This window comes from Nakamurella lactea DSM 19367, assembly GCF_000426645.1.
GTDB classification, from domain to species: Bacteria; Actinomycetota; Actinomycetes; order Mycobacteriales; family Nakamurellaceae; genus Nakamurella; species Nakamurella lactea.
Genome location: NZ_AUFT01000021.1, coordinates 57,672 through 105,782, shown reverse-complemented (window position 1 = coordinate 105,782; position 48,111 = coordinate 57,672). Strand labels below are relative to the sequence as shown.

The 48,111-nt window shown below is 69.7% G+C and carries 41 protein-coding genes (1 of these 41 cut by a window edge); 26 read left to right on the top strand and 15 right to left on the bottom strand.

Annotated features, from left to right (window positions below):
* Nucleotides 1-169 precede the first annotated feature (169 nt).
* Complete coding sequence (locus tag K340_RS0119365) at nucleotides 170-898, bottom strand: amino acid ABC transporter ATP-binding protein (RefSeq protein ID WP_029137916.1); 729 nt, start codon at nucleotides 896-898, stop codon at nucleotides 170-172.
* Between the two features lie 357 nt (nucleotides 899-1,255).
* On the opposite strand from K340_RS0119365, the gene miaB reads away from it, so the two are divergent.
* The gene (gene miaB / locus K340_RS31640) at nucleotides 1,256-2,797 is read left to right on the top strand and encodes a tRNA (N6-isopentenyl adenosine(37)-C2)-methylthiotransferase MiaB (protein WP_154674362.1); all 1,542 of its coding nucleotides are present in this window, start codon (nucleotides 1,256-1,258) and stop codon (nucleotides 2,795-2,797) included.
* Between the two features lie 130 nt (nucleotides 2,798-2,927).
* On the opposite strand, the gene K340_RS0119355 is transcribed toward miaB, so the two are convergent.
* The 5 genes from K340_RS0119355 to K340_RS31630 form a co-directional block, all read right to left on the bottom strand.
* Nucleotides 2,928-3,752, bottom strand: a complete 825-nt coding sequence (locus K340_RS0119355) for a carbohydrate ABC transporter permease (RefSeq protein ID WP_029137915.1) — start codon at nucleotides 3,750-3,752, stop codon at nucleotides 2,928-2,930.
* The gene (locus K340_RS0119350; protein ID WP_051266913.1) at nucleotides 3,749-4,732 is read right to left on the bottom strand and encodes a carbohydrate ABC transporter permease; all 984 of its coding nucleotides are present in this window, start codon (nucleotides 4,730-4,732) and stop codon (nucleotides 3,749-3,751) included. Before K340_RS0119350 ends, K340_RS0119355 begins: the two co-directional genes overlap by 4 nt.
* 126 nt (nucleotides 4,733-4,858) lie before the next feature.
* Nucleotides 4,859-6,334, bottom strand: a complete 1,476-nt coding sequence (locus K340_RS0119345) for an extracellular solute-binding protein (protein WP_029137913.1) — start codon at nucleotides 6,332-6,334, stop codon at nucleotides 4,859-4,861.
* Nucleotides 6,335-6,372: 38 nt separating this feature from the next.
* Nucleotides 6,373-7,563, bottom strand: coding sequence for a DUF4185 domain-containing protein (locus K340_RS31635; protein WP_211229543.1), 1,191 nt, complete (start codon nucleotides 7,561-7,563; stop codon nucleotides 6,373-6,375).
* Nucleotides 7,564-7,759: 196 nt separating this feature from the next.
* Nucleotides 7,760-9,172 carry a DUF349 domain-containing protein gene (locus K340_RS31630; RefSeq protein WP_084614676.1) on the bottom strand — a complete coding sequence of 471 codons (1,413 nt, stop codon included), beginning with the start codon at nucleotides 9,170-9,172 and terminating at the stop codon, nucleotides 7,760-7,762.
* Nucleotides 9,173-10,117: 945 nt separating this feature from the next.
* Here K340_RS31630 and K340_RS0119325 point away from each other — a divergent pair.
* The 3 genes from K340_RS0119325 (at nucleotide 10,118) to dapF (ending at nucleotide 12,708) form a co-directional block, all read left to right on the top strand.
* Entirely contained in the window at nucleotides 10,118-10,882 is a 765-nt protein-coding gene (locus tag K340_RS0119325; RefSeq protein WP_029137912.1) for a class III extradiol ring-cleavage dioxygenase family protein, read from the top strand.
* The gene (gene miaA / locus K340_RS0119320; protein ID WP_029137911.1) at nucleotides 10,879-11,811 is read left to right on the top strand and encodes a tRNA (adenosine(37)-N6)-dimethylallyltransferase MiaA; all 933 of its coding nucleotides are present in this window, start codon (nucleotides 10,879-10,881) and stop codon (nucleotides 11,809-11,811) included. Before K340_RS0119325 ends, miaA begins: the two co-directional genes overlap by 4 nt.
* Nucleotides 11,812-11,892: 81 nt before the next feature.
* Entirely contained in the window at nucleotides 11,893-12,708 is an 816-nt protein-coding gene (dapF, locus tag K340_RS0119315; RefSeq protein ID WP_029137910.1) for a diaminopimelate epimerase, read from the top strand.
* 10 nt (nucleotides 12,709-12,718) lie between these two features.
* Here dapF and K340_RS31620 read toward each other — a convergent pair whose 3' ends face one another.
* Complete coding sequence (locus K340_RS31620; RefSeq protein ID WP_084614666.1) at nucleotides 12,719-14,089, bottom strand: MFS transporter; 1,371 nt, start codon at nucleotides 14,087-14,089, stop codon at nucleotides 12,719-12,721.
* A gap of 81 nt (nucleotides 14,090-14,170) precedes the next feature.
* On the opposite strand from K340_RS31620, the gene K340_RS31615 reads away from it, so the two are divergent.
* The 4 genes from K340_RS31615 to K340_RS0119290 all read left to right on the top strand — a co-directional run bounded on the left by K340_RS31615 (nucleotide 14,171) and on the right by K340_RS0119290 (nucleotide 17,665).
* The gene (locus K340_RS31615; RefSeq protein ID WP_084614665.1) at nucleotides 14,171-14,752 is read left to right on the top strand and encodes a helix-turn-helix domain-containing protein; all 582 of its coding nucleotides are present in this window, start codon (nucleotides 14,171-14,173) and stop codon (nucleotides 14,750-14,752) included.
* 91 nt (nucleotides 14,753-14,843) lie between these two features.
* Complete coding sequence (hflX, locus tag K340_RS0119300) at nucleotides 14,844-16,265, top strand: GTPase HflX (protein WP_037365700.1); 1,422 nt, start codon at nucleotides 14,844-14,846, stop codon at nucleotides 16,263-16,265.
* A 214-nt stretch (nucleotides 16,266-16,479) separates the two neighbouring features.
* Complete coding sequence (gene tatA, locus K340_RS35340; RefSeq protein WP_029137908.1) at nucleotides 16,480-16,872, top strand: Sec-independent protein translocase subunit TatA; 393 nt, start codon at nucleotides 16,480-16,482, stop codon at nucleotides 16,870-16,872.
* Between the two features lie 34 nt (nucleotides 16,873-16,906).
* Nucleotides 16,907-17,665: a deoxyribonuclease IV gene (locus K340_RS0119290; RefSeq protein WP_029137907.1), complete on the top strand. Its 759-nt coding sequence runs from the start codon at nucleotides 16,907-16,909 to the stop codon at nucleotides 17,663-17,665.
* A gap of 13 nt (nucleotides 17,666-17,678) precedes the next feature.
* Here K340_RS0119290 and lexA read toward each other — a convergent pair whose 3' ends face one another.
* Nucleotides 17,679-18,389, bottom strand: coding sequence for a transcriptional repressor LexA (gene lexA, locus K340_RS0119285; protein WP_029137906.1), 711 nt, complete (start codon nucleotides 18,387-18,389; stop codon nucleotides 17,679-17,681).
* Between the two features lie 351 nt (nucleotides 18,390-18,740).
* On the opposite strand from lexA, the gene K340_RS36740 reads away from it, so the two are divergent.
* From K340_RS36740 to K340_RS0119270, 3 genes are all read left to right on the top strand, one after another.
* Entirely contained in the window at nucleotides 18,741-19,292 is a 552-nt protein-coding gene (locus tag K340_RS36740) for a LysM peptidoglycan-binding domain-containing protein (protein ID WP_051266907.1), read from the top strand.
* 216 nt (nucleotides 19,293-19,508) lie between these two features.
* Nucleotides 19,509-20,072: a transcriptional regulator NrdR gene (nrdR, locus tag K340_RS31610; RefSeq protein ID WP_084614673.1), complete on the top strand. Its 564-nt coding sequence runs from the start codon at nucleotides 19,509-19,511 to the stop codon at nucleotides 20,070-20,072.
* Nucleotides 20,073-20,235: 163 nt separating this feature from the next.
* The gene (locus K340_RS0119270) at nucleotides 20,236-23,178 is read left to right on the top strand and encodes a vitamin B12-dependent ribonucleotide reductase (protein WP_029137904.1); all 2,943 of its coding nucleotides are present in this window, start codon (nucleotides 20,236-20,238) and stop codon (nucleotides 23,176-23,178) included.
* Between the two features lie 232 nt (nucleotides 23,179-23,410).
* Here the strand turns inward: K340_RS0119270 and K340_RS31605 are convergent, their stop codons facing one another.
* Nucleotides 23,411-24,508, bottom strand: a complete 1,098-nt coding sequence (locus K340_RS31605) for a lactonase family protein (protein ID WP_051266906.1) — start codon at nucleotides 24,506-24,508, stop codon at nucleotides 23,411-23,413.
* An 81-nt stretch (nucleotides 24,509-24,589) separates the two neighbouring features.
* Nucleotides 24,590-25,414, bottom strand: coding sequence for a dioxygenase family protein (locus tag K340_RS0119260; RefSeq protein ID WP_051266904.1), 825 nt, complete (start codon nucleotides 25,412-25,414; stop codon nucleotides 24,590-24,592).
* Nucleotides 25,415-25,619: 205 nt separating this feature from the next.
* Here K340_RS0119260 and K340_RS31600 point away from each other — a divergent pair, with 205 nt between their 5' ends.
* From K340_RS31600 to K340_RS0119225, 7 genes are read left to right on the top strand one after another with little or no spacing between them, the layout of a single operon-like run.
* Complete coding sequence (locus K340_RS31600) at nucleotides 25,620-28,490, top strand: Na+/H+ antiporter subunit A (RefSeq protein WP_245599639.1); 2,871 nt, start codon at nucleotides 25,620-25,622, stop codon at nucleotides 28,488-28,490.
* Complete coding sequence (locus K340_RS31595) at nucleotides 28,487-28,852, top strand: NADH-quinone oxidoreductase subunit K (protein ID WP_051266902.1); 366 nt, start codon at nucleotides 28,487-28,489, stop codon at nucleotides 28,850-28,852. The genes K340_RS31600 and K340_RS31595 overlap by 4 nt, the downstream gene beginning before the upstream one ends.
* Before the next feature lie 34 nt (nucleotides 28,853-28,886).
* Nucleotides 28,887-30,500 carry a Na+/H+ antiporter subunit D gene (locus K340_RS0119245; protein WP_029137902.1) on the top strand — a complete coding sequence of 538 codons (1,614 nt, stop codon included), beginning with the start codon at nucleotides 28,887-28,889 and terminating at the stop codon, nucleotides 30,498-30,500.
* Entirely contained in the window at nucleotides 30,497-31,222 is a 726-nt protein-coding gene (locus K340_RS31590; protein WP_051266900.1) for a Na+/H+ antiporter subunit E, read from the top strand. Before K340_RS0119245 ends, K340_RS31590 begins: the two co-directional genes overlap by 4 nt.
* The gene (locus K340_RS0119235) at nucleotides 31,219-31,479 is read left to right on the top strand and encodes a monovalent cation/H+ antiporter complex subunit F (protein ID WP_029137901.1); all 261 of its coding nucleotides are present in this window, start codon (nucleotides 31,219-31,221) and stop codon (nucleotides 31,477-31,479) included. The genes K340_RS31590 and K340_RS0119235 overlap by 4 nt, the downstream gene beginning before the upstream one ends.
* Nucleotides 31,476-31,835, top strand: coding sequence for a monovalent cation/H(+) antiporter subunit G (gene mnhG / locus K340_RS31585; protein ID WP_084614663.1), 360 nt, complete (start codon nucleotides 31,476-31,478; stop codon nucleotides 31,833-31,835). The genes K340_RS0119235 and mnhG overlap by 4 nt, the downstream gene beginning before the upstream one ends.
* 14 nt (nucleotides 31,836-31,849) lie before the next feature.
* Nucleotides 31,850-33,544 (top strand): DUF885 domain-containing protein, encoded by a 1,695-nt coding sequence (locus K340_RS0119225; RefSeq protein ID WP_029137900.1) that lies wholly within the window; start codon nucleotides 31,850-31,852, stop codon nucleotides 33,542-33,544.
* Nucleotides 33,545-33,647: 103 nt separating this feature from the next.
* Here the strand turns inward: K340_RS0119225 and K340_RS31580 are convergent, their stop codons facing one another.
* Nucleotides 33,648-34,226 (bottom strand): GNAT family N-acetyltransferase, encoded by a 579-nt coding sequence (locus tag K340_RS31580; RefSeq protein WP_211229542.1) that lies wholly within the window; start codon nucleotides 34,224-34,226, stop codon nucleotides 33,648-33,650.
* A 114-nt stretch (nucleotides 34,227-34,340) separates the two neighbouring features.
* On the opposite strand from K340_RS31580, the gene K340_RS0119215 reads away from it, so the two are divergent.
* Entirely contained in the window at nucleotides 34,341-34,805 is a 465-nt protein-coding gene (locus K340_RS0119215; protein ID WP_161632141.1) for an SAV_6107 family HEPN domain-containing protein, read from the top strand.
* Nucleotides 34,806-34,893: 88 nt separating this feature from the next.
* Here K340_RS0119215 and K340_RS31575 read toward each other — a convergent pair whose 3' ends face one another.
* Nucleotides 34,894-35,739, bottom strand: coding sequence for a ParA family protein (locus tag K340_RS31575; RefSeq protein WP_051266896.1), 846 nt, complete (start codon nucleotides 35,737-35,739; stop codon nucleotides 34,894-34,896).
* Nucleotides 35,740-35,891: 152 nt separating this feature from the next.
* Between K340_RS31575 and K340_RS31570 the strand changes: the two genes are divergently transcribed.
* The 3 genes from K340_RS31570 to K340_RS0119195 all read left to right on the top strand — a co-directional run bounded on the left by K340_RS31570 (nucleotide 35,892) and on the right by K340_RS0119195 (nucleotide 38,466).
* Nucleotides 35,892-36,632 carry a class I SAM-dependent methyltransferase gene (locus K340_RS31570; RefSeq protein WP_245599637.1) on the top strand — a complete coding sequence of 247 codons (741 nt, stop codon included), beginning with the start codon at nucleotides 35,892-35,894 and terminating at the stop codon, nucleotides 36,630-36,632.
* Nucleotides 36,633-36,659: 27 nt separating this feature from the next.
* Entirely contained in the window at nucleotides 36,660-37,928 is a 1,269-nt protein-coding gene (gene dinB / locus K340_RS0119200) for a DNA polymerase IV (RefSeq protein ID WP_029137898.1), read from the top strand.
* 157 nt (nucleotides 37,929-38,085) lie between these two features.
* Entirely contained in the window at nucleotides 38,086-38,466 is a 381-nt protein-coding gene (locus tag K340_RS0119195; RefSeq protein ID WP_029137897.1) for a DUF3040 domain-containing protein, read from the top strand.
* An 11-nt stretch (nucleotides 38,467-38,477) separates the two neighbouring features.
* On the opposite strand, the gene K340_RS0119190 is transcribed toward K340_RS0119195, so the two are convergent.
* From K340_RS0119190 to K340_RS0119180, 3 genes are read right to left on the bottom strand one after another with little or no spacing between them, the layout of a single operon-like run.
* On the bottom strand, nucleotides 38,478-40,820 hold the full coding sequence (locus tag K340_RS0119190; protein ID WP_029137896.1) for a transglutaminase family protein: 2,343 nt from the start codon (nucleotides 40,818-40,820) through the stop codon (nucleotides 38,478-38,480).
* Complete coding sequence (locus K340_RS31565) at nucleotides 40,817-42,157, bottom strand: DUF58 domain-containing protein (protein WP_051266893.1); 1,341 nt, start codon at nucleotides 42,155-42,157, stop codon at nucleotides 40,817-40,819. The genes K340_RS0119190 and K340_RS31565 overlap by 4 nt, the downstream gene beginning before the upstream one ends.
* Entirely contained in the window at nucleotides 42,150-43,220 is a 1,071-nt protein-coding gene (locus K340_RS0119180; RefSeq protein WP_029137895.1) for an AAA family ATPase, read from the bottom strand. Before K340_RS0119180 ends, K340_RS31565 begins: the two co-directional genes overlap by 8 nt.
* 529 nt (nucleotides 43,221-43,749) lie before the next feature.
* Here K340_RS0119180 and mraZ point away from each other — a divergent pair.
* The 4 genes from mraZ to K340_RS31550 form a co-directional block, all read left to right on the top strand.
* On the top strand, nucleotides 43,750-44,190 hold the full coding sequence (gene mraZ / locus K340_RS0119175; protein WP_037365693.1) for a division/cell wall cluster transcriptional repressor MraZ: 441 nt from the start codon (nucleotides 43,750-43,752) through the stop codon (nucleotides 44,188-44,190).
* Between the two features lie 262 nt (nucleotides 44,191-44,452).
* Nucleotides 44,453-45,409 carry a 16S rRNA (cytosine(1402)-N(4))-methyltransferase RsmH gene (gene rsmH / locus K340_RS0119170; RefSeq protein WP_029137893.1) on the top strand — a complete coding sequence of 319 codons (957 nt, stop codon included), beginning with the start codon at nucleotides 44,453-44,455 and terminating at the stop codon, nucleotides 45,407-45,409.
* Nucleotides 45,410-45,543: 134 nt separating this feature from the next.
* Entirely contained in the window at nucleotides 45,544-46,200 is a 657-nt protein-coding gene (locus K340_RS34545; protein ID WP_051266891.1) for a hypothetical protein, read from the top strand.
* On the top strand, nucleotides 46,197-48,111 hold the 5' portion of the coding sequence (locus K340_RS31550; protein ID WP_154674360.1) for a peptidoglycan D,D-transpeptidase FtsI family protein. Its footprint extends 506 nt past the window's final position; 1,915 of the gene's 2,421 nt are visible here — the first part of the coding sequence; it begins with the start codon at nucleotides 46,197-46,199; its stop codon lies beyond the right edge, outside the window. Before K340_RS34545 ends, K340_RS31550 begins: the two co-directional genes overlap by 4 nt.

The following is a 48,111-nucleotide window of genomic DNA, read 5'->3' as shown; positions in this document are numbered from 1 at the left end:
CTGCCGGCGGCGGGGGTGCTGGTGTCGGCGGCTTTGTCGCTGCCGCAGGCGCCCAGGGTCAACGCGGCGACCGCGGCGAGTGCCACGGTGATGCCCAACTGTCGGAGTTTCATGTCCGTCATTCCTTTCGGATGGCGGGGCCGGGGATCTCCCGGCCCGGGTGGTCGTACTAGTGGGTCAGGATCTTGCCCAGGAAATCCTTCGCGCGAGCAGATTTCGGTGCGGTGAAGAAGGCGTCCGGGGCGGCGTCCTCCAGGATCTGGCCGTCGGCCATGAACAGCACGCGGTCGGCGGCCCGCCGGGCGAATCCCATCTCGTGGGTCACCACGAGCATCGTCATCCCCTCCTTGGCCAGTGAGGTCATCACGTCCAGCACCTCCTGCACCATCTCGGGGTCCAGCGCCGAGGTCGGCTCGTCGAACAGCATCACCTTCGGCTGCATGGCCAGCGCCCTGGCGATCGCCACCCGCTGCTGTTGGCCACCGGAGAGCTGGGCCGGCAGCTTCGACGACTGCTCGGCGATACCGACCCGCTTGAGCAGCGCCTGGGCGAGGTCTCTGGCGGACTTCTTGTCCATGCCCTTGACCTTCACCGGCCCCAGCATCACGTTGTCCAAGATCGTCTTGTGGGCGAACAGATTGAACGACTGGAAGACCATGCCGACGTCCGCGCGCAGCCGGGCCAACTGCTTGCCCTCGGCCGGCAGCGGCGTGCCGTCGATGTCGATCCGGCCGGAATCGATCGGCTCCAGCCGGTTGATCGTGCGGCACAGCGTCGACTTGCCCGAGCCCGACGGACCGAGCACCACCACCACCTGGCCGGCCGGCACGGTCAGATTGATCGTCTTCAGCACGTGCAGATCGCCGAAATGCTTCTCCACGTCGTACATGCCGACCATCGGAGTGGCGTCACCCGCCGCAGTTGCCCTGGCGGCCGCGTCCTTGGCGAGACCGACCGGCTCGTTCGCCGAAGAATCTGTCACCTGCAGGACCTCCTAGTCACGACAACGACCCCGGGTTCGTGTCCGGGGTTGATGAAGCCTTTCACAGACTTGCCCGACCTGCCTTCGTCTATCGGGCATCGGTTACCCGATCTTTACCGCTTTCTGAGCTACCGGCCGGAGGGTCGGGAGAGCTGGTGCCGCCGGCTGCGCGTGGGCGTGGGAGTACGGGTGGGAGTAGGAGCGGCAGCTGCAGCGACCGTTCCCGATCGCGATCGGTCAGGGTCCGGCCGTGGCGGCGATATCCTGAGCGGCGTGTCTGTCGTCGCTTCGCCGTCCGCCTCCGCAACCCGGCCCGCCGGTGACCGGACCCCCGTCCGCACCTACCAGGTCCGCACCTACGGCTGCCAGATGAACGTGCACGACTCGGAGCGGCTGGCCGGGCTGCTCGAGGATGCCGGTTACGCCGCCGCAGCGGCCGGGCAGGACGCCGACCTGGTGGTGTTCAACACCTGCGCGGTCCGGGAGAACGCGGACAACAAGCTCTACGGCAACCTGGGACACCTGGCGCCGGTGAAGGCCGCGCACCCCGGCATGCAGATCGCCGTCGGCGGCTGCCTGGCGCAGAAGGACCGCAGTGAGATCACCCGCCGGGCGCCCTGGGTGGACGTGGTCTTCGGCACCCACAACGTCGGCTCGTTGCCGACCCTGCTGGAACGCGCCCGGCACAACGACGAGGCCCAGGTGGAGATCCTGGAGTCGCTGGAGGTGTTCCCCAGTTCGCTGCCCGCCCGACGGGACAACTCCTACTCCGGCTGGGTATCGATCTCGGTGGGGTGCAACAACACCTGCACGTTCTGCATCGTGCCGTCGTTGCGCGGCAAGGAGAACGACCGCCGTCCCGGCGACGTGCTGGCCGAGGTGCAGATGCTGGCCGACGACGGCGTGCTCGAGGTGACGTTGCTCGGGCAGAATGTCAACTCCTACGGCGTCGAGTTCGGCGACCGGCAGGCGTTCGGCAAACTGCTGCGGGCCTGCGGACAGGTCGACGGGCTGGAGCGGGTCCGGTTCACCTCGCCGCACCCGAAGGACTTCACCGCTGATGTGATCGAGGCGATGGCGCAGACGCCGAACGTCTGCCACCAGCTGCACATGCCGCTGCAGTCCGGGTCCGATCGGGTACTCAAGGCGATGCGCCGCTCGTACCGGACGACCAAATACCGGCAGATCCTGGCCGACGTCCGGGCCGCGATGCCGGACGCGGCGATCACCACCGACATCATCGTCGGGTTCCCGGGCGAGACCGAGGACGATTTCGAGCAAACTCTGGAGCTGGTCCGGTTCGCCGAGTTTTCCGCCGCCTTCACCTTCCAGTACTCGCCGCGCCCGGGCACCCCCGCCGCGTCGCTACCGGACCAGGTGCCCGCCGAGGTGGTCGGCGATCGGTACCGGCGGCTGACGGCGGTGGTCGAGGAATCGGCCTGGACCGGCAACAAGCAGCAGATCGGCCGGGAGATCGAGGTGCTGGTCTCCGCCGGGGAGGGCCGGAAGGACACCGCTACCGCGCGGATGTCCGGCCGGGCCAGGGACGGCCGACTGGTGCACTTCGCCCCGGTCGGGTCGGTGATCGACCGCGCGATCCGCCCCGGCGACGTAGTGACGACGGTCGTCACCGGCGCAGCCCCGCACCACCTGCTCGCCGACGGCGAGCTCGGCTCGCACCGGCGGACCAGGGCCGGCGACCGGCACGACGCGGGGGAGCGGCCGCGCACCCCGGGCGTCGGCCTGGGGATGCCGGGCCTCGGCCGACCGACCCCGTCAGCCCCGTCAGCTGCGGGTGCCTGCGGCACCCGCTGACCCGTCCTGCCCCGACTGAGCCCACGCGAGGATCAACGTCGGACGCGAGGATCAACTGCGCACCGTTTGTGACGGGTGTGACGAACGAGTTGATCGAATCCTCGCGACCGACGTCGATCCTCGCGGAGAGCTACTTCATGCCGGCCAGGCGGACGCCGGTGGTGATGTAGCGCTGGAAGATCAGCACCAGCAGGATGGTCGGCAGCGCCGCGATGGTGGAGCCGGCCATCAGCAGGCCCCAGTCGGTGCCGCGTTCGGCACGGTAGTTGCCCAGATACACCATGATCTGGGTGAGTCCGGGTGAGTCACCGACGGTCAGCAGCGGCCAGACGTAGGCGTTCCAGTACGCCAGGAACGAGCCGAAGCCCATCACCACGAACGGCGCCTTGGACTGCGGCAGGAAGATCCGGGTGAAGATCTGCCAACGGTTGGCGCCGTCGATCAGCGCAGCCTCCTCCATCCCCATCGGCATGTTCAGGTAGAACTGCCGCAGGAAGAACATCTGCCCGCTGGAGGCCAGCCCCGGGATGATCAGCACCGCAAGGGTGTTCAGCATGCCGAGTTTGGCGACCACCACGAACGAGGTGACCAGGATGGCCATCCCCGGCACGAACATCGGCATGATGCAGACGACCCACCACAGGCCCTTGCCGAAGAAGTCAAGCCGGGCGAACGCATAGGCGGCCAGTGAATTGATGAACAGGCTGAGCACGGTGAAGATCAGCGCGCCGACGAAGGTCAGCCACAGCGCGTGCAGGTAGGCCGGATCGTTGAGGATGGCCCGGTAGTTGTCCCAGTTCCACATGTCCGGGAAGAACTGGAACGGGCTGCGCAGCACCTCCTCCTTCCCCTTGAAGCCGGCGATCGCCATCCAGGCCAGCGGGAACATCGCCGCGCAGAAGATGACCAGGCCGACCAGCGCCTTGAGAACCTTCATCACGGTGCGCGAACTCATCCGTCCACCGCCTTGTCCGACTTGATCGCCTTGAAGATCACGATCGAGACCGCGCCGATGACGATGAACAGGATCAGCGCCGCGGTCAGCGAGTAGGTGAACGAGAACGCCGAATTGTCCCGGAACTGGTTGAAGATGAACAGGTTCGGCGTGGTGGTGGCGCCGACCGGGCCGCCGTTGGTCATGATCAGCGGCAGCAGGTACTCCTGCATGGCCAGAGTGAAGCCGGTGACCAGCAGGTACAGAAACACGTTCTTGAGCAGTGGGATGGTGATGTACCAGGTGCGCTGGAACCAGTTGGCGCCCTCCAGCGCCGCGGATTCGTAGTAGCTCTCCGGGATGTCCAGCAGCCCGGCCAGCAGGATCAGGGTCGAGATACCGAAGCCCATCCAGATACCCGCCACCGACACCGACGGCAGTGCGCTGGCATCGGTGTTGAGCCAGGCCTGCGGGTCGATGCCGAACAGCCCGACGAACCAGTTGGCAAAGCCGGTGTCCTGGTAGATGAACACGAACAGCAGGGCGACGACCACCACCGAGACGACGGTCGGCAGGTACACGGTCGTCTTCAGGATCGCTGCACCCTTCTTGCCGAGCGTCTTGATGAAGGTCGACAGCAGCAGCGCCAGCACCAGGACCGTCGGCACCACCATCAGCGAGTATTTGAGTCCTACCCACAGCGATGCCCAGAAATCAGGGTCGGTGAGCACGAACTTGTAGAACTGCAGGCCGACGAACTCGGCCGGCTTGTTGTAGTAGGTCTTGTAGGTCGACAGATAGAAGGCATAGATCAGCGGCCAGATGACGAAGATGCCGAGCAGGATCACCAGCGGCGCGATCATCGCGTAGGCAATGCCGTTGGAACGCAGGTGTTTCGGCGGTTTGCTCAGCGCGCGCCGTTGCTTGCGGGAGAGCGTCGCCGGCGGAGCGGCAGCAGAGCTGGCGGCCGTTGCCGAATCAGTGGTACGGGTGATCGTCATGGGAAGTCCCCGGGTGTCTCGGGTCGTGCGGACGGCTCACGGGCCGGCCGGTCCGTCGATGGTCGGGCCGGAGCGGCGGGTCGGTGTGCGGCGCCGGGCTGGGCGAGGCACACCGACCCGGTGGGATCAGTTGTCGCCTGGGCCTTTCCCGGCGAGCTCCTGCTGCTTGATCACCCGGTTGATGGCCGTGTCCGCGGTCTTGAGCGCGGTCGGGACATCGGATTTGCCCTTCATGGCCGATTCGATGGCGGTGCCGAATGCCAACGAGATGTCCCACGGGTATCCGGGTTCGGCCTTGCCGTGCGCCACCACCTGCTCGCTGATGATCTTCATGAACGGGTCGTTGCTGGCCTCGGGAGTGTTGGCCAGCGCCTTGTCGACCGAGGTGCGGACGGTGTACTTGGAGAAGCCGCTGAGCTTGAAGAAGTCGGCCATCCGCTGCGGATCGTCGGCCAGCAGCCACTTGACGAAGTCGGCCGCCGCCTGCTGGTTCTTGGACTTGGTGTCCACGGTCAGCGTCCAACCGCCCAGGGTGGCGGTCGGCTTGCTGGCATCGCCGTCCAGCGACGGGAACTCAGCGACCGCCGTATTGGCCAGCAGGTCCTTCTTCTTGGAGTCCTTGATCTGGCCGACTGCCCACGAGCCGTCGGCCATCATGGCCACCTCGCCGTTGATGTACGGCGAGGCGTCGGGGTAGCCGACCTTCGGCTGCTGCGGTATCAGCTTCTGCTGGAACAGCGTCTGGTAGAACGCCAGCAACTTCTCGAAGCAGGGCTCGGTCGCCCGGCCGGCGGACCAGTCACCGGTCACCGGCAGATGCCCGCAGGCGTTGTACTGCAGGCCCCAACTGGACCAACCGAGGTCGGCGGCGACCGAGGCGATCGTCATCCCCTTGACCTTGTCGGTGGTCAGCTTCTTGGCCCAGGTGATCAGCTCGTCCCAGGTCTTCGGCGGCTTGGTCGGGTCAAGGCCGGCGGCCTTCACCAGGTCGGTCCGGTAGTACAGCACCGTCGACGGCTCGACGAGCATCGGGTAGGCGTAGTTCTTCCCGTCCACCTGGACGAAACTCTTCACGTTGTCCTTGATGTCGGCGAACACATCGGCAGGCATCAGCGAGTCCAGATCGGCGAACTTGCCTTCGTCGACGCCGGCCCGGATGGCGCCGTAATTGGTCGTCGCGATGTCCGGCTGGGTGCCGGCGGTCTGCGCGGCCTTCAACTTCTGGTCCCAGACGTCCGACGGCACGACGATGTAGTTGACGTGGACCTTGCTCTGCGAGCTGTTGAACTCCTTGACCTTCTCGCCGAACCATTTCTGCTGGTAGTCCTCGAACTTCTGCTGCCAGAAGGTCACCGAGACCGCACCCGCTGCCGTGGTGCCGGCGGCCTCGGAAACGCCCGACTTGGTGTCGACCGCGGAGCTGGTGACGTCGCCACCGCCGCCGTCGCTGGTCTGTTGGGCCGTGGTGTCACCACCACCACCACCACCACCGGCGGCGCCGCCACCGACCGGCGCCGAAGGGCCGCCGCACGCGGTCATCACCAATGCGCCGGCGACGACCGCCGCCACCAGGCCGCTCGCTCTCCTGAATCTGGTCCGCATGACTCCTCCTTGAGTTGCTGCTGTTGATCTCCGATGGTTCAGGACGTACCGGATGCCGGCACCGAAGCTGCTGCGGCGCCGGACTTCTGCAGATCCGCCCGGTACCAGAAGACTTGGTACGGATCCCAGATCGAGAGCGTGAAGTAGATCCGCCGACCGCCATCGGCGACGTACGTCGGCGACAGGTACGGGGCGTAGAGACCCGGGGCGTCCTGCTGGGTGACCAGCGGGATCGCCTCGCTCCACGGTCCCCATGGCGCCGCCGCCTCGCGGATCGCCGATCCGCCTCCGTCACCGGCGGTGTAGGTCATCAACCACCGCTGCAGGTACGGGTTCCACGCCACCGAGAGCTCGCCGACCGCCGCGTCGACAATGGTCTTCGCGGCGCCGATGTTACTGCTCCACTGTGGGGTGCCGTCACCGGAAGTGCCGGAGAAGTACTGGTACGCACCGGGTTTCTCCACATCGATCGCGGCGACCTTCATCAGCTGTACGCCGCCGAACCGGCCGTGGGTGACGCCGTGGAAGTACAGCTCGCCGTCGACGTCGGTCACGCTGACCTGGACGAAGTTGCTGTCGCCCGGCCACTTCGGCGCGTCCAGCTGCTGCCAGGTCTTCCCGTCGTCGGTGGACTTGGCGAGGCCGGAGTAGTTCGTTTCCCACTCGCCGGGCTCGCCCCAGTGTTTGACCGACATGTAGTCCAGGTACATCGCCCCGTTGGCGCTGAACCCGTAGGTCGGGATCTTCGTCATCTCTTCGTTGTCGATCTTGTCGCCGGGAATCATCTCCAGCGCCCAGCCGGTGGCCGGGTCGGTGACGAAGCCGTCGAAGGTGATGCCGTCAGCGGGGTTGGTGTCGGTGCTGTATGCCAGCGCGTTGCTCCGCCATTCCTGGCCGCCGCCCCCGGTGAGGCCGGGTTCCCGCTGACCGAAGGTGTCGCCGAAGACGAACCAGGTCTTCCCATCGTGTTCGAACATCGACCCGAGGTCGGCACCGGCGATCTCTACCGTGTCGGTGTGGTTGATCCCGTCCGGTCCGGTGAGCTGGCCGATCCGGGTGACGTTGCTGACGCCGGTCAGCAGATGCGGGAGGGCGCCGGTGGGCAGCCGATCGGGTGGCGGTACCGAGGTCGGCGGTTCTGCGCGATCGTCGGCGTCGGACCCGCAGCTTGCGATCATCGCGACCAGGCAGGCGAGAGCTGCCAACGCAGCCGTCCGCCGGCGCGTCACGCGCCGCCCTTCAGGACCGGGAGGATATGACCGAACATCTCCGCACTCCTCCCGCCTCTCGCCAACGAGATAACGATTTCTGGCGGAAGTCTGGCCGTCCCGGAGGGTCCGTGTCAAGAGCTACCCGCAGCCGGACGGACAACGGCACAGGCCCGTGGCGGGGCCTGTGCCGTTGTGGATCTCTGAGCGGGTGGGGTCAGCCGTCGACTGCGTTCTCCGCGGCCGCCAGCCACTCCTGCCACTGCGCCGCCTGTGCCTCCGCCTCCTTGGCCTTGCGCTCGTTGCCGGCCGCCCTGGCCCGATCTGCCTGGCTGCGGAACTGATCGACCCGGCTGCGGAACTGGTCCACCCTGGCTTGGGTCTCGGGGTCGGTCCGCTTCCAGTGCGAATCCTCGGCCTTGCGGACCCGGTCCTCGATGGCGCGGAGCCGGGAGTCGAACTCGCGGATGCGCTCCCGCGGAACCTTTCCGGCCTCCTCCCAGCGTTCCTGGATGCTGCGCAGCGCACGCCGGGCGGCCTCCAGATCCTGCTCGGGCTTGATCCCCTCGGCCTCGGCCAGCAGTTGTTCCTTGGTCTTGGCATTTGCCTCGAACTCGGCGTCACGCTCGGAGAAGGTCTGGTTCCGCCGGGAGAAGAACTGCTCCTGGGCGGCCCTGAACCGTTCCCAGAGCGAGTCCTCGACGTCGCGCGGCGCGCGGCCGGCGGCCTTCCACTCCGTCATCAAATCGCGGTAGGCGCCGGCGGTCTCGCCCCACTCGGTGGAGTCGGAGAGCGCCTCGGCGCGCTTGATCAGCTCCTCCTTGACGTCCTTGGCCGCGGCCCGTTGCTTGTCGAGTTCGGCGAAGTGTGACCCGCGGCGGCGGGAGAAGGTGTCCCGGGCCTTGGCGAACCTCTTCCACAGCACGTCGTCGGTCTTGTGGTCGATGCCGTGGATCTGCCGCCACTCGTCGACGATCGACTTCAGCCGGTCACCGGTCGATTTCCACTGGGTCGACTCGGCGAGTTCCTCGGCCTCGGCGCACAGCGCCTCCTTGGCCGCGATCGCGCGGGTCCGCGCCTGCGCCCGGGCCTGCGAGGCGCCGGCGATGGCCTGGTCGGCGGCCCCGATGACCACTTCGAGCCGGGCGGCCGCCGAGTCCAGGTCGCCGACCGCGGACAGCGTGGTCACCTGCTCGCGCAGCGCGATCGCCTGGGCCTTGCTCGCCTTCGGGTCGCCGGCGCCGGAGGCGAGTCTGGCCTCCAGCAGCGCGATCTCGGTGGAGAAGTCGTCGAACCGCCGGCCGTAATGGGCCAGGCCGGCCTCGGCGTCACCGGCTTGCCAGACCCCGACGGAACGCTCGCCGTCGGTGGTCTTGACGTACACGGTGCCGTCGTCGTCGATCCGGCCCCATTGGTGCGGATCGACCGGCTCGACGGTGGGTTCGACGACGGTGGTCGATGTCGCGCTCGGCGCCGCCGACGGGTGACCCGGACGGTGGCTCCGGCCGGCCCCCGGTCGCCCGGGACGTCCGCCGCCCGGGCGGGCCGGCCGCTGGCGGCCGCCGCCCGGCCGCTCCTGCGCCTGGCCCGCCGGAGCGGCCGGGCTCGGCGGCGCGGTGTCCGCGGCCACGTCGGCGGTCGCGGTCCCTGCCGGTGCGGCAGTGGTCTCGGTGGTCTCGGTGGTCTCGGTGGTCTCGGTGGTCTCGGTGGTCTCGGTGGTCTCGGTGGGTGCGGCAGGTGCGGCGGCGGTCTCGGCGGTCTCGGCCGGTGCGGGGGTGACGTCGGCCGATGTCGGACCGGCGTCGGCCAGCGTCGGGGTCTGGTCGCCCGGCTGCTGTTCGGATGCCGGCTGCTGTTCGGATGCCGGCTGCTGTTCGGGTGCCGGCTGCTGTTCGGGTGCCGGCTGTGGCTCGGGTGCCGGCTGCTGTTCGGATGCCGACCCTGGCGCGGGTGCCTCCGGCGCCACGCCGGTGGTCGAGCCGGTATCGGCCGACGACGCCTGGTCGGGTGTCGGTTCGGGGGCCGGCAGCGGCTCGGGGACGGGTGGTGCGGGCGCAGGAGACGGTGCAGGCGCGGGGGACGGTGCAGGGACAGGCGAGGGCGACGGCGCGGGCGCCGGCGACGGTGTTGGCACCGGCGAAGGCGCGGGCACCGGGTCGGGCTCGGGGCGCAGCGGCTCCGGCGTGGGCGGGGCCGGCGGTGCGGCCGGGTCGGGGGTGGGCACCGGGACGTCCGGAGTCGGCGTCGGACCGGCGGGGCCGGGATCAGGGACCGCCGGACCCGGTACCGGCCCGGGGACGCTCATTGCCTCCGGCGGGGCTGCTGCAGCAGGAGTGCTGGTCTGCGAGTCGGTGGGGGTACCGGTGGAGATGTCCTCGGTCATCGGAACGGGCCTTCCTGCGTTCGTCGGGGATCGGGCGATCCCCGGGTGCCCATGGGGCACCCCGGTCGTCTGCGGTCGGCCTGTGGCCGACGGCACAGTTCAGTGTGCCTTCTTCTTCGCGCGCGGGCGAGACCGGCCTCCGGAACCGTGCTGGGATCTGATCGACGCCGGGGCGCCGGATACTCTGCGGCTGTGATCGTCGCCGCCGCTCTCTGCCCGGCTGCCCCGCTGCTGATCCCCGGGGTGGCGCCGGCACTGGCCGCCGAGCAGCAGCCTCTGGTGGACGGGGTGCGACGGGCGCTCGACGACGTGGTCATCGCCGCAAACGACGCGGCGATCGGCAACCTGGGCCGGCTCCTGGTGGTGACGCCGGGCCGCGCGGCGCGCTGGATACCGAACGTGCGCGCCGATCCCGGCCGGCTTCCCTTCGGTCGGAGCACCCCGCTGTCCGGGCCACCCGATCCCGACCCCGTTCGATCAGGCGATTCGCCGGTCGACCTCGCACCAGGAGTCTGGATCGCCCGTTCGCTGCTCGGGCGCGGTCCACGCCTGGACGCGCTGGAAGTCGGCCCCGTTCATCGCCGGGCCGACGGTTCCTTCCCGGACCGTTCGCCCACCGTCGTCCGGCACCTGATCACCGAAGACGAACCGATCGGGGTGGTGGTACTCGCCGATGGCGCAATCTGCCACGGCGACGACGCACCGGCCGCCGAGGATGCCAGGGCCGAATCGTTCGACGAAGCACTGCACGACGCGCTGACGGCCGACGGTGGGCCTCTGCAGCTGCGGCACTGGTGTGCCGCGAACGCCGAATTGGCCGGCTCGCTCGGAGCGACCGCGCCGGCTTCGTTGATGGTGCTGGCCGAACTGCTCAGCGGAAACACCTCGACGGTCCGGGCGGAGTATTTCGGGCACCCGTACGGGGTCGGCTACCACGTCGCCTGCTGGCGACGATGAGCGGAGCGGCCGGCCGCCTGGTCGTCGTCTGCGGTCCCACCGGCACCGGCAAGTCGGAGCTCGGGATCGAGCTCGCCCTGCGGCTGGACGGCGAGGTGATCAACGCCGACTCGATGCAGTTGTACCGGGGTATGGACATCGGCACGGCCAAGGTGCCGGTGGCCCGGCGGCACGGTGTCGAGCACCATCTGCTGGACGTTCTCGAGGTGACCGAGACGGCGAGCGTCGCGGTCTACCAGGCGGCCGCGAGGGCGCAGATCGAGCGGCTGCTGACCGCGGGCCGGACGCCGGTGCTGGTCGGCGGGTCGGGCCTGTACGTGCAGGCGGTGATCGACGAGATCGCTTTCCCCGGAACGGATCCGGCGGTCCGGGAGAAGTTCCTGGAGCAGGTGCAGGAGCGCGGCGCCGCGGCGTTGCACGCCGAACTGGCGGCAGTCGACCCGGCGGCGGCGGCCGCGATCCAGCCCGGCAACGGCCGGCGGATCGCCAGGGCACTGGAGGTCATCGAAATCACCGGGCAACCATTCACCGCCACCATGCCGGTGCCAGGGCCGGCCCGTTACGACGCGGTGATCCTCACCCTGGACCGGCCCACCGAGCAGCTCGACCGGCGGCTGGCCGAGCGGGTCGACGCCATGCTGGCGGCCGGCTTCCTGGACGAGGTGACCGGGCTGATCGGACGAGGTCTGCGGCAGGGCAGCACCGCCCGCCGGGCGCTGGGCTACGCCCAGCTCATCGAGGTGGTCGACGGCATCCGCGCGCTGCCGGACGCGACGACGGATACCGTCACCGCGACCCGGCGATTCGTCCGCCGGCAGCGATCCTGGTTTCGCCGCGACGCCCGCCGGCACGACCTGGATGCCACCGACCCGGCGCTGCTGGACGCCGCGCTCGCCCTGGTCGGCAGCAGGATCGAAGGGCACCCGTAGCCTGATCGGCGTGAGCGAGCTGGCGAACGAACCATCGGCACTGAACGAAGGCAGCCCCCGAGGGACGAGGGGGGTGTCCTCGTGAGTAGCGCAGAGCAGGTCGGTCCGAGCTTCGTGAAGGGGCACGGCACCGAGAACGACTTCGTGCTGGTGCCCGACCCGCGGGGCGAGTTCGAGCTGACCGCCGAGCGCGCCAGGCTGATCTGCGATCGCCGGGCCGGGATCGGGGCCGACGGAGTGATCCGGGTGACCCCCGGGCAGGACGGGCGCTACTTCATGGACTACCGCAACGCCGACGGGTCACTCGCCGAGATGTGCGGGAACGGGGCCAGGGTCTTCGCCCGGTTCCTGGTGGACGCCGGCTGGACGCCCGCCGGCCGGATCGAGTTCGACACCAGGGGCGGGGTGCGGACCGCCGACCTCGATGTCACCGGTGACGTCCGGATCGGGATGGGACCGGTGACGCTCGGCGGGGCCTCCTCCGCGGTCGTCGCCGGCCGGGAGCTGTCCGGCCGCGCCGCCGATGTTGGCAATCCGCATCTGGTCTGCCTGATCGACGGTGACCCGGCCGAGCTGGATCTGCGGGAGGCACCCGGGTACGACGCGGCGGCCTTCCCGCACGGGGTGAACATCGAATTCGTCCGGCCGGACGGACCGGATGCGGTGACCATGCGGGTGTACGAGCGGGGCAGCGGCGAGACCTGCTCGTGTGGCACCGGTACGGTGGCGGCCGCTGCCGTACACCTTGCCGCGCAGGGATTGTCGGAGGGCACGGTGGCGGTGACGGTGCCCGGCGGCCGGGTACAGGTGCGGGTCGGCGCGGACGGTGCGGATCTCACCGGGCCGGCCGTGCTGGTCTACAGCGGAACCCTCAATCCGGCGGTACTGGCCGGCTGACGTCAGCCCGTCAGCCCCGACCCGAGTGGTCCGGCCCGCCGACGTCGACCGGGCTCTCGGTGGTGAGCCCGCCGGGCGCGGCCTCCGTCAATTCCGTCAGCTCCGTCAGCTTGTCGCCCTCCGGGTCCTCGGTGTGTTTGGGCAAGGTCCGAAGCGTCCACAACGGTGAGAACACCAACGGCAGCAGGCACAGTGCGCCACCGGCCGCGGCGATCCAGAGGGTCGGAACGGTGCCCAGCCGGTGCCCGAGCACGCCGCCGATGAAGGAGCCGATCGGCATGGTTCCCCAGACCAGGAAACGGGCCGAGGCGTTCATCCGGCCGAGCAGCTTCGGCGGGCACAGCCGCTGCCGGAAGCTGACGGTCGCGATGTTGTAGGCGACCAGGCTGGCCATCATCAGCGGCTGGGTGATCAGCAGCACCGGCGTCGCCGGCAGGTACCACGCGAGCACCCAACTGAAGCTGAACAGCACCATGGTGAACGCGGTCAGGATGATGCTCGGGCCCTCGCCGATCGTCTTGGCCAGCTTGGTGATCACCAGGGCGCCGGCCAGCCCGCCGACCGCGGCCACCGAGTCGATGATGCCGATGGTCAGTGCGGACAGGTGCAGCAGCTGGACCATGTAGAAGACGATCAGCACCTGGCCGATGGAATTGAACAGGTTGCCGATCCCGGTGCAGGCGATGAGCCGTTTCAGCAGCGGATGGCCGACCACGAACTTCAGGCCCTCGGCGATCTCGGTGACCAGCGGCTGCCGTTCGGCCGGCGTCGGCGGGGTCTCGCGGTGCCGGATCCGTAACAGCGTGACGGCCGAGATCAGGTAGCCGACGGCATTGATACCGATCGACCAGACGGCGCCGGCAAGTTTGATCAGCAGTCCGCCGAGTGCGGGTCCGACGGCCTGTGAGACCGATTGTGACGCCTGTAGTTTGGCGTTGCCCTCGACCACCTGGTCGCTGTGCACCAGGGTCGGCAGATAGCTCTGGTACGACACGTCGAAGAACACCTGCAGCATGCCGACGATGGTGGCGACCACCGCCAGTTGGGCGAAGGTCAACCAGCCGGCCCACCAGGCGACCGGCAGGGTGAGCAGCAGCGCCGCCCGGCCGAGGTCGGCGATGATCATGATGTTGCGCTTGCGCCAGCGGTCGATGAGCGCGCCGGAGGGCAGCCCGATGATCAGGAACCCGAGCGTGGTGAGGGTGCCGAGCAGACCCATCTGGAACTCGCTGGCGCCCAGGGCGGTGACGGCCAGGTAGGGGACGGCCAACGCCCCGAACGCGGCGCCGAGTTGGCTGGCGGTATCGCCGATCCACAGCCAGCGGAAGTCGTGGTGGTGGAACAGGCTGCGACGCTGGGCTGTCCCGGTCTGGTCGGTCACGCGGATCAGTGTGCATCACCGATTGGGAGAATTCAATCAGTAACCGGGTCGAATCGGCCGCGCGCCGCCTATGGTGAGCGTATGTGCCCTGCTGCGCAGCCCGATCCGGAGTACGGCGACGGACTGACCTTTGCCGGGCGGCCGGTCGAGCCGACCTCGCCGGCCGGTCGGGTCCGGCGGCGGGCGACCGACGCCGAGCGGAAGGCGCTGGCCAGTGTGGTCCGGCTGCGCATCCTGCGGCTGTGCCTGTACGAGCCGCTGACGAACAAACAGATCGCCGAGCGGCTCGATCGCAATCCGGCCAGCGTGTTGCACCATGTGAGAACCTTGGTGTCGCAAGGCTTTCTCGCGGCCGAGCAGACCAGGCCAGGTCCGCGCGGCTCGCGCGAGGTGCCCTACCGGGCGACCGGGAAGTCGTGGAATCTGGACACCGGCCCGGAGCTGGGCGGCAACACGATGTTGCGGACCTTCTTCGACGAGGTGGCCGAGGTCCCTGCAGAGCGGGTGGAGATCTCGCGGCTCGGGCTGCAGCTGTCCCCGGAGCGGTTGGACGAGCTGCGGTCCAGGCTCAACCAGGTGCTGCGGGAATACGCGGCGCTGCCGCACGACCCGGACGGACAGCGCATCTCGATGTTCCTGGCGTTCCACCCCGAACCGCGCTGAGCTCGCGGCGCAGCCGGCACCGTCGCCGGAACGTGCTCGGCCGGCCATCGGCGAAAAGTCCTGGGCCCGACGTGGCACTCTGGTAAGCAGAATGACGAACACCGACATCCAGACCCCGAACGCCGACGAGGCGATGGCACTGACCCGGGGCGACGAAGAACTCGCGGAACGCGCCGCGCTCCGCCGGATCGCCGGGCTGTCCACCCAGCTCACCGACATCACCGAGGTCGAGTACCGCGAACTCCAGCTGGAGCGAGTGGTGCTGGTGGGCATCTGGACCGATGGCAGCGCGGCCGACGCTCAGGCGTCGATGGCCGAACTGTCCCGGCTGGCCGAAACAGCCGGTTCGGTGATCCTGGACGCGGTGGTCCAGCGCCGCCGCCACCCCGACGCGTCCACCTACATCGGTTCGGGCAAGGTCGCTGAGCTGGCCGAGATCGTGGCCAGCACCGGCGCCGACACGGTGGTCGCCGACGGTGAGCTGTCGCCGGGTCAGCTACGGAACCTGGAGCAGCGGCTGAAGGTGAAGGTGGTCGATCGGACCGCGCTCATCCTTGACATCTTCGCCCAGCACGCCCGGTCCAAGGAGGGCAAGGCGCAGGTCGAGCTGGCCCAGCTCAACTATCTGTTGCCGCGATTGCGCGGCTGGGGTGAGGCACTGTCCCGTCAGCAGGGCGGCCGGGTCGCCGCCGGAGCGGGCATGGGTTCCCGTGGCCCTGGCGAGACCAAACTGGAACTGGACCGCAGACGCATCCACCGCCGCATCTCGCTGCTGCGGACCGAGCTGACGGCGATGCGCAAGATCCGCGACACCAAGCGCTCCCAGCGGCGGGCCAAGGCGGTGCCCGCGGTGGCCATCACCGGGTACACCAACGCCGGCAAATCATCGTTGCTGAACCGGCTGACCAGCGCCGGGGTGCTGGTCGAGGACGCGCTGTTCGCCACCCTCGATCCGACCACCAGGCGCAGCCACACCGAGGACGGTCGGCTGTTCACCCTGACCGACACCGTCGGGTTCGTCCGGCACCTGCCGCACCAACTGGTGGAGTCGTTCCGCTCGACGCTCGAGGAGATCGGCGACTCCGACCTGGTGCTGCACGTGATCGACGGATCCGATCCGGCGCCGGAGGACCAGGTGACCGCGGTGCGCGAGGTGCTCACCGAGATCGACGCGGCGACCGTTCCGGAGATCCTGGTGGTGAACAAGATCGACGCCGCCGACGAGGTGGGTCTGGCCCGGCTGCGGCATCTGCTGCCGGGAGCGATCTTCGTGTCCGCCCGGACCGGCGCCGGTATCGACGAACTGCGGCGGGTGATCGCCGCCCGGTTGCCCGATCCGGCGGTGACGCTCGAGGTGGTCGTCCCGTTCACCGAGGGCGCCCTGGTCTCCCGGGTGCATGCCGAGGGCACGGTGCTGCACGAGCAGCACGGTGCCGACGGCACCAGGCTGCAGGCCAAGGTGCCGCCGGATCTGGCCGGTCTGTTGACCGACTACCTGGTGACGACCGGCTGACGGCGATCTCCGGCGGGGCTGCCGGGGTCCCTCGCCCGGTAGGTCCGGCGGACTCCCCGAGCGAAGTTCGCCGCCGGCACTGTCCGGCGTACGGCCACGACGGGTAAGCTCCGGGGCAGGCGTACCGGGCTGTGCCGCATCTGCGGGTCGGCGGCACCGAACGTCCCGGCGTCGGATCACAGCGGATCTCCGCTGAACGAGGAGGGTTTTCGTCATGGGCGGTCTGTCCTGGTGGCACTGGCTGATCATCATCGCCGCGTTCGTTCTGCTGTTCGGAGCCCGCAAGCTCCCGGACGCTGCCCGTGGTCTCGGCCGGTCGCTGCGCATCCTGAAGTCCGAGGTCAACGCGATGCACGAGGACGACGAAGCGAAGGACCGCAAGCCTTCGGAAACCGACGCCACCGCGCAGCAGCCGACGCCGCCCGCCCAGATCGCCGCCGCACCGATGCCGCAGCAGCCGGTCGCCGCCCAGCCGGTGTACCAGGCGCCACCGGCGGTACCGGTTCAGCAGCCGGTCGCCGCGCAGCCGGTCGTCCCGGCGCCCGAGCCGGTGTCGGTCCCGCAGACCGATCAGTACAGCGACCCCACCCGTCCGGCGGGTAGCTGACGCCGTCGGTGGCACTCGGTAGCCTGCGAGCATGCTGCCGATCGGAGCTCACCTCGACCACGCCGACCCCGTTGCCGCCGCCCGCGAACTGGGCGCCGATGCGGTCCAGTTCTTCCTGACCGATCCGCAGGGGTGGACGGATCCACCCGAGCGACCCGATGCCGCCGCCATCGCGGCGTCCGGGCTGGCGGTATTCGTCCACGCGCCGTACCGGATCAACATCGCCGCCACCAACAACCGGATCCGGATCCCCAGCCGCAAGCTGTTGGCCTCGCATGCCAAGGGAGCGGCGGCGATCGGCGCCCGCGGCCTGATCGTGCACGGCGGCCACGTCGGAGCCGGTGACGATGCCGCGGTGGGATTCGAGAACTGGCGCAAGCTCTTCGAGCGCGCCGAGTTCGAGGTGCCGATCCTGATCGAGAACACCGCCGGCGGCGAGAACGCGATGGCCAGGTCGTTCGATCGATTGGCCCGGCTGTGGGACGCCGTTGGCGAGTTCGGCGCCGGCCTGTGCCTTGACACCTGTCACGCCCATGCCGCCGGCGAGGACCTGGCGGGCATCGTCGATCGGGTCACCGCGATCACTGGACGGGTCGATCTGGTGCACGCCAACGGGTCCCGTGACGAGTTCGGTTCCAGCCGTGATCGGCACGCCAACTACGCCGACAGCCTGTTGGATCCCGAGCTGATCGCCGCCGCGGTGGCCGCCGCCGGTGTGCCGGCCATCGTCGAGACGCCGGTCGAGGGCCACGCGGCCGACATCGCCTACCTGCGCGAGCGGCTTCCCGAATAGCCGGGCAGCGCCGTCAGACCTTCCGCAGCACCGCCACGACCCGGCCCAGCACGACCGCTTCGTCGCCCGGAATCGGGTCGAACGCGGGATTGGACGGCAGCAGCCAGACGTGCCCGTCGGTGCGTTTGAACGTCTTCACGGTCGCCTCACCGTCGATCATCGCGGCGACGATGTCGCCGTTGTCTGCGGTCTGTTGCTGGTGCACCACCACCCAGTCCCCGTCGGTGATGGCGGCCTCGATCATCGATTCGCCGACCACCCTCAGCAGGAACAGGTTGCCCTCTCCGACCAGCTCGCGGGGGAGCGGGAAGATGTCCTCGATGGCCTCCTCGGCCAGGATCGGACCACCGGCTGCGATCCGGCCGACCACCGGCACGTACGCCGGCGTGGGGCGCGAGGACAGACCATTGGTGTCCATCTCCTCGTTGTCGCGCGTGTCGGAGTCCATCTCCTCGGCGGTGCGGATGTCAACGGCGCGGGGTCGGTTCGGATCCCGGCGGAGCAGCCCCTTGCGTTCCAGCGCGGAGAGCTGATGCGCGACCGACGACGGCGATTTGAGGCCGACGGCCTCGCCGATCTCCCGCACGCTCGGCGGATAACCGCGGCGCGCGACGGAGTCACGGATCACCTTCAATACCTTCTGCTGCCGCATGGTCAGTGGCCGTTCGGCGCTCCTGCCCGAAGCGTCGCCGGTCGGGACGTCCCGGTCGGGAAATTCGTGCAGTTCGCCCCGATCGCTGCCACTGTCCGCACCGCTGCCGGTGTTGCCGGTGCTGCCTGAGGTTCCTCTGGCCACGTCGGTCCTCCCACGTCTGCGCCGGCCGAGCGTGCCGGGTGCTCCCGAGCCTAGGGCCGGGGAGGTCACAATTCAAACATGCGTTCGACCGACACGCCGATTTCTCTTCCCTCTGTCGGACCGACGGTGTACAAATCGTTCAGGCGTTCGATAGAACGCTCGTTCGATCTCCAGGGCCGTCCGCGGCTCGCGGCAGGAACGACTGTCGGTGGCAGGTGGGACGCTCCGGACGTACGCAGAAGAGCCCGAACGGGCCCCGAAGGCAAGAGGTGACGAGCGATGACGATGCAGCTCGAGAGGTCGTATCGACCGCGGCGGTCCGGCCCGGCGGCCGCGCCGGCGGCGTCTCCCGTGGTGTCGCCGACCGCGATGGCTCCGGCGGTGCGATCGGCGACCGTCGGTTCGAAGGTGGGAGCACCACAGCGGCTGCGTCCGAGGGTGCCGAACCGCCGCCGTCCGGACTCGGGGCTGGTCGGGGTGGTGCCGATGGGTGCCCAGCCGAGGCGGCCGGCGTGCGTGGGATCCGAACCGGAGGCCGCCGGATATCGACTGGGCCGTTGGGCTCGGTTGTCGATCACTCTCACCGTCCTGCTGGTCGGCCTGTTGTTCGCCACCGGAGCGCTGCCGGTCGGTTCCGGCCAGGACCCGACGGCGATCGCCCACGTCACCGTGCATCCCGGCGACACCCTGTGGTCCATCGCGGGCGCGGCGATGCCGGGCACCGACACCGGAGCGGTCGTTGAACGGATCCGGGACCTCAACGGCCTTGATGCACTCGGCCCGGGTGCGGTACTGCCGGTCGGCCTGGAACTGGCCGTCCCTGCCGGTTGAGATTCACTCGTACGTGTCGGGGCCGACACGCCATCGAGATGTTGCGGGATCGCGGTGACCGTGCCTATGGTTACCCCTACATCTAGTAGTTACACGGGTGTAACCTGTCCACAGGTTGGGGTACCATAGAGGTCTGGTTATCCACAGCCGGGACGACTTGTCCACGAGATTTCCCCGGATCCATCCACATCCGGCGCCGATCGGGAGGTGAGCCTGGTGCGTTGCCCGTTCTGCCACCACCCGGACTCCAGGGTGATCGACTCGCGCGAGGTGGAGGACGGCCAGACGATCCGTCGTCGCCGATCCTGCCCCGAGTGTTCGCGACGGTTCACCACCGTCGAGGAGGCGGTGCTGGCCGTGGTCAAGCGCAGCGGGGTCACCGAACCGTTCAGTCGGACGAAGGTGGTGGACGGCGTCCGTCGCGCCTGCCAAGGCCGGCCGGTCGACGAGGACGCGCTCGCTCTGCTGGCGCAGCAGGTGGAGGACACCGTGCGGGCGTCCGGTTCGGCGGAGTTGCCGAGCCAGGAGATCGGCCTGGCGATCCTCGGGCCGCTGCGCGAGCTGGACGAGGTCGCCTACCTGCGGTTCGCCTCGGTCTACCGCGCCTTCACCTCGGCCGACGACTTCATGGCCGAGATCGACTCGTTGCGCGCCGATCACCCCCGGGCGGCCGCCGGATCCGGCGGGGTCGCGTCCGGGGCAGCCGAGTCGGGCGCGCCGCCGGGGATCGATGCCGATGCCGGGCCGCCCAACGGTCGACAACCGGCCGTCGTCGGGTAACCACCGGCAGTCCGTTCCGACCTTCGGCACCGCAGCCGGGTCCGTCGCGACGATCACCGCAAGAGACTCACCACTCCACACATTCACCACCCCGCACATTCACCACCCCGCTCGCTCCTCGGGACGAGCAGATGTGACGCCACCTGGGAAGGGACCCAACGTCATGACCGACACCGTCAGCACCCACAACTCGGCAACCAACGACACCACCAAGGGCGGCTCCCGACACTCCACCGGCGCCGGCCTGACCCTGGACCGGCTGTACAGCACCGAGGGCGTGCACCCTTACGACGAGGTGACCTGGGAGCGCCGGGACGTCGTCATGACGAACTGGCGGGACGGCTCGATCAACTTCGAGCAACGCGGGGTCGAGTTCCCCGACTTCTGGTCGATCAACGCGACCAACATCGTCACCAGCAAGTACTTCCGCGGTGCGGTCGGCTCCGACACCAGGGAGAAGAGCCTCAAGGACATCATCGACCGGGTGGTCTCCACCTACACCCGGGCGGGTACCGAGAACGGCTATTTCGCCACCGAGGCGGACGCCGAGATCTTCAACCACGAACTCACCTGGATGTTGCTGCACCAGGTCTTCGCGTTCAACTCGCCGGTCTGGTTCAACGTCGGAACTGCCTCACCGCAACAGGTCTCGGCCTGTTTCATCCTGGCGGTGGACGACACCATGGACTCCATCCTGAACTGGTACCGGGAAGAGGGGCTGATCTTCAAGGGCGGCTCGGGCGCCGGGCTCAACCTGTCCCGGATCCGCTCGTCGAAGGAATTGCTGTCCTCCGGCGGCACCGCCTCGGGCCCGGTCTCGTTCATGCGCGGCGCCGATGCCTCGGCCGGCACCATCAAGTCCGGTGGCGCCACGCGCCGGGCGGCCAAGATGGTGGTGCTGGACGTCAACCACCCGGACATCCTGGAGTTCGTCGAGACGAAGGCCAAGGAGGAGAACAAGATCCGGGCGCTGCGGGACGCCGGCTTCGACATGGACCTGGGCGGCGACGACATCGTCTCCGTGCAGTACCAGAACGCCAACAACTCGGTCCGGGTGTCGGACGAGTTCATGCGGGCCACCGAGTCCACCACCGCTGAAGGGGCGAAGTTCGCCCTCCGCGCCCGGAAGACCGGCGAGCCGATCGACTCGGTCGATGCCCGTGAGTTGTTCACCAAGATCAACGAGGCTGCCTGGGCCTGCGCCGATCCCGGCATCCAGTACGACGACACGATCAACGACTGGCACACCTGCCCGGAGTCCGGCCGGATCAACGCGTCGAACCCGTGCAGCGAGTACATGCACCTGGACAACTCGTCCTGCAACCTGGCCTCCCTCAACCTGTTGAAGTTCCTGTCCGACGACGGCCAGTTCGACTCCGAGACCTTCTCGAGGGCGGTCGAGTTCGTCTTCACCGCGATGGACATCTCGATCTGCTTCGCCGACTTCCCGACCGAGCCGATCGCCGAGACCACCAGGGCGTTCCGGCAGCTGGGCATCGGTTACGCCAACCTGGGCGCGTTGCTGATGGCCACCGGGCACGCCTACGACTCCGTCGGAGGCCGTTCCCTGGCGGCCGGCATCACCTCGGTGATGCAGGCCACCGCCTACCGCCGGTCCGCGCAGATGGCCGGCGTTGTCGGCCCCTACGACGGCTACGCGCGCAACGCCGACGCGCACAAGCGGGTGGTCCGCAAGCACGCGGCTGCCAACGATCAGATCCGCACGGTCGGCACCGACGACGCCGCGGTAGTGAAGTACGCCGCCAAGGTCTGGGAATCCACGCTGGCCGAGGGGGAGAAGAGCGGGTACCGCAACGCCCAGGCGTCCGTGCTCGCCCCGACCGGCACCATCGGCCTGATGATGGACTGCGACACCACCGGTGTCGAACCCGATCTTGCCCTGGTCAAGTTCAAGAAGCTGGTCGGCGGCGGCTCCATGCAGATCGTCAATCAGACGGTGCCACGGGCGCTCAAGTCCCTCGGCTACCAGGACGAGCAGGTCGAGGCGATCGTCGAGTTCATCGCCGAGCACGGCCACGTGATCGACGCCCCGGGTCTCAAGCACGAGCACTACGAGGTGTTCGACTGCGCGATGGGCGCCCGGTCCATCCAGCCGATGGGCCACGTCCGGATGATGGCGGCGATCCAGCCGTTCATCTCCGGGGCCATCTCCAAGACGGTCAACATGCCGGAAGATGCGACCGTGGAAGACGTCGCGGAGATCTACACCCAGGGCTGGAAGCTGGGGCTGAAGGCGCTGGCCATCTACCGCGACAACTGCAAGGTCGGGCAGCCGCTGTCCGCCTCGAAGAACAACACCACGGCTATCGCCGGGGCCAAGGCCGAAACCGTTGCGGCGCCGGCGGAACCGGGTCGCCCGGTGCGGCGCCGGCTGCCGAAGAAGCGGCCGTCGCAGACCGTGTCGTTCACCGTCGGCGGCGCCGAAGGCTACCTGACCACCGGCTCCTACCCGGACGACGGCCTGGGCGAGATCTTCGTCAAGCTCGGCAAGCAGGGCAGCACGCTGGCCGGTGTGATGGACGCGTTCTCGATCGCGGTGTCGGTCGGGCTGCAGTACGGCATCCCGCTGGAGAGCTACGTCGCCAAGTTCACCAACCTGCGCTTCGAGCCGGCGGGGATGACGGACGATCCCGACATCCGGCTGTCCACCTCGGTGATGGACTACCTGTTCCGGCGGATCGCGCTGGACTACCTGCCGGCGGACAAGCGCGCCGAGTTGGGCATCTGGTCGGCGGCCGAGCGCGCCGCCCAGGTGGCCAGTGGCTACGGGTCGGCCCCGAACACCGATTCGTTGGACGACCTGGCGTCGTCGGTGGATCTGCACCCGAGCCCGGAGAAGGACGAGGACGCTTCTGCGATCGAGGCGACCGACGTGGCCTCCGAGGGCGCGGCGGCTGCCGACGCCGCGGCGACCGTCGGTGCCAAGGCTGCACCGTCCACCGCCGGTTCCTCGACCGAGCTACTGGAGATGGTGATCGGCAAGTCCGCGGACGCGCCGCTCTGCTTCACCTGTGGCACCAAGATGCGGCCGTCCGGTGCCTGCTACGTCTGTGAGGGCTGCGGCTCCACCTCGGGCTGCAGCTGACGCCTCGCGTCACCCGGCACCGATTCCCGCCCGCCGCCTGCCCCGAGCAGGCGGCGGGCGGGCCCGGTTCCGGTTCGCGATGATCATGGTCTGCTGCACGGCAACCCGGACAGATTGCCGACGAATCGCGGGCGGCGCGCCATGATCAACAGGGCGCCATGATCAACAGAGCGCCATGATCAACAGAGCGCCATGATCAACAGAGCGCCATGATCAACAGGAGTGCCGGCGATCAATGGAACGCCGGCGCGGCGAGGACGCACGCCGGGGCGGGAAGATCCACCGTGATTCCGGTGGGCGTCAGCTCGCCGGAGGCGCCGTTGCGGCGAAAGACGGTGACTCGGTTGGACTTTTGGTTCGCCACCACCAGCAGCGAGTCCAGCACGACGAAGTGCTGTGCCCAACTGCCGCCGGACGGAACGTCGGCGACGATCTCCAACTGGTCGCCGTCGACCGCGAGCACGGTGATGACGTCGGTGCCGCGATTGGCCACGTAGACGAACCGGGAATCCGGCGAAGCGGCGATCTCGCTCGGGTAATTGTCTCCGGCGATCGACAGGGCACCGATCGACGGGCAGCGGGACAACAACCGTAGGGACGCGGCAGCAGCGTCATAGCGGTACACGCCGACGGAACTGTCGAGTTCTCCGGCCACGTAAACGCGGTCGTCACCGGCGATCGCGGCGTGCCGCGGGCCGCTGCCGGGCGCGGCCGCAACGGCGCAGACCTGCGTCAGCCGACCGGTTCCGCTGTCCAGGGTGAACAGCAGCAGCCGATCGGCCCCCAGATCGGTGACCAACAGGTGCCGGCCACCGGGCAGTGGCAGCACCTGGTGGGCATGCGCCGAGCCCTGGCGCGCCGGCTCCGGGCCGCTCCCGGTGAGTTGCTCGACCCACACCTGTCGACCGACCGCACCGTCGGACTCCAGCGCGTGCACGGTCACCTGCCCGGCGGTGTAGACCGCCGACAGCAGGTACCGGCCGTCAGCGGAAACGGCTATCTGGCATGGTGTTTCCGAGTCCAATCGGCGCCGGCCAACTGCCTGCAAGCGGCCGTCGGGGGAGTAGCGGAGGGCCCCGAGACCCTCTGAACCTGCTGTGTACAACACGGTTCGATCCGGATTCCAGGCAAGGTAGGAGATGTTCCCGAACAGCTCGGGGCGCGGGGCACTCGGGTTGGCACCCGCATCGGCGGGTGCCGCACCGGCCCCGCCGACTGCGCCGCTGCCGCGATCCAGCGTCAGCCGCAGCAGGCCGCGCCCGCTCGGTGGGTCGGTGTCGGAACCCGCGACGAGCACGACAGCATCGGTGGGTACCTCGGAGCGGGCCATGGCGTCCTCACCGGATCGGGGCTGATCACCAGCAACCTACAAGTCACCGGAGTTCTGCTGCGCCGCGGCCGGTGCTAACGGTCAGTCGAGCTGCCAGGACCGCTTGGACAGGCCGTACCAGAATCCGTCGATGACGCTCCGCGAGCCGGGCGTGGCACCAGCGCCGTGTGCGGCGCCGAGCGCGACGAACAATGGCGCGAAGTGTTCGGTGCGAGGGTGGGCCGTGCGTGCGGCCGGGGCCTTGGTCATGAAATCCAGCACGGCGTCGACGTTGTCGGCCGCCATCACCTCGGTGGCCCAGGCATCGAAGTCGGCGGACCAACCGGGTGCCTCGCCGTCCCGGCCGGACACCTCCTGCATCGCGGACAGGTTGTGGGTGGTGAAACCGGAGCCGACGATCAGCGTGCCGGATTCGCGCAGCGGCGCGAGCTTGCGGCCCATCTCGAACAGGCCGGCCGGATCCAGGGTCGGCATCGACAACTGCAGTACCGGGACGTCGGCCGCCGCGAACATCTCGACCAGCGGCACGTAGGCGCCGTGATCCAGTCCGCGAGCCTCGTCCCGCAGCACCGACAACCCGGGGCTGCCGAGCAGTTTGCCGACGTCATCGGCAAGGTCTGGTGCGACCGGTGCGTCGTAGCGCACCTGGTAGTAGTGCTCCGGGAATCCCCAGAAGTCGTAGACCAACGGTGCGCCCGTGGTGGACGAGACGGTGACGGGTGCGTCCTCCCAGTGCGCGGAGACCATCAGGATGTTCCGCGGGCGGGGCAGATCCGACGACCACTGCGCCAGCTGACGGGTCCACACAGGGTCGTCGGCCAGCGGTGGTGCGCCGTGCGACAGGTAGAGCACCGGAGCGAGGCCGGTGCCGGCGCGGGCGGTGGGGTCGCGGTGGTCGGCAGTCATACCTCATCCTCTCACTTATATGAACGTTCAACAACTCGCTGGCGGGCGAACGTTCCGGTGCCCGGATGGCCGCGACCATCGCGCGGTCGGTCCGGGAGTACGGCCCGCTCCCGATAAGCTGACCCGACCGCCCTAACGACACCGGGAGCGCCGTGCCAGCTATTGCCGACCAGATCTCCCGCCCGGGTAGCGCCAGGTGGCCACCGTGACGGATCTGTTCGGCCTTGCCGTCCCCATTCTCGCCCTGTACATGGTGATTGCGACCGTTGCGCCGACCTTGGCCAGGCGCTGGGATCGGACGGCGCTGCTCTGGCTGGCCCTGCTGCCCGCCGCCACCACCGGATGGATGGCCGCACTGTTGCCGTCCGTACTGGACGGCGGAACCCGCAGCGTGCACGTGGCCTGGGTGCCGGAGCTGTCGCTGGCGATCGATCTGCGGCTGGATGCTCTGTCGGCGGTGATGGTCCTGGTGATCTCCGCGATCGGCACCCTGGTGCTGCTGTACTCGGCCCGGTATTTCCCGCTCGGGGACGACGGTCGGGCCAAGTACGCCGGCTCGCTGGTCGCGTTCGCCGGCGCCATGATCGCCCTGGTGCTGGCCGACAACCTGATCCTGCTGGTGGTGATGTGGGAGATCACCGGCATTCTGAGCTACCTGCTGATCGCCCACCGGATCGGCAACCAGCCGGCCAGGGCGGCGGCCACCCAGGCGCTGATCACCACCACCGGCGGCGGGTTGGTGATGCTGATCGGCGCAGTCATGATGGGCGAACAGGCGGGTACCTACGACCTTTCGCAGATCCTGGCGGCGCCGCCGAGTGGCGGGACGACCACCGCCGCGCTGGTCCTGCTGCTGGTCGGCGGCCTCAGCAAGTCGGCGATCATCCCGTTCCAGTTCTGGCTGCCCGGCGCGATGGCGGCGCCGACGCCGGCCAGCGCCTACCTGCATGCCGCCACCATGGTGAAGGCCGGCATCTACCTGTTCGCCCGGTTGGCACCGGCTTTCGCTGCCAACGGGGTCTGGCAGCCGCTGTTGATCGGTCTCGGCGCTGCGACCATGCTGTTCGGCGCGGTGAACGCGTTGCGGCAGCGGGATCTCAAGCTGCTGCTGGCCTACGGCACCGTGAGTCAGCTCGGCCTGCTCACCCTGCTGATCGGCGCCGGCAACCCCGATGCGCTGCTCGCCGGGATTGCCATGCTGGTCGCCCACGCCACCTTCAAGGGCGCGTTGTTCTTCGTGGTCGGCATCATCGACACCGCCGCGGGCACCCGCGATCTCACGAAGCTGTCCGGGGTCGGCCGGCAACGGCCGGCCCTGGCGGTCGCCGCCGCCCTGGCCGCCGCCTCGATGGCCGGGGTGCCGCCGATGATCGGCTTCGTCGCCAAGGAGGCCGGCTATGCCGGGCTGCTGGCCGGCGGCACCGCGGGCACCGTTGCTGCGGTGCTGATGACGATCGGGTCGGCACTCACCATGGCCTACACCCTGCGCTTCCTCTGGGGCGCGTTCGCCGACAAACCGGGTATCGAGCGGACCCAGCTCAGCCGGTCGAGCAGCTGGATGACGGCGCCGACCTGGATCCTGGTCGGCGCGGGACTGGCGCTGGCGCTCTGGCCGGCGCCGCTGGAGTCGCTGCTGCAGTCGTACGCACAGACCGCCGGTCCGACCCACCAACACGCACTGGCACTCTGGCACGGACTGACTGCGCCACTGGGATTGTCGGCGCTCGGGTGGATCGCCGGCGCCGCGCTCTCTGCCGCGCAACGGCACCTCGACCGACGCCGCGGGCCGGCCGTCCCCGGGCTGGATCCGGGGGTCGGCTACCGGCTTGCGGTGCTGGCGCTGGAGACCACCGCGGCCAGGGTCACCGTGGCGACCCAGCGCGGTTCGGTGCCGGTGTCGCTGGGCGCGGTACTGATCGCCTTCGTCGTGTTCCCGGCGACCATGCTGCTGCGTTCCGGGGCCGGCATCGGGGAGACCGCGGCCGTGCATCCGGCCGAGTTGGTGCTGGCCGTGGTGATCCTCGCTCTGGTGGTCTCGATCCTGCGGGCCCGCAGGGCGATCATCGCCATTTTGCTGGTCGGCGGAATCGGCTACGCGGTTGCGGTGATCTATATCCTGCGCGGCGCACCGGATCTGGCGCTGACCCAGATCCTGATGGAGTCCGTCACCCTGGTGGCGGCGCTGCTGGTGTTGACCCGGCTGCCCGGCGGCGCCGCCGCCGATCGCGAGTCGAGGCCGCTGCTCGGGCGTTGGGTGTCCGCGGCCATCGCGATCGGGGTCGGCGCGCTGATGACGTCGTTGGCGCTGATCCTGCCGGGCATCCGAACGGCCACAGTGGTGTCGGCCGGGATGGACGAGGCGGCCGTCACCTACGGCGGCGGCGAGAACCTGGTCAACGTGATCCTGGTCGACGTCCGCAGCTGGGACACCTTCGGCGAGATCTCGGTACTGGTCGCGGCCGCCACCGGGGTCGCAGGGTTGATCTTCCAGTCCCGGCGAACGGGGGCGGCGCCCCGCACGCCGCGCCGGGCCAGTGGCCTGCAGCGGCCGAACCGGCCCTCGCCATGGCTGACCACCAACTGGATGCCGCGTCGCTCGCTGCTGCTGGAGGTGGCCACCCGGCTGATCTTCCCGATCGTGGTGATGTTCTCGGTATATGTGCTGTTCGTCGGCCACAACCTGCCGGGCGGTGGCTTCGCGGCCGGGCTGATCGTCGGGCTGGCGCTGACCTTGCGGTACATCGCCGGCGGCCCGTTCGAGCTGGGTGAGGCGGCACCGGTCGACGCCGGCGCGCTGATGGGCACCGGCATGCTGATCTCGTCGGCCACCGCCATCGGCGGGCTGATCGGCGGTGGCCAGGCACTGCAGTCGGTGATCTTCCATTGGCACGTACCGGTTCTCGGGGACCTGGAATTCATCACCTCGACCATCTTCGACGTCGGTGTCTACCTGATCGTGATCGGACTGGTGCTTGACGTGCTGCATTCCTTCGGAGCCGAACTCGACCGACAGGCGTGGGCCGCGCGGCGGGCCACCGATGACCGCGCACAGCGGCGGAAGGAGCTGTCGCGATGACGGTGAACGTGGTGGTGGCCGTGCTGATCGGCGGGCTGTTCGCCGGCGGGGTCTACCTGATGCTCTCCCGCAACTTGTTGCGGGTGTTGCTGGGATTCATGGTGATCGGTCACGGCGCCAACCTGTTGCTGCTCTCATCGGGGGTCGGCGGCGGTGCCCCGATCGTCGGCCAGGACGGTACCCATGCCGACCCGATACCGCAGGCGCTCATCCTCACGTCGATCGTCATCACGCTGGCCGTGAGCTGCTTCCTGCTGGCGATGATCTACCGCAACTACCAGCTGACCCGGCAGAGCGAGGTTCCGGACGATCCGGACGATGTCGCGATCGAGGAACTACGGACGGGAGCTGGTTCCGAGTGAGCACAGTCCGCAGCGGATACGGCAGGAGGACGACATGATCGCCCTGCTACCGCTCTCGGTGATGATGCCGCTGCTCGGCGCCGGTCTGGCGTTGCTGCTCAGTCGACGACCGCGGGCGCAGCGCGCGGTGGCCATCTCCGTGCTGGCCGTCCAGCTGGTGCTGGAAGTGGTGATGCTGGTGCAGATCGACGCCGACGGGCCGATCGTGATGCACATCGGCGGGTGGCCGGCGCCGCTGGCCATCACCCTGGTCGCCGACCGGCTGGCCGCGCTGATGATGGTGGTCTCCACGCTGGTGACGCTCGCCGTGCTGGTCTACGCGGTGGCCCAGGGGCACGCCGACGGCGAGGCGACCGACGCACCGATCTCGGTGTTCCATCCGGCCTTCCTGATCATGGCCGCCGGCGTGTCCAACGCCTTCGTCGCCGGCGACCTGTTCAACCTGTACGTGAGCTTCGAGATCCTGTTGACCGCCAGCTACGTGTTGCTGACCCTGGGCGGCACCATGGAGCGGATCCGTTCCGGCGCACCGTATGTGGTGGTGGCATTGGTCTCGTCGATCATCTTCCTGTCGGCCATCGCGATGATCTATGCGGCCACCGGGACGCTCAACATGGCAGATCTGGCCGGCCGGCTGGCCGATCTCCCGGCCGGGCTGGCGGTGGTGCTGCAGTCGATGCTGCTGATCGCGTTCGGCGTCAAGGCGGCCGTCTGGCCGATGTCGGCGTGGCTGCCGGACTCGTACCCGACGGCGTCCGCTCCGGTCACCGCGGTGTTCGCCGGACTGCTCACCAAGGTGGGCATCTACGCGATCATCCGGACCCAGACGCTGCTGTTCCCCGGCGGTTTCTCCACCCTGCTGATGATCGTCGGATTGGCCACCATGCTGATCGGGATCCTCGGCGCGGTCGCGCAGAACGAGATCAAACGGCTGCTGTCGTTCACCCTGGTGTCGCACATCGGGTTCCTGCTCTTCGGCGTGGCTATCGGGACGCCGCAAGGGTTGGCCGCCACCGTGTTCTACGTCGCGCATCACATCCTGGTGCAGACCGCGCTGTTCCTGGCCGCCGGGCTGATCGAGCACATCACCGGAACCACCAAGCTGGACAAGCTCGGTGCGCTGGCCCGAACCGCCCCGGCGCTGGCCATCCTGTTCTTCATCCCGGCGATGAATCTCGGTGGGGTGCCACCGTTCTCCGGCTTCATCGGCAAGGTCGGGCTGTTCGAGGCCGGACTGGCAACCGGCGGCGTCACCGCGCTGGTGCTGGTGGCCGGGGGCGCACTGACCAGCCTGTTGACGCTCTACGCCATTGTCCGGGTGTGGGGCAGGGCCTTCTGGCGGCCGGCGCCCGCCCGGGAGCACGACGGGATGGCCGGGCTCCCGGTCGGACCGTCGGCGGCCGGTGAGCGATCGGACCGGGAGCGCCCGGCCGGCCGCCGTCGGCGACGCAGGTTGCCGCAGGAGATCGAAACCCGCGGTGACGCAAGGTCGATGCCGGTGGGCATGGTCGGCGCCACGCTGGCGGTGGTGCTCGCCGGGCTGGCGCTGACCGTTGCTGCCGGACCGATCTACGGGTTCGCCGACCGGGCCGCGCAGGGCCTGTCGAACCCGTCCGTGTACATCACCGCGGTGTTGGGCGCATCGTGAGCGGGCGGTCACGGCGCCACCAGCGCGAGCGTCCGCTCGCCGCGAGCCCGGCGGCGGCCGGTGCGGCCTCGGTCGATCCCCGGCAGAGCCGGCAGGAACGTGAACTCGGGCACGGCGGCTGGCGCGCCGCACTGATGACGTTCGGTGCGCTGATGGTGGTCTGGGTGATGTTGTGGGGTTCGCTGGCACCCTCGTTGCTGCTGGTCGGGGCGGTCTCCGCAGTGGTCGTGTTGTGGCTGTTCCCCTTGCCGCCGATGGAGTTCCGGTTCGGTCTGCACCCGTGGCGGGCGCTGATCCTGCTGGTCAGGTTCCTCGGCGACGTGGTGCTGGCCAGCCTGCACGTCGCGGCGCTGGCGCTGCGTCCGAGATTGCCGCGCAGCGCGGTGATCGAGGTGCAGCTGGCCAACGACTCGGACCTGTTGCAGCACCTGACCGGGCTGGCCGTCTCGCTCGTCCCCGGCAGCCTGATCATCGACGCGGATCCACAGCGGCGCACCCTGTTGATCCATCTGCTGGATGTCGAACACGACCCGGTCGACGAGATGACCCGGTCGGTGCTCGCCCAGGAGGAGCGGATCAGGGCGGCGCTGGCCTACTCGCCGCGATCGGAGCCGGCCCGGGTGCCGGAGCCGACGCCGGCGTCATCGGCGGCGCCGGAGTCGGCCGCCGCACCTGCCGCACCAAGTGGAACTCCCGAACAGAAAGGCAGGAAGGACAGATGACCGTCATGGTGATCATCGCCGGTGCCATGTTCGCCATCGGGGCGCTCTTCGCCGCCGTCCGGCTGCAGCGTGGACCCACCCTGCTGGACCGGGCGGCCGCCCTTGACGTGTTGCTGGCGATCGTGGTCGGGGTGATCGTGTTGAACGCCGCCGCGACCGACAGTGCAGTGACCCTGGTGGTCGCGGTGGTGGTCTCGCTGCTCGGCTTCCTCGGTACCGCCAGTCTGGCGAAACTTCTTCCCCGGGACCGTAAATGAGTGCCATCGAGGTGATCTCCGGGATCCTGTTGATCGCCGGGGCCGCGCTGTCGATGTTGGCCGGCATCGCGGTGGTGCGCTTCCCCGACACCCGGTCGAGGGTGCATGCCGCCACCAAACCTCAGGTGCTGGGAATCATGCTGTTGATGCTCGGGGTCGGGCTGCGCCTTGGCACCTGGGCGGTGGCCGGGCAACTGGTGCTGATCGTCATCCTGCAGTTCCTCACCGCGCCGGTCTCGGCGCACCTGGTGGTGCGCGAGGCGCACCGCGAGGCGTCCGAGGACGAGGCTGACGAAACAACCACCGCCGCGGCACCGGAGGGCCGGAATAAGTCCGGCGGCGAGCCGGATCGCTGACGTAGGTTGCTGGGATGACGAAAGCCGACCCTCCCGCCACCGATGACCGTTCCATCACCGATATCTCGAACACCCTGGTCGATCAGCTCACGGCACTGAGCCCGACGCTTGCCACCTATGTCGGCCGGCCCGGCAGCGACGACCGGCTCGACGACCTGTCGCCGGAGGGTCTGCGGGCCCAGCACGAGCTGGTCACCCGCACCCTGAGCGCGCTCGATGCGACCGAGCCGGCCGGCGACGACGACGTGGTGGCGGCCGACGTGTTGGCCGAGCGCCTGGCGGTCGAGCGGGACAAGGCCGAGTCCGGCTGGAACCTGGCCAACCTCAACGTGATCGACTCGCCGCTGCAGACCGTCCGGATGATCTTCGACCTGATGCCGACGGACACCGAAGACGACTGGGCGACCATCGGCCGCCGGATGCTCGCGGTGCCGGAGGCCCTCGCCGGCTATCGGGCCAGCCTGGCCGCCGGCGCCGCGGCCGGCCGGGTGTCGGCGCTGCGGCAGGTGACCAAGTGCGCCGAGCAGTGCGACACCTATTCCGGAGCCGGCGGTACCGGCTTCTTCGCCGGGTTGGCCGCCGGCGCCGGCCGGGACGGCGAATTGGCCAAGGAACTGGCCGCCGGCGCCACCGCGGCCGACGCGGCCTACGGCGACCTGGCACAGTTCCTGCGCACCGAACTGGCCCCGATGGCGCCGGCGAAGGACGCTGTCGGGCGCGAACGCTATGTCCTCGGGTCGCGCGATTTCCTCGGCGCCACCGTCGATCTCGAGGAGACCTACGCCTGGGGATGGCAGGAGTTCCTGGACATCGAGCGGGAACTCATCGAGGTGGCCGAACGGATCGCTCCCGGGGCCGGCCCGGCCGGCGCGGCGAAGCAGCTGGACGCCGACCCGAAGTACCGGGTGCAGGGCACCGACGGGTTGCAGCGCTGGATGCAGGAGCTGTCGGATCGGGCGGTGGAGGAGTTGGGCCGCAGCCACTTCGACATCCAGGGGCCGATCCGTACCCTGGCCTGCCGGATCGCGCCGCCCGGCGGCGGCGTCGGTGCTTACTACTCGGGGCCGAACGACGACTTCTCCCGGCCCGGCACCATGTGGTGGTCGGTGCCAGCCGACCGGCAGGAGTTCCCCACATGGCGTGAGACCACAACGGTGTACCACGAGGGGGTGCCCGGGCATCACCTGCAGATCGCCACCGCCGTGGCCTCCAGGGAGAATCTCAACGACTTCCAGCGGCTGCTGGCCGGCACCTCCGGTCACGCCGAGGGCTGGGCGCTGTACGCAGAGCGGTTGGTCCGCGAGCTCGGCTACCTGGATGACGACGCCGACCTGCTCGGCATGCTGGACGCGCAGCTGTTCCGGGCCGCCAGGGTCGTGGTGGACATCGGGATGCACCTGGAGTTCGTCATTCCGGCCGGTACCGGTTTCCACGAGGGCGAACGCTGGACACCCGAGCTCGGCCTCGAGTTCCTGCTCACCCGGACCATCACCGACCCGGCACACTCGAAGGACGAGATCGACCGCTACCTGGGCTGGCCCGGTCAGGCACCGGCCTACAAGGTGGGGGAGCGGATCTGGCTGCAGGGCCGGGAGGCAGCCCGGCAACGGCACGGCGACACCTTCGACCCCAGGGCGTTCCACACCGCGGCGCTGCGCGCCGGTGGGATGGGCCTCGACCCGTTGGCCGCGTTGCTGCGGCGACTCTGATCGGCTGCTGGACGCCGTCGGCGTCAGCCGCCCCACGGACTTCGACTTCGGGGTATCACCGGTGGTACCCCGAAGTCGGGCGTCCTCCCCGAAGTCGACCGTGCTACACGTCGACGGGCAGCGCGCGACCGAGGATGCCGAACGGGCGCGGGTCACCGGTGAACCGGTACTGGCGCAACACATCCGAGAAGCCGAGCCGACGGTAGAGCCGCCAGGCCCGGTTCTCGCCCTCCGGAGTCGACAGCAGCACCCGCCGTTCCGGCCGGTCGGTGAGCAGGGTGCGCAGCACCTGCTCGCCGATCCGGTGACCCTGGGCGTCCGGGCGGGTGTGCAACTCCGTGAGCTCGAAGTAGTCCGTCAGCCATTCGTTCCGTAGTGCCGTCGTCATGCCGCGCTGCACCTCGTTGTGCCACCACTGACCGTGCCGTCCGGTGTAGCCGTAGCCGAAGGCCAACGGCTGCTGATCGGGATCGAAGGCGGCGACGCAGGCGAAGCCGGGCCGGGCGCTGTGCTCGAGCCAGAGCTGACGGCGCCCGCCCGCCGTGCCGGGCGGGTAGCGCATCGCCGCCACGTAGATGGCGATCAACTGGTCGGCCAGCAGGGTGAACCGACGCGGGGTGACGGCCCGCAGGGTGACGTCCGTCGGAGCATTGTCGGTGGGCTCGGCCAGCATGGACTCCATCAGACCACGGCGGGCGGCGATCTGGGTGGCGGGTGTCGGAGCCCGGAGGTAGCATCGAACACATGTTCGACGAGCCGCGACCGACGGTGGCGACCGGCAGAAGGAGGTAGGACGATGGCTCAGACGGTGAGTGCCCCGAGGGTGAGTGCTCCGAAGGTGGGTGCCCCGAGGACGAGTGCCCCGAGGGTGCGGCGATTCCCGCCGGTGACCAGGGCAGCGAAGGATCTGCTGGCCGATGCCGGCCGGGGCCTCGGCGTCGCGATCAGGGCGACCGAGCCGGGCGAGCGGTACGCCGCCGCCCACCTGGCAGCGCTGCGGGCGGCCGCCGCGCTGCTGGCAACCAGGGCGAAGCCGGGTCGCGGCCGGCTCGGCAATGCATGGGACCTGCTCGGCAGGGTCGCCCCGGATCTGGCCGAATGGGCTGCGTTCTTCCAGGCCGGAGCCGGCAAGCGGCAACTCGCCGAGGCCGGGATCAGCCGGTCGATCGGCGCCCGGGAGGCCGACGACATGTTGCGCCAGGCGGCCGAGTTCCTGGACCTGATCGAGGCCAGGCTGGCGCCGGTGGCCTTCGCCGGCTGACGGACCCACCCGGCCGACGTCGCACCCGGTCAACGCCGCACCCGGCTGACGATTCACCCGGCTGACGGCGCACCCGGCTGGCGGCCACTCAGACGGGATCGGGAACGGCAACCGTGGCGATGGGCACCGGCCGGACCCGGCGCCGATCGCCGGCTCGCAGCAGTCGGTCGAGCAGCGCGTCGAACATGCCGGCGATCTCCTTGGCGCCCGGTGACGGCCACTGGTGAATCGGGACAGCGGCGCCCTGCGCCTGCTGGATGGCCGCCCGGTCGGGCAGGATCGGGCGCAGCACCAGCGGACCGAACAGCTCGTGCAGTTCGGCGAGCCGGTACTCGTGCTCCACCGAACGGGGGCGCATCCGGTTCACCACCACGCCGAGCGGCTGCAGCCCGCGTTGGTGCGCGGCCCGTTCCGCCTGCACCGCCTCGAGGGCGCGTTGCACCCCGGTCACCGCGTACAGCGACGGTTCGGTGACCAGTACCGCGCGGTCGCTGGCCACCAGTGCACTGCGGGTCAGCTGACCCAGCGACGGCGGGCAGTCGATGATCACCAGTTCGGTGCCGCCGGGCAGCTTCTCGATGGCCGTCGCCAACCGGGACAACCGCTTGCTGCCGGGATCCGGATGGTTGTGGGTCTCCGCGTGCTCGCTGCCCACCAGCACCTGCAAACGCCCGCTCCAGGCCGATGGGCGCAACGCCTTCCGCACCACTTTGCGACGCGGATCGGCCAGTACCTCGGCGATGGTCGTCAGCCCGCCCGTCGGCGCCGCGGAGGCGTCGTGATCGGGGACCAGGGTCGCTGTCAGGTTTGCCTGCGGATCCAGGTCGACCAGCACGGTCCGCACGCCGCGTTGCGCCGCGGCCGAGGCGAGACCGAGGGCGACGGTGGTCTTACCGACGCCGCCCTTGAGACTGAGAACGCTGGCCACCAACACATGCCAAACCTACCGGGCGCGCCGCCTCATCGGCTGTCGGCACGCGCCGATACGCTCGGAGCCAGAAACCCGAGCGATACGCAGGATTCCCGGCGATCATCGGTGCGGCGATCCTCCGGCGTGCCGTCCGCCCCGAACGGCAGGAGGTAGCCGTGCCCGACTCGCACCGCGGGTCCGACCCGCACCGCGGGACCGACCCGGTGGGCGTGGCGCTGGCGACGCTGCCGACGATCGCCGGGCTGCAGGTGCTCGATGTGGGCGGCGGCAGCGGCACCGACGCGGTGCCGCTGGCGGTCAAGGGGTGCGTCGTGACCGTGGTCGATCCGTCGATGGATGCCCTCGCCACCCTGCGCCGCCGGGCGAGCGAGGCCGGCGTCGCCGACCGGGTGCTGGGCATCCAGGCCGATACCGACGCGATGGCCGGTGCGGTCGTCGACGGCTCCGTCGGGCTGGTGCTGTGTCACCACGTGCTCGAATCTGTCGACGACCCGCGCGCCGCGATGGCCGCGATCGCCGCCGCGCTGGCCCCCGGCGGCACGGTGTCGTTGCTGGTCACCGGCCGGTACGCGGCGGTGATCGCGCTGGGCATCAGTGGCCGCTTCACCGAGGCGGCCGCGGTGCATGCCGACCCCGCCGGCACCTTCGGATCCGCCGACCCGCTGCGCCGACGGTTCGATGTGGACTCGATCGGCGAGCTGCTGGCCGGTTCCGGACTGTCGATCTCCGCGGTCCGTGGCGTCGGTGTCGTCAGCGGCCTGGTGCCCAGCGCCGTGCTGCAGCCGTCGTCCAGGGGCGCCGACGAACTGGCCGTGCTGGAACGTCAGATCGCTGACGATCCGCCGCTGCGCGACATCGCGGCCGATCTGCACGTGCTGGCCGTCCGGGACAGCTGAGAGCCATCGACTGATGGGCATCGGCTGATGGGATTCAGCGCAGACAGCCGCCGGCACGTCACCGACGACCCGGCGGCCGTCGACGACAGCGAGTGCACCGTGCTGCACATCGACATGGATGCGTTCTTCGCGTTCGTCGAGCTCCGTCGTCGACCCGAACTGCGCGGGCGACCGATGATGGTGGCCGGCACCAGCGGCCGCAGCGTGGTGCTCTCGGCCACCTATCAGGCACGCGCGGCCGGTGTCAGGTCCGGCATGCCGATCGGGCGGGCGAAGGCGCTGTGTCCGTCGATGGTGGTGATCGCTCCCGACCACGAGGCCTACTACCAGGTGTCCCGACAGGTGATGGCGATCTTCGCCGACGTCACCCCACTGGTCGAGCCGGTGTCGGTGGACGAGGCGTTCCTGGACGTCGCCGGCGCCGGCCGGACCGGTGGCCGGCCCGGAACCATCGCCGTCGCTCTGCGGGAACGCATCCGCGACGAACTGCAGCTGACGGCGACGGTCGGCGCCGCGTCCACCAAGTACATCGCCAAGCTCGCCTCCGGGCTGGCGAAGCCGGACGGGTTGCTGATCGTGCCGCCGGCCGACGTCATCGACCTGCTGCATCCACTGTCCGTCCGGGCGCTCTGGGGCGTCGGGCCGGCCGTCGAGAAGACTCTGCTCGGTCTCGGGCTGACCACCGTCGGCGACGTCGCGCGCACCGACCGGGCCTGGCTCATCCGCCGGATCGGCGCTGCTGCCGGCAGCAAGCTGCACGACCTGGCCTGGGGCCGGGACGAGCGGGCCGTCACCCCGGAGTCCACCGAGTTGTCGATCGGCGCCGAGACGACCTTCGCCGTCGATTCGGCCGACACCGTCTTCCTGCGCCGCGAACTGCTCGGCCTCGCCGACCGGACGGCGCGGCGGGCCAGGGCAGCGGGCCAGCAGGGCCGCACCGTCGCCATCAAGATCCGCTTCGACGACTTCACCACCATCAGCCGATCGATCACCCTCGAAGTCCCGACGGACCTGAGCCGGACGATCCATGCGGCGGCGGTCGAACTGCTCGACAGGCTCGGCCCGACCCGCCGGGTCCGACTGGTCGGCGTCCGCCTTGAGGGGCTGACGGCGCGGGCAGAGGTGAGCGAGCAACTGAGTTTCGACGACGCCGCCGACGGCCGCCCGGGGTGGCGTGCGGCAGAGACGACGGTCGATCGGGTGTCGGCCAGGTTCGGTGCCGCGGCATTGCGGCCCGCCAGTTTATTGGGCGGACGGCCCGAACGGCCGGAAAAGTCACCCCGAACGGGTCAATAGGGCGACTTCGACGGGAAGATTCCCCGCCCGGCTAGTACACCGGGCCAGGTGATCGTATCCTGGCATCAGGCAGTACATCCGCTGCCGTCCACGCACCCGCCTCACGCGGGCCCGACATCACCGAGGCGAGTCGCCCAGGTGCTTCAGGAGGGACCCGATGCCGCTCTCCGAGCACGAGCAGCGCATGCTCGACGAAATTGAACGCGCGCTCTACGAGAACGATCCCAAGTTCGCGACGAGCGTCGATGTGACCAGGATGAGGCGACGGCGTCCGATCGTTTCGGCGGTGCTGTTCGTCATCGGTCTGGTCGCGCTGGTGGTCGGTGTGATCGCGACCCAGAATGTGCTGGCCCTCGGGGTCGCTGTGTCGGTCGTCGGCTTCCTGGTCATGGTGGCGGGCGTCGGTCTGTTCGTCTTCGGCGTGCCGGGTCGCGGCAAGATCGCCGCCACCCCCACCGCCAAACCACCGAAGGCGCCCTCCAGCCTGTCCGAACGGATGGAGGAGCGGCTCCGCCGTCGGTTCGACTCCGAAGGCTGAGCCGGCAGCAATCAGTCCCTGGACGAGGGGCGGATGCTGCGTGGCAGCAACCGGTCCGGCACCGAGCGCGGGGCCGACCGGTCCAGGCTCTCGCCGAGCGCGGAGACCGCCGCCACCAGTTCCTTGCCGTCCGCCGTCGAGTGTCCGGGACGGTCGCTGTACCACTCCTGTTCGGCGGCGATCACCAGGTCCCGCAGGCGGTGCCGGGCGTTCTCGGTGAGTCGTGAGGTGCGGGCCAGCCGGTTGGCGGTCGCCCTGGTCGACTCCGTCGGATGCAGCGGCAGACCGTGATCGACGATCATGTCCTCCACCTCGGCCCAGGCGGCGCTCGCCGCCCCAGGACCTCCGCCGCCGGCCACCGACAGCCGCCGGCGTCGGCGGATGCGGCGCACCGCGCTCGGCGCGGCCAGTAGTAGCGCCAACAGGATCAGTACCGCGACGGTCCACCACAGGCCGGCCGGCACCCCGGACGAGGTCGGCACCTCGTCGGCGGCCGCGCCGGCATTCTGTCCGGTGTCGGCCGCCTGCCCGCGCGCTTCGGTGTCGGCATCCTGGGCATTGCCGCGGGGAGTGTCGGACAACGACTCCGTGGTGGTCGCGGTGGTCTCGGTGGTACCGGCGCCGGCGCCGCCGGCCGCTTCGTCAAATCCCTGCTCGTTGCCGAGGCCGCCGCCCAACGGGGTCGGGTCGAAGCGCACCCAACCGTGGCTGTCGAACTTCACCTCGACCCAGGCATGTGCGTCGTTGGTGGTGATCAGGTAGGAGCCGTCACGCTGCTCGGTTCCCTGGGTGTAGCCGACCGCCACCCTGGCCGGGATGCCAAGGGTGCGCAGCATCACCGCCATGGTGGTGGCGTACTGCTCGCAGTAGCCCTGTTTCATCTCCAGGAAGTCGCTCAGCGGGTCGCCGGTGGTACCGCGCGGCACCTGCAGCGAGTAGGTGAACCCGTTGGTCGGGTCGGTGAAGTACTTCCGCAGGGCATCCGCCTTGTCGAACGGGGTAGGGGCGTTCGAGGTGACGTCCTTCGCCTGTTGTCGTACCGATTCGGGAACGCCGCTGGTGTCGGTCAGCGCGGAATCCGGGCTGACGGAGTCGGTTCGAAGGTCGGCGGCCGACGGGAGCGGGAAGGCCGCCCGCATCGAATAGGTGCCCGGGTTGAGCTTGGCCTCCCGGTGGATCGAGTTGTAGCGGGCGTCGTAGACCCAGCCCGCGGCCAGGCCGGAGGCCGACACAGTGCGGCCGTAGATGGGCAGGAACTTGTCGGCCATCTGCAACGAACGCACCTGGATCGGCACCGGATCGGCGCCACCGGGATCGACGCCGGCCAGCGTGCCGTTGGCCGGCCCGTTGTCGGCCAGGTCGGTCGGCTCGCGGAAGCCGGCGTTCTCGCCAGGCACCCATTTCTCCAGCCCCACCGTTCGCAGATAGTCCGGGCGCGGCAGTCCGCTGATCCGCATGAGGTCGACCGGGTCGCTGCGCTGCAGATCGCCCCGCAACGAGGTGAACGGCGACAGGCCGATCTGGCTGGCGCCGCCGGCCGCGTTGCGCGGCAGCCGACCCTCGGTGCCGATACCGGTCACCGAATCGCCGACCACGACGGCCGTCGCCGTTCCGACGGCGGCGATCACCACGGCGCTGACGATCAACGTCAGGTTGGTCCGGCCCCGCGACCTGGCGCCGATGTGGCCGGTCATCGCCAGCAACAGCGCATAGAGCGCCGCCGGAAGCGCGAACGTCCACCACGGCAGCAGTTCGGTCGCGATCGACGCCGGTACCGAGTACAGGCACAGCAGCGGCAACGCCACCAGCGCGGGGGAGCGGGCCTCGGCGACCAGGAAATCGACGATCAGTGCGGTGGTGCCGATCGTCAGACAGATCAGGAACGACAATTCGACGGTGGCCGGTGCCGGCGGCACCGTGCCGAGGATCTGCTTCCAGGCACCGGACAGCAGCTCACCCGATTCCTGCACCGCCCTGGCGTTCGGAATGAACCCGCCCCAGCCGCTGGTGGTGAACAGCCCGGTGAGCGCGATCATCAGTCCGGCGAACTGGACGAGCACGGTGATCGGTGCGGCCGCCCTGAGCAGCCGACAACCGATACCGAGCAGCCAGATCACGCCGATCACCTCGATCAGCGGGACCACCCAGTCGGACCCGGTGATGGTCGCCGACAGGGCCGAGGCGCCGGCCAGTACCGACAGCGCGGCGACCAGGGTCGGGCCGACCCAGAGCCGGTCGGCCGGGCTCTGGCCCGGCAGTCCGGGTGGCCGGCCGGGCGCGGCCGGCGGCCGGGCCGGCGGTGGTCCGGCGACGCCCGGTCCGGGCGTCGGCGGTCGGATCGCGGTCGTCGTCATCGACGGTTCCCCACGGCGGCGGCGACCCGTCCGTTGCCGGACGGATGGCCGTTCGAACCGTTGCGCCGGCCGGGGCCGGCGGAGTGCGGCCCGGTGAAGCTGTCGCCCGACTGGCAGGCCTGCCGCCAGACCTCGGCGAGGTCGTCACCCGGCCGGATGTTCACCGTGCGCCAGCCGCCGGCCGCCAGCAATTGCCGTCCGGCCGCCGCGGGTTCGGTCGACGGATCGCCCGGGCCGGCCCAGGCGCCCACCTCGAGCATCAGCGCGATCGCCTGCACGCCACGGGGTTTGCCGGCGATCAGCCGGCCGGCGATTGACGGATCGATGTCGCCGAGGACGGCGATCAGCATGCCGGCGGTGCCGACCGGGGCGACGTCGATCTCGTTGTCGTCGTCCAACTCGATCACCGCCAGGCCGGCCAGCACGTCGTCGGAGATGTCGTGTCCGTGCGCGATCACGTCGCTGTTGTGCGAGGTGAGTTTGACCTCGTGGTCGGTGTTCACCAGATGCAGGCTGACCGATGCGGCCATGGTGACCGCGGTCTCGAACGAAGAGGTGACGCCGGCGCCGCGGTGCGCGGTCTGCCGGTTGTCCAGCAGCACGACGGCACCGCCGTGCGAGACCGGCTCCTCCAGCCGCACCATCAGGTCGTCGTGCCTGGCCGATGCCCGCCAGTGGATGGTGCGGATGTCGTCGCCGTTGCGGTAGTTGCGGATGGCGACGTCGGGGTCGCCGCCGACCGAGCCGACCGCCGCCCGTCCGGACGCGGCCGAACGGTTACCGGAGCCGGCCGGCAGGCCGGCCAGCCGGACGGCGCTGGGCACCACCAGCACCTCGGCGCGGGAATCGATGTTCCGGACGTCCTCCCACAGCGCGAACGGATCGGCGAAGCGGACGTGCGGTGGCCCGACCTGGAACCGGCCGCGGCCGGTGGCGTACAGCCGGTAGGTCGCCTGGGCCGAGCGGCCGCGCCGTAACCCGGGCAACAGGCAGCGCATGCCGGCCGTCAGCCCTGGGGTCGGCGACTCCATCAGCTCGACGGTGCGGGTCCGGGTGGCGCCGGCATTGGTCAAGGTCAGCGTCACCTGGCCGACCGTGCCGGGGGAGAGCCGGTCGGGCAATACCTGGTGTGTCGCCTCGAGCTTGGGCCTGCGGGTGGCGGTCAGCAGGTAGGCGGCCAACGGCAGCACAACGGCCAGGATCCCGACCCGCAACAGATCGCGTTCGTCCAGCAGAAAGGCGCAGATGGCCGCCGCCAGCCCGCCGGCCAACAGACACCGGCCACGGGTCGTCATTCCGCGGCCACTGCGCACCGGGCGGTCCGGCAGGTCAGCCACCGCTACCTCGCGGGACCCGCACGCGGGCGAGCAGTCCGTTGACGATGTCCTCGGCCGAGCGGTGCGCGGCGTGTGCCTCGACGGTCAGCAACAGGCGGTGGCCGAGCACCACGGCGGCCAGCCGCTGAATGTCGTCCGGCACCACGAAGGCCCGGCCGTCCAGGGCGGCAGCGGCCTTGGCCGACTTGCCCAGGTGCAGCACGGCCCGGGGTGAGGCCCCGAGTCGGACCTCGGGGCTGTTTCGGGTGGCACCGATCAGATCGACGATGTAGGCGCGCAACTCCGGCGCCAGGTGGACCCTGCTCGCCCCGCGGATCATCGCCTTCACGGTGGCGTCGTCGGCCACCGCGGTCACCGAGTCGAGCGGATCCTGATGGTCCCGCTCGGCCAGCATCGCGACCTCCGAGACCGGATCCGGATAGCCGATGGAGATCCGGGCCAGGAACCGGTCGCGCTGGGCCTCCGGAAGCGGGTAGGTGCCCTCCATCTCGACCGGATTCTGGGTCGCCAGGACCAGGAACGGGCGGGACAGCGGGTAGGTGGTCCCGTCCACCGTGACCTGACGTTCCTCCATGCACTCCAGCAGGGCCGACTGGGTCTTCGGAGAGGCACGGTTGATCTCGTCGGCGACCACCAGGTTGGCGAACACCGGGCCCGGCCGGAACTCGAACCGGCTGGTGTTGCGGTCGTAGATGCTGACCCCGGTCACGTCCGAGGGCATCAGGTCCGGGGTGAACTGCACCCGGCTGACGCTGCCGCCGACCGACCGGGCCAGTGCCTTGGCCAGGCTGGTCTTCCCGGTGCCGGGCACGTCCTCGATCAACAGGTGACCCTCGGTGAGCAGGGCGATGGTGGTCAACCGGATCACCTCGGGCTTGCCCAGCACCACCCGGCCGACGGACGCGCCGATCCGCTGACCGGCCTGCGCGATCTGCTCGAAGTCGAGCGCGTCGGCATCGACCGGACCACCGGCCCGGCCGGCAGAACCTGCAGGTCCGGAACCGCCCGCCGACGTCTGCGCAGTTCCCTGCGGCGGTGCCTCGGACTGCAGGTGTTGTGCCACGCGAGAGCCTCCCGGTCGGAGTCAGATGCACCTGCCAGGGGTCACGCGGCAGGGTGCCGAAAGGTTCAGTCTGCCAAACCGGCGGCCCGTCGGTAGCGGCCTGGACCGATTTGCTCGTGTCAATCGGTCGGGCGGCGGTCCGGAACCCACCGAAGCCCCACCTGCCCCACCTCGCCCCACGGTTCGGTCGCCACCGATCCGGAACCGCTGTCCCGACCGTCCCGTGGGGTGTTCGAGCAGGTGGCGGGCCGGACCGGCGGCCCGACGGACGCCGGATGGCCCGGCGTGTCAGGGCGCCGCCCCACCGTCAGCCACCCCCGATGACCTGCAGCAACGCGCCGTGCGTCACCCGTTCGGAGGTTCGTTGGAGGAAATGGGGGCAGATGGTGGCAGAAAGTGGGGAGATGTGGCACAGTCTGGGGTCAGCGGGCAGATCCACCACCAGCAGTGGTGGTCCGGCGGACCGGACGAACGGCCCGGCGGCGGCACCGCCGAAGACGCACACAGGAGGTTGGGAGGTGACCGGCAGATGGCGGACAACGGGTTTCTCGGCACCTACACCCCCCGGATGGACGACAAGGGCCGGATCACCCTGCCGGCCAAGTACCGCGACGACTTCGCCGGCGGCGTCATGCTGACCAAGGGACAGGACCGCTGCCTGTACGTCTTCACCCCCGAGGGCTTCGGCACCTTCGCGCACAGTGCGATCAACGCCGAGGTGACGGACGAACGCGCCCGCGGCTACCAGCGCTACATGCTCGCCAACACCGACCAGCAGCACCCGGACGGACAGGGCCGGATCACCGTGCCCGCCAGGATGCGGCAGTACGCCCAGCTGGACAAGGACGTGGTGATCACCGGCATCGGTCTGCGGATGGAGATCTGGGACGCCGCCGAGTGGGCCGACTACGAGGCCCGCCAGGAGGCGGCCTACGCCAACCCGGAGAGGGGGACGCTCAACCCCCTCTGACCGCCGAGTGCGCCGCCGGCTCCTGCCGCCCGGCCTGCACCCGCCGACGTCCCTGACGCGACTTCCCCCGCGCCAGGTACCGACGGCGGGTGGGGACCAGGACTCAGTGATCCAGCAGAGCACCACCGCAAGCCCCCATCGGAACCGAGCCCCCCGGAGCTCGACCATCACGACCGTCAGGACACCCGCCAGCCGACCCGGGAGGGGACAGGTGGATCGCGACCAGCAACATCCCCCGGTTCCGGGTTCGGACCCGGATCCCTTGTCCACCATTCACATTCCGGTGCTCGCCGGCCGGGTGTCCGAGTTGCTCGCCCCCGCTTTGAGCGCACCGGGCGCCGTGTTGGTCGATGCCACACTCGGGATGGCCGGGCACACCCTTCGGTTCCTGGCCGAGCACCCTGGCCTGCAGGTGATCGGCCTGGATCGTGACCCGGCAGCGCTGGACATCGCCGGCCGCCGGATCGCCGCCGCCGGGTTCGCCGACCGGGTGCGCCTGGTGCACGCCGTCTTCGACGAGATCGGGGAGGTGGCAACCGATCTGGCCGATGGCGAGATCACCGCGGCATTCTTCGACCTCGGCGTCTCCTCGCTCCAGCTGGACGAAGCGGGCCGCGGTTTCGCCTACGCCCAGGACGGGCCGCTTGACATGCGGATGGACCCGACCACCGGACGGCCGGCCAGCGAGCTGCTGAACACCGCGGCGCCGGGCGAGCTGGTGAAGATCCTGCGCGAGTACGGTGAGGAGCGGTTCGCCCCCCGGATCGTCTCAGCGGTGGTCCGTGAGCGGGTCAAGGAGCCGTTCACCACCAGTGCACGGCTGGTGGCCGTGGTCCGGGAGGCCATCCCGGCCGCCACCCGGCGAACCGGCGGCAACCCCGCCAAGCGCACCTTCCAGGCCCTGCGGATCGCCGTCAACGATGAACTCGGCGCCGTTGAACGGGCCGTTCCGCTGGCGCTGAACCACCTTTCGGTCGGTGGGCGGCTGGTCGTGCTGAGCTATCACTCGCTCGAGGACCGGTTGGTCAAACGCGCCATCGCCGGTCGCACGGTGAGCACCACACCGCTCGACCTGCCGGTGGATCTGCCCGAGCACTCGCCGGAGTTCCGGCTGCTGGTGCGGGGGATGCAGGCACCGACCGACCAGGAGATCACCGAGAATCCGCGGGCCGCATCGGCGCGACTGCGGGCTGCCGAACGCATTCGGAGGGCGGCATGACCACCACTGCACCCAGGAACGGGCGTCCGCGCCCGAGCCGCCGGCCGTCCGGCGCCGCCGCTACCGATGCTGGGCGTGTCCGGGCCGCTGGTCGCCAGCATGCCCGGCCCGCGCCGAGCACCAGAACGGCTGCGGTGAAACAGAAGTCGGCCGCGGACCGGGCCTACGATCGCCGTCGGCGGCGGGCCGAGCGGATGGCCGACCCGAGACTGACGATGGTCGGGGTGCCGATCCGCGAAACGATGGCCAAGATCCCGTTCGTCATCGTGGTGATCGCGTTGCTGGCGACCGGGGGCGTCGGCGTGCTCTACCTGAACACCAGGACCGACGAGGTCGGCATGCGGACCACCGACTCGCAGGAGCGCGCTGTTGACCTTCGGCTGCAGGTCGAGTCGCTGCAGCGGGATATCGCCGGGCTCGACTCGATCTCCGAGATCGCCCGCAAGGCACAACAAATGGGACTGGTGCAGGCGGTTGATCCCGCAGTGATCGTGATGACGAAGGGCAGCGCGACGGTGATCGGCACGCCGCGTCCGGCAACCTCCGCGCCGGCCGCGCCCGCCCCGGCCAGCACACCGGGAAGCACTGCACCGGGTAGCACCGCACCGGGTAGCACTGCACCGGCGAGAACGACGGCAGCGAAAACGACGGCAGCGAAAACGGCGGCAGCGAAGACGACGGCCGCGAAGACCACGGCCGCAAAGACGACAGCGGCGGCAAAGACGACAGCGGCGGCAAAGACGACAGCGGCGGCAAAGACCACCACGAACACCAGCAAGGCAGGTCGATGATGGCGCACCGTCCCACGGCGTCCACCGGTCAGGGTCGGTCCGGCCGCCCCGGCGACAGCCGGCAGACCGTTGGGGGCGCCGGCTCGGCAGCGGCGGGCGGCGGCCGGCCGGCCCGGTCGAACGCCGGGGGCCGGTCGACCGGCGCGGTCAGGTCGACCGGCACCGGCCGGCCGGCGTCGGCCTCCGTCCGCAGCTCCGCGGGCACCATGGCCCGGCCGAAGGATGATTCCGGTCAACCCCGTCCGCAACGGGCGCGGACCGACCGCGGCGCCGACCAGCGGCGCGGCGGCGAACAGCGACGCAGCACCGAACAGCGACGCAGCACCGAACAGCGACGCAGCACCGAACAGCGACGCAGCACCGAGCGTGGCCAGGCGACCGGGCAGGGTGGGCGGCGCCGGTCGCCGTCCCGTCCGGTACCGACCCGCGGCCGACCGGCCGGCGTCGAACGGGAGCGCGTCAGGGTGGTCAGCGCCCCGAAGCCGCGAAAGAAGCCGAAGTCGGTCCGCGGTCGCCGGGTCCGCAAGTCTGCCGCCGCCAGGGTCAACCACAAGGCCAGGGGCCGGACGGCGTTGGTGGTGATGCTGGCGTTGCTCGGCGTCGGCCTCACCAAGTTGGTGCTGATCCAGACGGTTGACGCCGCCGCCTACGCCGCGGCCGGCGAGAACCAGCGGGAACGGACCATCGATCTGCCTGCCCAGCGCGGATCGATCACCGATCGCAACGGAGTGCAGTTGGCATTCAGCGTCGAGGGCCGCCGGCTCGCCGTCCGACCGACCCTGTTCGCCGACGACCGGCAGCGGGGCGCGGTGGCCGACGTCATCCTGTCCACCCTGGCCGACAGTGCCGCGGCGAAAGGCCTCACCAGGGCCGGTCTGATCAAGAAGATGTCCGGCACCAAGAAATACGTCTACGTCGCCGACAAGGTGATGCCGGCGCAGAGCGACGCCATCCTGGAAAAGGTGCGCCCGCTGCTGCTGTACGGCTTCCCCAAGACGGAGGCCGAGCCCGGCCAGAAGGTGACGCAACAGGACCGGCTGCACCTGAGCATCACGGCGAAGGACAAGGCACTCAACGCTCTCGTGCCCGATCGGCAGGACGTCCGGGAGTATCCGAATGCCGGCATCGCCACCTCCGTTGTCGGCACCACCGGATGGGACGGGCGGGGCCTGTCCGGCATCGAGAACCGTTACGACGCAACGCTGGCCGGTACCCCCGGATCCCGGGACGTCGACGTGGACACCCAGGGCACACCGATCCCCGGTACCGTGCGCGGCGAGACCCCGGCCACCGACGGCACCTCGATCCAGCTGACCCTGGACACCGACGTGCAGTACCGCGCCCAGCAGGTGCTTCAGCAGTACGTGACCGAGATGGGCGCGCACGGCGGCAACGTGATGATCGAGGAGACGAAGACCGGCAAGATCGTCGCCGGCGCCTCCTACACCCCCAAGCAGTTCCTGACGGACAAGAGCCCCGCCGAGTGGTCGAACCAATGGATCGCGGACCCGATCGAGCCGGGCTCGGTGAACAAAGTGGTGACCTTCGCCGCGGCCCTGCAGAAGCGACTGATCACCCCGAACACCGTGCTCAGTGTCGACGGGCAGATCACCACCGGCGGGATCACCGTCGGCGACGCATGGTCCCACGGGCCGGTCGACATGACGGCTACCGGGATCCTGGCCAAGTCCAGCAATGTCGGGACGTTGATGCTGGCCAACGAGGTCGGGGTCAAGGACTACTACTCGATGATCACGAAGTTCGGCATCGGCAAGAAGACCGGCATCCAACTCAGCGGTGAGTCGCCCGGCAGGTTGCCGGTCTGGAGCGCCGACCCGGCGAAATCGCAGTGGACCGCCTCGACCTTTGCGAACGTGCCGATCGGGCAGGGCGTCAGCATGACCATGGTGC

Bases quoted from the DNA above. Each gene is read 5' to 3' on its own strand.
- K340_RS0119245 (WP_029137902.1), top strand. From the start codon at position 28,887: ATGATCGCCCTGCTACCGCTCTCGGTGATGATGCCGCTGCTCGGCGCC.
- K340_RS0119365 (WP_029137916.1), bottom strand. From the start codon at position 898: ATGGTCGGCATGTACGACGTGGAGAAGCATTTCGGCGATCTGCACGTG.
- K340_RS0119260 (WP_051266904.1), bottom strand. From the start codon at position 25,414: ATGACTGCCGACCACCGCGACCCCACCGCCCGCGCCGGCACCGGCCTC.
- K340_RS0119190 (WP_029137896.1), bottom strand. From the start codon at position 40,820: ATGACGACGACCGCGATCCGACCGCCGACGCCCGGACCGGGCGTCGCC.
- dinB (WP_029137898.1), top strand. From the start codon at position 36,660: ATGGGATTCAGCGCAGACAGCCGCCGGCACGTCACCGACGACCCGGCG.
- K340_RS31595 (WP_051266902.1), top strand. From the start codon at position 28,487: ATGACGGTGAACGTGGTGGTGGCCGTGCTGATCGGCGGGCTGTTCGCC.
- K340_RS0119350 (WP_051266913.1), bottom strand. From the start codon at position 4,732: ATGACGATCACCCGTACCACTGATTCGGCAACGGCCGCCAGCTCTGCT.
- K340_RS36740 (WP_051266907.1), top strand. From the start codon at position 18,741: ATGACGATGCAGCTCGAGAGGTCGTATCGACCGCGGCGGTCCGGCCCG.
- K340_RS0119225 (WP_029137900.1), top strand. From the start codon at position 31,850: ATGACGAAAGCCGACCCTCCCGCCACCGATGACCGTTCCATCACCGAT.
- K340_RS31615 (WP_084614665.1), top strand. From the start codon at position 14,171: ATGTGCCCTGCTGCGCAGCCCGATCCGGAGTACGGCGACGGACTGACC.
- mnhG (WP_084614663.1), top strand. From the start codon at position 31,476: ATGAGTGCCATCGAGGTGATCTCCGGGATCCTGTTGATCGCCGGGGCC.
- mraZ (WP_037365693.1), top strand. From the start codon at position 43,750: ATGGCGGACAACGGGTTTCTCGGCACCTACACCCCCCGGATGGACGAC.
- miaA (WP_029137911.1), top strand. From the start codon at position 10,879: ATGAGCGGAGCGGCCGGCCGCCTGGTCGTCGTCTGCGGTCCCACCGGC.
- tatA (WP_029137908.1), top strand. From the start codon at position 16,480: ATGGGCGGTCTGTCCTGGTGGCACTGGCTGATCATCATCGCCGCGTTC.
- K340_RS0119195 (WP_029137897.1), top strand. From the start codon at position 38,086: ATGCCGCTCTCCGAGCACGAGCAGCGCATGCTCGACGAAATTGAACGC.
- K340_RS0119270 (WP_029137904.1), top strand. From the start codon at position 20,236: ATGACCGACACCGTCAGCACCCACAACTCGGCAACCAACGACACCACC.
- K340_RS0119235 (WP_029137901.1), top strand. From the start codon at position 31,219: ATGACCGTCATGGTGATCATCGCCGGTGCCATGTTCGCCATCGGGGCG.
- K340_RS0119345 (WP_029137913.1), bottom strand. From the start codon at position 6,334: ATGCGGACCAGATTCAGGAGAGCGAGCGGCCTGGTGGCGGCGGTCGTC.
- K340_RS0119215 (WP_161632141.1), top strand. From the start codon at position 34,341: ATGGCTCAGACGGTGAGTGCCCCGAGGGTGAGTGCTCCGAAGGTGGGT.
- hflX (WP_037365700.1), top strand. From the start codon at position 14,844: ATGACGAACACCGACATCCAGACCCCGAACGCCGACGAGGCGATGGCA.
- K340_RS0119355 (WP_029137915.1), bottom strand. From the start codon at position 3,752: ATGAGTTCGCGCACCGTGATGAAGGTTCTCAAGGCGCTGGTCGGCCTG.
- K340_RS31605 (WP_051266906.1), bottom strand. From the start codon at position 24,508: ATGGCCCGCTCCGAGGTACCCACCGATGCTGTCGTGCTCGTCGCGGGT.
- K340_RS31580 (WP_211229542.1), bottom strand. From the start codon at position 34,226: ATGGAGTCCATGCTGGCCGAGCCCACCGACAATGCTCCGACGGACGTC.